General features: G+C 44.1%; 58 protein-coding genes (1 of these 58 running past the window's edge). 44 read left to right on the top strand and 14 right to left on the bottom strand.

Features of this window, described 5'->3' with window-relative positions; translation table 11 throughout:
* The 10 genes from O8C65_06785 to O8C65_06740 all read left to right on the top strand — a co-directional run.
* A protein-coding gene (locus tag O8C65_06785; GenBank protein ID MCZ7356623.1) for a DUF362 domain-containing protein crosses the window boundary here: on the top strand, nucleotides 1–637 show its 3' portion. It extends 308 nt beyond the left edge of the window; the window shows 637 of its 945 coding nt (coding positions 309–945); its start codon lies beyond the left edge, outside the window; its stop codon occupies nucleotides 635–637.
* Nucleotides 638–982: 345 nt separating this feature from the next.
* Complete coding sequence (locus O8C65_06780; protein ID MCZ7356622.1) at nucleotides 983–2,338, top strand: hypothetical protein; 1,356 nt, start codon at nucleotides 983–985, stop codon at nucleotides 2,336–2,338.
* 34 nt (nucleotides 2,339–2,372) lie between these two features.
* Nucleotides 2,373–3,086 carry a hypothetical protein gene (locus tag O8C65_06775; GenBank protein ID MCZ7356621.1) on the top strand — a complete coding sequence of 238 codons (714 nt, stop codon included), beginning with the start codon at nucleotides 2,373–2,375 and terminating at the stop codon, nucleotides 3,084–3,086.
* 109 nt (nucleotides 3,087–3,195) lie between these two features.
* Nucleotides 3,196–4,674, top strand: coding sequence for a radical SAM protein (locus O8C65_06770; protein MCZ7356620.1), 1,479 nt, complete (start codon nucleotides 3,196–3,198; stop codon nucleotides 4,672–4,674).
* Complete coding sequence (locus O8C65_06765; protein ID MCZ7356619.1) at nucleotides 4,671–6,047, top strand: WD40 repeat domain-containing protein; 1,377 nt, start codon at nucleotides 4,671–4,673, stop codon at nucleotides 6,045–6,047. The genes O8C65_06770 and O8C65_06765 overlap by 4 nt, the downstream gene beginning before the upstream one ends.
* 330 nt (nucleotides 6,048–6,377) lie before the next feature.
* Nucleotides 6,378–7,817, top strand: coding sequence for a WD40 repeat domain-containing protein (locus tag O8C65_06760; GenBank protein ID MCZ7356618.1), 1,440 nt, complete (start codon nucleotides 6,378–6,380; stop codon nucleotides 7,815–7,817).
* Nucleotides 7,818–8,407: 590 nt separating this feature from the next.
* Nucleotides 8,408–9,268 carry a non-homologous end-joining DNA ligase gene (gene ligD / locus O8C65_06755; GenBank protein ID MCZ7356617.1) on the top strand — a complete coding sequence of 287 codons (861 nt, stop codon included), beginning with the start codon at nucleotides 8,408–8,410 and terminating at the stop codon, nucleotides 9,266–9,268.
* A gap of 1 nt (nucleotide 9,269) precedes the next feature.
* Nucleotides 9,270–10,067 carry a Ku protein gene (locus tag O8C65_06750; protein MCZ7356616.1) on the top strand — a complete coding sequence of 266 codons (798 nt, stop codon included), beginning with the start codon at nucleotides 9,270–9,272 and terminating at the stop codon, nucleotides 10,065–10,067.
* Entirely contained in the window at nucleotides 10,064–11,452 is a 1,389-nt protein-coding gene (ligD, locus tag O8C65_06745; protein ID MCZ7356615.1) for a non-homologous end-joining DNA ligase, read from the top strand. The genes O8C65_06750 and ligD (O8C65_06745) overlap by 4 nt, the downstream gene beginning before the upstream one ends.
* Before the next feature lie 181 nt (nucleotides 11,453–11,633).
* Nucleotides 11,634–13,058 (top strand): hypothetical protein, encoded by a 1,425-nt coding sequence (locus O8C65_06740; protein MCZ7356614.1) that lies wholly within the window; start codon nucleotides 11,634–11,636, stop codon nucleotides 13,056–13,058.
* A 48-nt stretch (nucleotides 13,059–13,106) separates the two neighbouring features.
* On the opposite strand, the gene O8C65_06735 is transcribed toward O8C65_06740, so the two are convergent.
* Both O8C65_06735 and O8C65_06730 read right to left on the bottom strand, forming a co-directional pair.
* A complete protein-coding gene (locus tag O8C65_06735; GenBank protein ID MCZ7356613.1) occupies nucleotides 13,107–13,595 on the bottom strand; it encodes a PIN domain-containing protein in 489 nt (162 codons plus the stop codon).
* Nucleotides 13,592–13,774, bottom strand: coding sequence for a hypothetical protein (locus tag O8C65_06730; GenBank protein ID MCZ7356612.1), 183 nt, complete (start codon nucleotides 13,772–13,774; stop codon nucleotides 13,592–13,594). The genes O8C65_06735 and O8C65_06730 overlap by 4 nt, the downstream gene beginning before the upstream one ends.
* Before the next feature lie 37 nt (nucleotides 13,775–13,811).
* On the opposite strand from O8C65_06730, the gene O8C65_06725 reads away from it, so the two are divergent.
* Nucleotides 13,812–14,009 carry a hypothetical protein gene (locus tag O8C65_06725; protein ID MCZ7356611.1) on the top strand — a complete coding sequence of 66 codons (198 nt, stop codon included), beginning with the start codon at nucleotides 13,812–13,814 and terminating at the stop codon, nucleotides 14,007–14,009.
* 48 nt (nucleotides 14,010–14,057) lie between these two features.
* Here O8C65_06725 and O8C65_06720 read toward each other — a convergent pair whose 3' ends face one another.
* The 3 genes from O8C65_06720 to O8C65_06710 form a co-directional block, all read right to left on the bottom strand.
* Nucleotides 14,058–14,459 (bottom strand): M67 family metallopeptidase, encoded by a 402-nt coding sequence (locus O8C65_06720; protein MCZ7356610.1) that lies wholly within the window; start codon nucleotides 14,457–14,459, stop codon nucleotides 14,058–14,060.
* Nucleotides 14,460–14,480: 21 nt separating this feature from the next.
* Nucleotides 14,481–15,455 carry a radical SAM protein gene (locus O8C65_06715; GenBank protein MCZ7356609.1) on the bottom strand — a complete coding sequence of 325 codons (975 nt, stop codon included), beginning with the start codon at nucleotides 15,453–15,455 and terminating at the stop codon, nucleotides 14,481–14,483.
* Nucleotides 15,456–15,616: 161 nt separating this feature from the next.
* Nucleotides 15,617–16,165, bottom strand: a complete 549-nt coding sequence (locus tag O8C65_06710) for a rubrerythrin family protein (GenBank protein ID MCZ7356608.1) — start codon at nucleotides 16,163–16,165, stop codon at nucleotides 15,617–15,619.
* A gap of 240 nt (nucleotides 16,166–16,405) precedes the next feature.
* Here O8C65_06710 and O8C65_06705 point away from each other — a divergent pair, with 240 nt between their 5' ends.
* On the top strand, nucleotides 16,406–18,475 hold the full coding sequence (locus O8C65_06705; GenBank protein MCZ7356607.1) for a thioredoxin domain-containing protein: 2,070 nt from the start codon (nucleotides 16,406–16,408) through the stop codon (nucleotides 18,473–18,475).
* Nucleotides 18,476–18,481: 6 nt separating this feature from the next.
* Here O8C65_06705 and O8C65_06700 read toward each other — a convergent pair whose 3' ends face one another.
* Nucleotides 18,482–18,919, bottom strand: coding sequence for a 30S ribosomal protein S6e (locus tag O8C65_06700; protein ID MCZ7356606.1), 438 nt, complete (start codon nucleotides 18,917–18,919; stop codon nucleotides 18,482–18,484).
* 152 nt (nucleotides 18,920–19,071) lie between these two features.
* On the opposite strand from O8C65_06700, the gene O8C65_06695 reads away from it, so the two are divergent.
* The gene (locus tag O8C65_06695; protein MCZ7356605.1) at nucleotides 19,072–19,482 is read left to right on the top strand and encodes a ferritin-like domain-containing protein; all 411 of its coding nucleotides are present in this window, start codon (nucleotides 19,072–19,074) and stop codon (nucleotides 19,480–19,482) included.
* Nucleotides 19,483–19,501: 19 nt separating this feature from the next.
* On the opposite strand, the gene O8C65_06690 is transcribed toward O8C65_06695, so the two are convergent.
* Nucleotides 19,502–20,353 (bottom strand): ribose-phosphate diphosphokinase, encoded by an 852-nt coding sequence (locus O8C65_06690; protein MCZ7356604.1) that lies wholly within the window; start codon nucleotides 20,351–20,353, stop codon nucleotides 19,502–19,504.
* Nucleotides 20,354–20,630: 277 nt separating this feature from the next.
* Between O8C65_06690 and atwA the strand changes: the two genes are divergently transcribed.
* From atwA to O8C65_06635, 11 genes are all read left to right on the top strand, one after another.
* Nucleotides 20,631–22,259: a methyl coenzyme M reductase system, component A2 gene (atwA, locus tag O8C65_06685; protein MCZ7356603.1), complete on the top strand. Its 1,629-nt coding sequence runs from the start codon at nucleotides 20,631–20,633 to the stop codon at nucleotides 22,257–22,259.
* Between the two features lie 24 nt (nucleotides 22,260–22,283).
* The gene (locus O8C65_06680) at nucleotides 22,284–23,801 is read left to right on the top strand and encodes a methanogenesis marker 3 protein (GenBank protein MCZ7356602.1); all 1,518 of its coding nucleotides are present in this window, start codon (nucleotides 22,284–22,286) and stop codon (nucleotides 23,799–23,801) included.
* A complete protein-coding gene (locus O8C65_06675; protein ID MCZ7356601.1) occupies nucleotides 23,801–24,229 on the top strand; it encodes a methanogenesis marker 6 protein in 429 nt (142 codons plus the stop codon). Before O8C65_06680 ends, O8C65_06675 begins: the two co-directional genes overlap by 1 nt.
* On the top strand, nucleotides 24,226–24,678 hold the full coding sequence (locus O8C65_06670; protein ID MCZ7356600.1) for a methanogenesis marker 5 protein: 453 nt from the start codon (nucleotides 24,226–24,228) through the stop codon (nucleotides 24,676–24,678). The genes O8C65_06675 and O8C65_06670 overlap by 4 nt, the downstream gene beginning before the upstream one ends.
* Nucleotides 24,675–26,024 carry a methanogenesis marker 15 protein gene (locus tag O8C65_06665; GenBank protein ID MCZ7356599.1) on the top strand — a complete coding sequence of 450 codons (1,350 nt, stop codon included), beginning with the start codon at nucleotides 24,675–24,677 and terminating at the stop codon, nucleotides 26,022–26,024. Before O8C65_06670 ends, O8C65_06665 begins: the two co-directional genes overlap by 4 nt.
* Before the next feature lie 7 nt (nucleotides 26,025–26,031).
* The gene (locus O8C65_06660; protein ID MCZ7356598.1) at nucleotides 26,032–26,634 is read left to right on the top strand and encodes a methanogenesis marker 17 protein; all 603 of its coding nucleotides are present in this window, start codon (nucleotides 26,032–26,034) and stop codon (nucleotides 26,632–26,634) included.
* Entirely contained in the window at nucleotides 26,627–27,553 is a 927-nt protein-coding gene (locus tag O8C65_06655) for a methanogenesis marker 7 protein (protein ID MCZ7356597.1), read from the top strand. The genes O8C65_06660 and O8C65_06655 overlap by 8 nt, the downstream gene beginning before the upstream one ends.
* A 413-nt stretch (nucleotides 27,554–27,966) precedes the next feature.
* Entirely contained in the window at nucleotides 27,967–29,181 is a 1,215-nt protein-coding gene (locus tag O8C65_06650; protein ID MCZ7356596.1) for a hypothetical protein, read from the top strand.
* A 176-nt stretch (nucleotides 29,182–29,357) separates the two neighbouring features.
* Nucleotides 29,358–29,855 (top strand): hypothetical protein, encoded by a 498-nt coding sequence (locus tag O8C65_06645; protein MCZ7356595.1) that lies wholly within the window; start codon nucleotides 29,358–29,360, stop codon nucleotides 29,853–29,855.
* A gap of 2 nt (nucleotides 29,856–29,857) precedes the next feature.
* Complete coding sequence (locus O8C65_06640) at nucleotides 29,858–30,466, top strand: hypothetical protein (protein ID MCZ7356594.1); 609 nt, start codon at nucleotides 29,858–29,860, stop codon at nucleotides 30,464–30,466.
* A 10-nt stretch (nucleotides 30,467–30,476) separates the two neighbouring features.
* Nucleotides 30,477–31,037: a hypothetical protein gene (locus O8C65_06635; protein MCZ7356593.1), complete on the top strand. Its 561-nt coding sequence runs from the start codon at nucleotides 30,477–30,479 to the stop codon at nucleotides 31,035–31,037.
* A gap of 121 nt (nucleotides 31,038–31,158) precedes the next feature.
* Here O8C65_06635 and rimI read toward each other — a convergent pair whose 3' ends face one another.
* Nucleotides 31,159–31,599, bottom strand: coding sequence for a ribosomal protein S18-alanine N-acetyltransferase (rimI, locus tag O8C65_06630; protein MCZ7356592.1), 441 nt, complete (start codon nucleotides 31,597–31,599; stop codon nucleotides 31,159–31,161).
* Nucleotides 31,600–31,678: 79 nt separating this feature from the next.
* Between rimI and truD the strand changes: the two genes are divergently transcribed.
* From truD to amrS, 4 genes are read left to right on the top strand one after another with little or no spacing between them, the layout of a single operon-like run.
* Nucleotides 31,679–32,947, top strand: a complete 1,269-nt coding sequence (gene truD / locus O8C65_06625) for a tRNA pseudouridine(13) synthase TruD (protein ID MCZ7356591.1) — start codon at nucleotides 31,679–31,681, stop codon at nucleotides 32,945–32,947.
* A 39-nt stretch (nucleotides 32,948–32,986) separates the two neighbouring features.
* The gene (locus O8C65_06620) at nucleotides 32,987–34,252 is read left to right on the top strand and encodes an adenylosuccinate synthase (GenBank protein ID MCZ7356590.1); all 1,266 of its coding nucleotides are present in this window, start codon (nucleotides 32,987–32,989) and stop codon (nucleotides 34,250–34,252) included.
* Nucleotides 34,253–34,290: 38 nt separating this feature from the next.
* Complete coding sequence (locus O8C65_06615; protein MCZ7356589.1) at nucleotides 34,291–36,552, top strand: CDC48 family AAA ATPase; 2,262 nt, start codon at nucleotides 34,291–34,293, stop codon at nucleotides 36,550–36,552.
* Between the two features lie 12 nt (nucleotides 36,553–36,564).
* Entirely contained in the window at nucleotides 36,565–37,572 is a 1,008-nt protein-coding gene (amrS, locus tag O8C65_06610; protein MCZ7356588.1) for an AmmeMemoRadiSam system radical SAM enzyme, read from the top strand.
* A 78-nt stretch (nucleotides 37,573–37,650) separates the two neighbouring features.
* On the opposite strand, the gene O8C65_06605 is transcribed toward amrS, so the two are convergent.
* The 4 genes from O8C65_06605 to O8C65_06590 form a co-directional block, all read right to left on the bottom strand.
* Nucleotides 37,651–37,899, bottom strand: a complete 249-nt coding sequence (locus O8C65_06605; protein MCZ7356587.1) for a DUF2283 domain-containing protein — start codon at nucleotides 37,897–37,899, stop codon at nucleotides 37,651–37,653.
* Between the two features lie 26 nt (nucleotides 37,900–37,925).
* Nucleotides 37,926–38,726 (bottom strand): methyltransferase domain-containing protein, encoded by an 801-nt coding sequence (locus O8C65_06600; protein ID MCZ7356586.1) that lies wholly within the window; start codon nucleotides 38,724–38,726, stop codon nucleotides 37,926–37,928.
* A 76-nt stretch (nucleotides 38,727–38,802) separates the two neighbouring features.
* Nucleotides 38,803–39,021 carry a hypothetical protein gene (locus O8C65_06595; protein ID MCZ7356585.1) on the bottom strand — a complete coding sequence of 73 codons (219 nt, stop codon included), beginning with the start codon at nucleotides 39,019–39,021 and terminating at the stop codon, nucleotides 38,803–38,805.
* Between the two features lie 35 nt (nucleotides 39,022–39,056).
* Nucleotides 39,057–39,515 carry a peroxiredoxin gene (locus tag O8C65_06590; protein MCZ7356584.1) on the bottom strand — a complete coding sequence of 153 codons (459 nt, stop codon included), beginning with the start codon at nucleotides 39,513–39,515 and terminating at the stop codon, nucleotides 39,057–39,059.
* A gap of 149 nt (nucleotides 39,516–39,664) precedes the next feature.
* Between O8C65_06590 and O8C65_06585 the strand changes: the two genes are divergently transcribed.
* The 6 genes from O8C65_06585 to O8C65_06560 all read left to right on the top strand — a co-directional run bounded on the left by O8C65_06585 (nucleotide 39,665) and on the right by O8C65_06560 (nucleotide 45,041).
* Nucleotides 39,665–40,027 (top strand): hypothetical protein, encoded by a 363-nt coding sequence (locus tag O8C65_06585; GenBank protein ID MCZ7356583.1) that lies wholly within the window; start codon nucleotides 39,665–39,667, stop codon nucleotides 40,025–40,027.
* Nucleotides 40,028–40,218: 191 nt separating this feature from the next.
* Nucleotides 40,219–41,082 (top strand): FTR1 family protein, encoded by an 864-nt coding sequence (locus O8C65_06580; protein MCZ7356582.1) that lies wholly within the window; start codon nucleotides 40,219–40,221, stop codon nucleotides 41,080–41,082.
* Nucleotides 41,072–41,722 carry a metal-dependent transcriptional regulator gene (locus O8C65_06575; GenBank protein ID MCZ7356581.1) on the top strand — a complete coding sequence of 217 codons (651 nt, stop codon included), beginning with the start codon at nucleotides 41,072–41,074 and terminating at the stop codon, nucleotides 41,720–41,722. Before O8C65_06580 ends, O8C65_06575 begins: the two co-directional genes overlap by 11 nt.
* Nucleotides 41,723–43,729, top strand: coding sequence for a ferrous iron transport protein B (gene feoB, locus O8C65_06570; GenBank protein MCZ7356580.1), 2,007 nt, complete (start codon nucleotides 41,723–41,725; stop codon nucleotides 43,727–43,729).
* Nucleotides 43,726–43,860, top strand: coding sequence for a hypothetical protein (locus O8C65_06565; GenBank protein MCZ7356579.1), 135 nt, complete (start codon nucleotides 43,726–43,728; stop codon nucleotides 43,858–43,860). The genes feoB and O8C65_06565 overlap by 4 nt, the downstream gene beginning before the upstream one ends.
* 161 nt (nucleotides 43,861–44,021) lie before the next feature.
* A complete protein-coding gene (locus O8C65_06560) occupies nucleotides 44,022–45,041 on the top strand; it encodes a hypothetical protein (GenBank protein MCZ7356578.1) in 1,020 nt (339 codons plus the stop codon).
* On the opposite strand, the gene O8C65_06555 is transcribed toward O8C65_06560, so the two are convergent.
* A complete protein-coding gene (locus O8C65_06555) occupies nucleotides 45,038–46,096 on the bottom strand; it encodes a hypothetical protein (protein MCZ7356577.1) in 1,059 nt (352 codons plus the stop codon). The genes O8C65_06560 and O8C65_06555 overlap by 4 nt on opposite strands.
* Nucleotides 46,097–46,367: 271 nt before the next feature.
* Here O8C65_06555 and purL point away from each other — a divergent pair, with 271 nt between their 5' ends.
* Nucleotides 46,368–49,298, top strand: a complete 2,931-nt coding sequence (gene purL / locus O8C65_06550) for a phosphoribosylformylglycinamidine synthase subunit PurL (GenBank protein MCZ7356576.1) — start codon at nucleotides 46,368–46,370, stop codon at nucleotides 49,296–49,298.
* A gap of 246 nt (nucleotides 49,299–49,544) precedes the next feature.
* Here the strand turns inward: purL and O8C65_06545 are convergent, their stop codons facing one another.
* Nucleotides 49,545–49,943, bottom strand: a complete 399-nt coding sequence (locus O8C65_06545) for a PAS domain-containing protein (protein MCZ7356575.1) — start codon at nucleotides 49,941–49,943, stop codon at nucleotides 49,545–49,547.
* Nucleotides 49,944–50,281: 338 nt separating this feature from the next.
* Here O8C65_06545 and O8C65_06540 point away from each other — a divergent pair, with 338 nt between their 5' ends.
* From O8C65_06540 to O8C65_06500, 9 genes are all read left to right on the top strand, one after another.
* Complete coding sequence (locus O8C65_06540; protein ID MCZ7356574.1) at nucleotides 50,282–50,644, top strand: DUF6326 family protein; 363 nt, start codon at nucleotides 50,282–50,284, stop codon at nucleotides 50,642–50,644.
* A gap of 364 nt (nucleotides 50,645–51,008) precedes the next feature.
* Entirely contained in the window at nucleotides 51,009–52,559 is a 1,551-nt protein-coding gene (locus tag O8C65_06535; GenBank protein ID MCZ7356573.1) for a class I SAM-dependent DNA methyltransferase, read from the top strand.
* Nucleotides 52,549–53,580 (top strand): PIN domain-containing protein, encoded by a 1,032-nt coding sequence (locus tag O8C65_06530; GenBank protein ID MCZ7356572.1) that lies wholly within the window; start codon nucleotides 52,549–52,551, stop codon nucleotides 53,578–53,580. Before O8C65_06535 ends, O8C65_06530 begins: the two co-directional genes overlap by 11 nt.
* On the top strand, nucleotides 53,552–54,838 hold the full coding sequence (locus tag O8C65_06525; GenBank protein MCZ7356571.1) for a restriction endonuclease subunit S: 1,287 nt from the start codon (nucleotides 53,552–53,554) through the stop codon (nucleotides 54,836–54,838). Before O8C65_06530 ends, O8C65_06525 begins: the two co-directional genes overlap by 29 nt.
* 10 nt (nucleotides 54,839–54,848) lie before the next feature.
* Nucleotides 54,849–55,166: a nucleotidyltransferase domain-containing protein gene (locus O8C65_06520; GenBank protein MCZ7356570.1), complete on the top strand. Its 318-nt coding sequence runs from the start codon at nucleotides 54,849–54,851 to the stop codon at nucleotides 55,164–55,166.
* Nucleotides 55,153–55,548, top strand: coding sequence for a HEPN domain-containing protein (locus O8C65_06515; GenBank protein ID MCZ7356569.1), 396 nt, complete (start codon nucleotides 55,153–55,155; stop codon nucleotides 55,546–55,548). Before O8C65_06520 ends, O8C65_06515 begins: the two co-directional genes overlap by 14 nt.
* Nucleotides 55,549–55,697: 149 nt before the next feature.
* Nucleotides 55,698–56,261 (top strand): nucleotidyltransferase domain-containing protein, encoded by a 564-nt coding sequence (locus O8C65_06510; protein MCZ7356568.1) that lies wholly within the window; start codon nucleotides 55,698–55,700, stop codon nucleotides 56,259–56,261.
* A complete protein-coding gene (locus O8C65_06505; GenBank protein MCZ7356567.1) occupies nucleotides 56,258–56,695 on the top strand; it encodes a HEPN domain-containing protein in 438 nt (145 codons plus the stop codon). Before O8C65_06510 ends, O8C65_06505 begins: the two co-directional genes overlap by 4 nt.
* A gap of 8 nt (nucleotides 56,696–56,703) precedes the next feature.
* Nucleotides 56,704–57,570, top strand: a complete 867-nt coding sequence (locus O8C65_06500) for a type I restriction endonuclease (GenBank protein MCZ7356566.1) — start codon at nucleotides 56,704–56,706, stop codon at nucleotides 57,568–57,570.
* Nucleotides 57,571–57,671 lie beyond the last annotated feature (101 nt).

The following is a 57,671-nucleotide window of genomic DNA, read 5'->3' as shown; positions in this document are numbered from 1 at the left end:
TATGGCACTTGCGGGGAAACTCGGGTTTGAGACAGTTATTCTTGACGATCTGAAAACAGAAGGTTGGCTAAAAGAAAATCCCGGTGACAGTCACTGGAGCCGTGGGTTCCTCTTCCCGAAAGTGTTCAGGGAAGCAGATGCCGTGGTACAGACCTGCTGCCTGAAAACCCACAGGTTCGGAGGGCACTTCACCATGTCTCTCAAGAACAGTGTGGGCATGGTGGCGAAATACGACCCCGAAGATGGCTATAATTACATGTCAGAGCTCCACTCCTCCCGATACCAGAGGGAGATGATAGCAGAGATCAACACCGCATATAAGCCTGAATTCGTGATAATGGACGGGATAAAAGGCTTCTCCAAAGGAGGGCCAGATACCGGAACACTGATAGAGCCCGGAATCGTGCTTGCCTCTACCGACCGGGTGGCTATTGATGCTGTCGGGGTGGCAGTACTTCGGATTTACGGGACGACAAACGAGGTTTCAAGAGGAAAGATATTCCAGCAGGAACAGATAGCCAGGGCGGCGAAACTTGGCCTCGGAGCAAGTAGCCCTGATGAAATTGAGGTCGTGGCCGTCAATAATGAAGCGCAGGACATCTGCTCGCAGATAACGGGAAAGCTCAAAGAGCCTTAAGTTAGCTTTTTATCCAAACGTTATCCCATTCTTTGATTTTCAATGCCTGCCATATAGAATCGTTCACTTCAATTAGTATGAAGTTGAAAATTAAGAAATAATAGGGGTTGATGCATATTATGCAGGCCTCGTACATCGTACGGGGTTTGGGGTGACTGAAGGCGAAGGGCGTTCTTGTGCATCCGTTAGAATATCTTAAACAAGAATAATAATTGTGGCACTAAAAAACGGGGGCACGGGAGTAAAATGTAAAAGACAAGCAAGCAAACATTTCAAATCTCAAATCACAATATTCAAATATAAGTTATATCATGATTGATAATTGCACATCTTAGGGGTGGTTTTATGATAAACAGAAGAATCTTATATGGTGAATATTCAGTACAAACCCTTACCGTTGGCATAATAATAGCTCTGATGCTTTCTTCGATAGTTGTCGGCGCTGGTGCGGCTCCCAATGAGGAGTGGAGGAAAGGTTTTAGTAATTCAGAATACAATCAATTGTTTCACTCAGTCCAGCAAACGAAAGATGGTGGATATATAATCGCAGGCCAAACAAACCAAATGGTCGAGAATTCACCTTATGCTTGGCTCATCAAGACCGATAAAAATGGTAATCAGGTATGGAGTAAAATCTACGAGGGTTTTGGTCCGGCAAACTCTGTTCTGCAAGATAAAGATGGCGGATATGTAATATTAGGTGGTGACTATCTGATTAAGACCGACCCAAACGGTTACCAGCAGTGGAGCAGAATAGAAGGGGGTCGCTCTTTTCAGCAAACCTCAGATGGTGGATATATTATCACAAAAGGGTCTGAACTTTACAAGACTGACGCAAATGGTTACAAGCAGTGGAACAAGACCCCTCCTACAAACTTTGGAATATTTCAGAACTATAATGACATTAAGCAGACTTCAGATGGCGGATATTTACTCGTAGGTAGGAAGAACCTTATCAAAACAGATGCAAATGGAAATGAACAGTGGAACAGGACAATAGGGAAAGTAAGCATAAATAATAATTATTTTGTAAGTCAGATGGCAGACGGCGGATATATAATTGCAGGTAGTAGCATGGAGGGTGACGATGCTGAGATACGTGATCGCATCATAAAAATAACCTACACCGCACGTCCACTAACGGCTTGGCTCATCAAAACAGATGCGATGGGTGCTGAGCAAAGGAACACTACTTTCGGAGTAGGAACAGAATTTGTAAATGATTTTAAACAAACATTAGATGGGGGATATGTAATTGCAGCCACAATAAAATCGTCAAGCAGTGATGATGTCGATGCTGCCCTAATAAAAATTGATACAAATGGTAATGAGCAATGGAATAAGAAATTCGAAAGAAGTTTTAGCGATGGCGATGCTACTTCTGTCTGGCAAACCTCGGATGGTGGATATATAGTAACTGTCCAAGAATCTATAGGTGAGAATTTGTTAATAAAAATTGGAAGTGCAGGTGTTGACGCAACCCCATCAGCGGTCAAAACTACTGAGATCAAAAAGACACCTGAAACCACAACTGAAGCTATAAAGACCCCTGAGGTTATTCCAACTGAGGTCATTAAGACTCCCGTAGTTACACCAACTGAGACTAATAAACCCGTTGGACAATCTACGCCAGGGTTTGGATTGCTGGCAGCTGTATTTTCGCTTGTTGTAATATTCTTCTTAAAGGGGAAAAAAGAGTAACACCATCTTAAATTAAGAAAAAGAAAACATAAATATGGAACAAGCTGTTGAATGTAACAACCATCCAAACAAAAACGCAGTCAGACTATGTGATGACTGTGGTGCGCCTTTCTGTGCAGAATGCTTGCGCAAAAATATGTTGAGCTTTTATTACTGTCAGGATTGTTATCCAGCACTTTTTAAAAATAAAACAGTGCCAGAAAATGAAATCCCTATTGACAAAAGAGTGCTCAATAAAGAAGAGCATGATGTCCAAAAGATAGAAGACGGCGTAGCACCTGTTAGTTATATACACAAAAGTCGAACAGGCTCGATTATTCTGATAATCTTGCCTCTACTGGCGTTGATTATATTTTATATAGCTGATTTCGCTACTTGGGGCGGTTATATAATAGATGATAGTGGACTCACGAGTTTAGGCCAATATAGTGCTCGATATGATAATACTAATTTGGTTTTTGGAATGAGTTTCATCCTTACTCCCCTGCTTCTCATCTTGGAATATACAGAGTATAGAATTGCTACTGCGCACTCTACTGAAATTGCCAGAAAATATATTAAGTGGACTTTTTTCCCTGGTCTTCTCATAGTAGGGCTCGATCTTTTCTCACTAAGTATTCTTAAGTCTTTTGTGGAACCCTCGGACCCAAATATTGTATTTCATTTTAGTGGAGGTTTGGCATTCTATTTCACAATGTTAACTGGTGGCTTATACGTCTTTATCGGGTGGGTTGAACGCAAGGGGTGACTAAATATGGATAAACTTATAGAAAAAATAGGAACGCATACACTTTAAGCCGAGTACTCTAAGTGGATGGGTGTTGCAAAAATAAAATTGGATGGCGATGAGGTGGTGTGTGAACTTGAATGAGTTTTCTGATATAAAGGTAAGAAAAGAAGTAACAAAAAATAAAGAAGAGAACAATATATTACAACAAATATTTTCCGTGCCTCTTGATAATGAGAAATATCTTATATATGCCCCTCTCAAAGGGATAGCTTTTATTGGCAATACGTCTCTAGTGAATGCTATTTTCGAGCAATGCTCGAATTTGAATACATCCATTCCTAAAAGCTTTCGCACACCTTCTGGTACGCCTCGTTTTGAAAAGATGAGGACTGATCTGGATTTTCTGCAAAAGCTTGATTTCTTCCAGCTTGAGGCTCTCCCTGAAGACGAATACCAGCAAAAAGGTATTCAATATGATGCAGTCATCCTCTTTTTGACTAACCAGTGCAATCTTCGATGTTCTTATTGTTATGCATCTTCGGGAGAGCACAAGTCACAACAGATGCCATGGGAGATAGCCAAAGCTGGTATCGATTTTGTTATGGGAGAGGTTATCAAGAATCAATCTCCTACTATGACCCTTGGCTTTCATGGGGGTGGAGAACCAACACTTAATTGGGAAGTATTGACCAAAGCCACTGAATATGCTCATTCCCTTTCAAAAAAGAATAATATCCAATTGCATTTGACAGGCTCTTTCAATGGTTATTGGCCTGAAAAGGTACTCCATTATATAATTCAGAATTTTACCGAGCTGAGCCTTTCTTTCGATGGTCTTCCCTCTATTCAAAATATCCAGAGACCAACTATAAATAAAAATGACTCATTTCCAAGGGTTGCTGAAACATTACATGCTCTTGATCAAGCGCAATTCTCTTATGGCATACGAATGACTGTAACCAATAACTCGGTTCGTTATTTAGCAGAAAATATTTCTTATATCTGTAAAAATTTTAAACCCAAAAAAATACAGATTGAGCCAGTCTTTGATGTGGGAAGAGCAAAAGAAAACAAATCTGCTATCATTGATCTCAATATATTTATTGACCAATTTATTATGGGATTTAAGGAAGCTGAAAAGCATCAAATAGATATGTTTTATTCAGGTGCCAGGTTAGAAGTACTGACCCAGCGGTTCTGTCTGGCTGCATGCCGTGCGCTGGTTGTCACTCCAGATGGCGACATTACAACTTGTTTTGAAACTTACAGCCAGGAACACCCTTTGAGCCGAAACTTCATAGTGGGAAATTATAAAGGAGATGGGCAGTTTTTTATTGATAAAGAAAAACTTCTCAGCCATTTCAATCATACCGTAGAACAAATCCCTCATTGTGATGCTTGTTTCTGCAAGTGGCATTGTGCCGGAGATTGTGCTATCAAGACACTTTCAGAAAATACTATTGATAGATATCATCCGACTGAAAGATGCTATGCAAATCAAGAATTGACAAAATTTTTAATCTTAGATAAGATGAAGAAAAGTGGTGAGTTGATCATGGTCAATAAGAAAATTTCTTTGCCATTATCAAAGGAGAAAAGAATATGAGTAAATTCCAAAAACAAAATTTTAGATTGCAGAGAATATTTTCAGATGGGAGCAAGGAAGAACCTAAGGTCTACGGACTTGAGGATATCGATGTGGACTGGAGGATGGGAAGGCGTGGATTTTTAATAACCTCTGCAATCGGAATAGGTGTACTCAGTGGTTGTATTGCCCCCAAATCGGAATCAACACCTGAACCTACGCCTGAGAATATGGAGGGAAAATGTGCCGAAAACATCAGGGCACATACTGATGCTGTCTTTGCTCTTTCTTTCAGCTTGGACGGAAAGCTGCTTGCATCAGGATCGGGGGATAAAACTATCAAGCTCTGGGAGATGCCATCAGGTAACTACCTCAAAACATTGGAGGAATATAGATCTGATGTCAATGCTGTTTCCTTCAGTCCAGACGGAAAGCTCCTTGCATCAGGATCAAAGGATTATTTGTTGGATCAAACTATCAAGCTCTTGGAGATGCCATCAGGTAAATACCTCGAAGTATTGCGGGGACACACAAATTTCGTCAATGCTGTTTCCTTCAGCCCGGACGGAAAGCTGCTTGCATCAGGATCAGCGGATCAAACTGTCAAGCTCTGGGAGATGCCATCAGGTAACTTGCTCAAAACATTGGAAGGACATACAGCTGAGGTCAATGCTGTTTCCTTCAGCCCGGACGGAAAATTACTTGCATCAGGATCATGGGAAACTGTCAAGCTCTGGGAGATGCCATCAGGTAACTTGCTCAAAACATGGGAAGGACATACAGCTGATGTCAATGCTGTTTCCTTCAGCCCGGACGGAAAGCTGCTTGCATCAGGATCAGCGGATCAAACTGTCAAGCTCTGGAAGATCCCATCAGGTAGGTTGCTCAAAATATTGGAAGGACATACAGCTGATGTCAATACTGTTTCCTTCAGCCCGGACGGAAAGCTCTTTGCATCAGGATCAGGGGATCAAACTATCAAGCTCTGGGAGATGCCATCAGGTAACTTGCTCAAAACATTGGAAGGACATACAGAGAATGTCCGTGCTGTTTCCTTTAGTCCTGACGGAAAATTACTTGCATCAGGATCATGGGATAAAACTGTCAAGCTCTGGGAGATACCATCAGGTAAATTCTTAACATGCCTCTTTGATCCAGCAACTCTAGACCATGATGAAAAGGCAATGAAATATAATTCAGAAGAAGGTTTTGCATATACCCTTCCTTGCGGCTCACCAATTCCATCAGGTGCCATCTGCACATGTAACTGTGTTCCCGGAACTTACGTTGCGCCATCTGTGAGTTGTGTGTGTGTGGGCAATGGCGGTGGTAGTTATGGTGGTGGTAGTTACTGTTCATGCAATAAAATATGCACATGCATACCTATTAAATGAAATCTTGAACCTAACAATAGCACATACAAAACATCTTATAAATCGCCATAATAAAAATTTTATTGATAAGGAAAAACTTCTCTGCCATTTCAATCATACTGTAGAACAAATCCCTCATTACGAGGCTTGTTTCTGCAAGTGGCATTGTGCCGGAGATTGTGCTATTAAGACACTTTCAGAAAAGACTATTGATGGATATCATCCGACTGAACGATGCTATGTTAATCAAGAATTGACAAAATTTTTAATCTTAGATAAAATGAAGAAAAGTGGTGAGATGATCCTGGTCAATAAGAACAAATCCTGGTAATTATCAAAGGAGGAAAGTAGATGAGTAAATTCAAAAAACAAAATTTTAGATTGCAGAGAATATATTCCGATGGGAGCAAGGAAGAACCCATGGTCTACGGTCTTGAAGATATCGATGTGGACTGGAGGATGGGAAGGCGTGGATTTTTAATAACCTCTGCCATCGGAATAGGTGCACTCAGTGGTTGTATTGCCCCTAAATCGGAATCCATTTCACCAGAAATCACGGCGTTACCAGAACAATCAATCGTATCTAAACCTACACTTGAGCCTACACCTGAACCTACACCAGAGAGTATGGTGGGAGGATGTGACGAAAGCATCAGGGCACATACAGAAAGTGTCAAGGCTGTTTCCTTCAGCCCAGATGGAAAACTCCTCGTATCAGCATCGGATTATGGCATCAGCGAAAAAGGCATCAAATTTTGGGAGATGCCTTCTGGAGAACCCCTAAATCCATGGATAGATGATATATTGGATATGCAGAGAGGTGATATCAATTCAGTCTCATTCAGCCAAGATGGCAATCTTATGGCATCGGCATCAAACGACAAGACCATTAATCTATGGAAGACCTTATCTCGAGAATATCTCAAGACACTGAAGGGGCATACAGATTATGTTAATTCTGTCTCGTTCAGTCCAGACGGCAGATTTCTCGCATCAGGAAGTTTCGATACGACTATCAAGCTCTGGAACCTTTCGTCTGCAGAGCTCCCCAAGACATTGAAAGGGCATACAAATGCTGTCAATGCCGTTACCTTCAGTCCAGATGGAAAGTTACTTGCATCAGGATCATCTGATGAAACTATCAAGCTCTGGGAGATGCCATCAGGTAACTTGCTCAAAACATTGGGAAGACATACAAATGCTGTCAATGCTGTTTCCTTCAGCCCGGACGGAAAACTCCTTGCATCAGGATCATCTGATGAAACTATCAAGCTCTGGGAGATGCCATCAGGTAACTTGCTCAAAACATTGGGAAGACATACAAATGCTGTCAATGCTGTTTCCTTCAGCCCGGATGGAAAACTCCTTGCATCAGGATCATCTGATGAAACTGTTAAGCTCTGGGAGATGCCATCAGGTAACTTGCTCAAAATATTGGAGGGACATACAAATGCTGTCAATGCTGTTTCCTTCAGCCCGGATGGAAAGTTACTTGCATCAGGATCATCTGATGAAACTGTCAAGCTCTGGGAGATGCCATCAGGTAAATTCTTAACATGTCTCTTTGACCCAGCAACTCTGGACAAAGATAAAAAGGCAATGAAATATAAGTCAGAAGAAGGTTTTGTATATACCCTTCCTTGCGGTTCACCAATCCCATCAGGTGCAATCTGCACATGTAACTGTGTTCCTGGAACATATGTTGCCCCGTCTGCTCCATCTGCCCCATCTTACGGAGACGGTTACTACTGTTCCTGCGATAAGATATGTACATGTATTCCTATTAAATGAAATGGGAGGTAAAGAACACTTCGGGACTTAACAAAACAGCCGTTGTCCTGAATTTCGGCATGCGCCTTGCAAAGCTATAATTCAACCACCTAATATCCCAATACTCTTCATCATCCCATGCGGCAATCGCTTTTTCCTATTTTCCATTACGTATTATCATTATTATTCACATGCCCTAATCTGCCGATATACGTCATAACAACAAACAAACTCTAGAACTTCTCATATACCGGTGCCGTGATGCTCGTTTTCAAAACGAAGTCAGTGACTAAAACTGTAAGGAACTCGAATATCAAATGGAATCAAAAACTGAAGACCATAAGTAAATAAAGGAAAGTTTTAATAATTTATATCATTTAAAGATAGTAATCCTTTAAGGGGAATGGAATATTGTAACCTATATTAGTTTTCAACCGCGTCTCAACCGTTGCCAACGTGATAGCAGCCTGGAGCCCTCCTGCATACAATTCTTTCAATTGAGAATTCCTTGCAGTTATTAAGAATTATTATCTTTGAGCAGATTTAATAGAATTGCATTCCTGAACTGATATCCTGAAGAGTTATTTATCAACCCAGATAATATAATCATAATGGACGATCTCACCAAAGTATCATTCACTAATCTTGAGAAGGTACTCTATCCCGGGTTGGAGTTGAAAAAATCCCAGGTCTTGGAATACTATATCAGGATCGCCCCCCGGATGCTGGGGTTCCTGAAGAACAGGGTCATTGTCATGAACAGGTACCCTGATGGTGTAGATAAAGATGGATTCTATGAAAAGGATGCACCGGCAGGCATGCCGCCCTGGGTTAAAACTTTTAATATATTCTCAGAGACAGCACAGCGGGAGATAGACTACGTTGTATGCAATGATCTTGACACCCTCATCTGGATGGCGAATCTGGCCGCCCTGGAGATAAACATCACCCTTTCAACGATTGATAATTATGATACACCTGATCTTGTGTTTTTTGATATAGATCCCGAACCTCCCTGTTCCTTTGATGATGTCATAGATACCGCTTTTTTATTGAAGGAAAAGCTGGATGAACTCAGCTTCAGGTCATTTGTCAAAACCTCGGGCAAAAAGGGACTGCATGTTGTCCTTCCCATTATAAGAAATTATAATTTCAAGCAGACGAGGGAATTTGTTCATCAAATCGGAAAGTTCCTGGCAAGAGAGTCTGAACTTGTTGTATCAGAGTTCAGAAACTCCAGGGATCCCGGAACTATCTTTATAGATTTCATGCAAAATAACCACGGAAAGACTATGATCGCTCCCTATAGCCTGCGAGCTGAAGCGCATGCACCGGTATCTACACCACTGGAATGGAAGGAACTTAAGAAAGGATTAAGACCTGAAGAGTTCAACATATTTACTGTCCTAAAAAGGAAGAACGATCCCTGGGAAGGATTACTGGAAAGCAAACAGTCACTGGAAGTGGAATAAAATGGTAAAGGATAAAGACACGGCCAAACCGTCGCACAGGCCCTTCTGGAGCGGGAGTATCTCTATCGGGCTGGTCAATATACCGGTCAAGTTATATACTATGATCCGTGATCAGGCATTTTCTTTCAGGCTTCTGCACAATGAGGACGGGCAGCCGTTGAAATACGAAAGGGTCTGCATTAGAGACGACAAGGTGGTGGATTGGAAAGATACGGTAAAAGGATACGAAATACGGAAGAACGAGTTCATAGTTTTCAAGAAGGAGGAACTGGACGCCATAAGACCGGAATCTGATGAGAGGATCAGGCTGGATAAATTCGTGAGTTTGCTCTCCATCGACCCCGTATATTTTGACAAGTCGTATATCCTTGTCCCTGACAGGAGCGAAGAAGCCTACAGCCTGATGATGACAGTGATTCAACAATTGGGAAAGGCAGGAATGGGAAAGGTCACCTTGAGGACAAAGGAATTTCCTGTTGTGGTTTATGAATACAAGGGCGCTTTGATTCTGACAACCCTGCGCTACGCAAACGAGGTCGCTAACCCAGGGGATATGGAAGAGCTTTCTCTTCTCAAAAAGCCCGGACAAAAAGAGATGGAACTGGCTGAGAAGATCATTAAGGACCTGACGGGAGAATTTAATATAGCAGAGTACAAGGATGGCTACAGGGAGAAGATGGAAAAGCTCATTGAAGCGAAGATGAAGGGAGAGATCGTTGTGGCTGAAGTACCCAAGAAAGAGGAAGTCAAGGAATTGATGGTAGCCCTTCAGGAGACTATTAGAAGCCTGCGCAAATGAAACAATATAAACCGATGCTTGCCCGATCGGCAGAAGCTCCGTTTTCTTCTGATAACTGGATCTTTGAGGTGAAATGGGATGGAATAAGGGCCATCAGTTACGTGAAAAAGGAACTCAGTATCAGGAGCCGTAACCAGAAAGAACTGATGGTTAACTTTCCGGAACTTTCTGAACTGAAAGATTTGACCAGGGATACGGTCCTGGATGGGGAGATAATTGTCATGAAGGATGGTAAGGCTGATTTTCAGACCCTTATCAAGAGGAGTCAAAATACTGGACCCAGGGATATCGATTATATGTCCCGAAAGTTCCCTGCCACTTACATAATATTTGATATCCTGGAAAAGGAAGGAGAGGAGCTCCTGGATATTCCTCTTATGGAGAGAAAGAGGATATTGAAAAATAGCGTAAGAGAAGGAAAATATGTTGTCCTATCCCTTTTTGTTGAAGAGAACGGAGAAGCTTATTACAAGGCAGCTCTGGAAAAAGGTGTTGAGGGCATAATGGCAAAAAATAAACAAAGCTCATATGAACCGGGAAAAAGGAGCAATAACTGGCTGAAAATAAAGCAGGTGAAGACATGCGATTGTGTCATTTTCGGTTATACAAAGGGTGAGGGGAACAGGAAAGAAATCTTTGGATCATTGATCCTTGGATTGTATGATGGGGAAGTGCCGGTCTATGTTGGTAATGTGGGAACAGGCTTTTCCCAGGAAGATATGGAAAATCTGAAGCGATATTTGGATGAATATAGAGTGGAAGAAGAAACACTGCAGGGCGTGGAAAGGGACAGGGAAATAACATGGTTAAAACCCGGTATTGTGTGTGAAGTTGGTTATCAATCCATAACGGAAGACGGAAAACTGCGTATTCCTGTATTTCAGAAAATCAGGAAAGATAAAGACCCGCTTGAATGCAGCATTGATCAGATACGGCCTGTTCTTTCGGACTACACCACCAGGCGTGATTTTAGCAGGACACCTGAGCCTCCCGCATCGGTGGAAAAGGGTATGGGAAAATCTTTCGTGGTCCAGGAGCATCATGCCCGCAGGCTTCACTATGATCTGAGACTGGAGAAGGAAGGAGTTCTTAAAAGCTGGGCTGTTCCTAAGGGCATTCCGGAAATAAGCGGTGACCGGAGGCTTGCTGTACAGGTAGAAGATCATCCGCTGGAATATGGTAAATTCGAAGGGACTATCCCTGAAGGACAGTACGGGGCCGGCACGGTGAAGATATGGGATAGGGGTCTGTACGAACCCATAGCCTGGGGGGAGGACAAGATCGAGTTCATTGTCAAGGGAGAAAAGATGGAAGGGAGGTATGTGCTTGTAAAGTTCAAGAAGGCAGGTGAGAAAAACTGGCTTTTATTCAAAGGGAGTGATTGAGATGCTGCATGCAGGTGGGATGGAGTTATGATTTCTGGGTAGGGAATTTTTATCCTGAAGGGTCACAAAACCTGCTACCCTAATACTCAAGGAAAAGGCGCCTGAGGAGTGTGTACTCGCTGATAGTAATGGAAGAGATCATTTGAGTTATTTTTAATACATCCAAGACATATTCAACCTCATGTCCTGTGAAAAGCTCACCGAAAAATTTGATGATTATAAAAAAATCCGAAAACTTAAGAGACTTTTTGGCACCTTCGGCTTCAGGGGTGTCGTGGAGACGCCGCATACGGGGACTAATGAGGGGATGGGCTCTGAAAAAGCCAAACGCGTGGGAGAAGCTCTTGCAGTCTATCTCGGAGAGGGAAAAACTATCGCGATAGGAAAAGACCCGCGGATCTCTTCCCCCATGCTTGAGGAGGCGCTGATTGAAGGTATTATTGGACATGGCTGCAATGCGCTGACTCTTGGCATCATAACCCCGAATACGCTCTCGCTGGAAGTTTTAAGGCAGGCTGACGCTGGTGTGATGATTACGGCTTCCCACAATCCTCCTGAATACAACGGGATAAAATGCCTGAGCAAAAGGGGAATGGGATTTTCCCCGGAAGAGGACCTGGAGCTTGAAAAAATCTACTTCGGGCCATCCACAAAGGCCGCGAAAATAGGAAAGAGACTGAATGACTGCGGTGCAGGCGAGAGATACCGCGCCCATATAGTACAGTACGTCAAAAAACTCTTTCCGGTGAAGCCCATGAAAATAGCGGTCGACGGCGGTGGCGGCTCTGCATCTTCAGTAACGCCTGAGACCCTTGAAACCCTGGGTCATAGAGTAATAAGGTTCAACTGCAGGTACGATGGCATGTTCAGGGAACGGAATCCTGAACCCACGGATGCGAACCTCGAAAAGCTCAAAAATCTTGTCATCAATGAAAATGCCGATATGGGCGTGGCGCATGACGGCGACGGCGACAGGACCGCCTTTGTGGATGAGAAAGGGAAATTCGTCCAGGGTGATGTTTCTGCAGCGATAATTGCTGACCATGTACTGCGGCAAAGCAAAGATAAAAAAAAGTTCATTGCTGTGACAATCGCGTTCTCTAATATTATAAAAGAAGTCGCCCAAGGTCTTGGCGCGGAAGTTATTTACACTCCCGTAGGAGAACCGTATCTCGCCCAGGCAAAACTGCTGTGCGGGGCGCAGGTCGGGCTTGAGGAGCATGGCTCCGTGCTTCTTGAGTGGAGCCGCGAAGGCCCGATGCTTGCAGGAGTGATGGCAGGGATACTTTCGAAGGAAGAAATGAGTCTATCTGAACTTGTGGCCTCGTATCCGAAATATCACCAGATAAAGGATGCAAAAACGCTTCCCGCCGGCACGAATGCCGAGGCGATACTGGACAGGTTAAAACAGGAGATACCACAGGATTATGAGAGGGTTTCAGATATGGACGGCATGAGAGTGGATTATGAAGACGGCTGGTTCCTTGTCAGGGCGAGCGGGACCGAACCGAAGGTGAGGGTTTTCTCGGAGGGTAAGACTGAGGAAAGGGCACGGAGACTGAACAGGATTGCTATGGAGGGGCTGGAAAGGGCGATGGTGGGATAGGCAACACAAATTTGATCTAGCCCATTCTTATATCCAAAATGATAGCCGTTATGGCTTCCAGCTTTTCAGAAAATCAACTCTGTCGAAGTCCTTGTCGTTTGTGGCAATATTTTTTAATCCATAAACTTCACATGATGCAACATGAATAGCATCTGAAAATAAGAGGTTATGCTTCTTTGAAAGTGTTTTTGCATGGTACAGCACCTCTAAAGTGAGGGGCAATATGACAATACTTGAGTCAAATATATCATCAAGTGCATTATAAGCAACAGTACATTCAGAGATCGCTTCGGGGTGCTCTTTAATGAACCTGATAACTTCGATATCCCCATATTTTTGCTTAACTTCCCCGATAAGTATGGTATGGAATAGTTCATTAATCACGGTTGAAGAAGTAAAACCAATAACTTCACCGTTATTGATTTTTGATAAAAGTACCTCGCATGTATGTTTATAGCGATGCATCTTTGCCAGCGCATAAAAAAAGATATTGGTATCTACAAAAATTTCTTGTTCAGCAAATTTTGTGAGATTCATTCTGTCCACTGTGATATCTCATCGCTCAATAATTCGTCGATTTCTTCTTCAGGAAGATCCATCTCAACATGGAAAAATCCTTTTTCTTTTTTCTTTGGGACTGTTATCAACCTGTCGCCAACGAATTTTATATCTTTATTCTTGATGAGAGCTTCAATATCATGCTCACTTATTGCCATTTATCTCACAGAATACATTATTAGTGGTATTGTATATATGTCTTTAGTGGATTTCACGGTAGTCACTGATGCGGATGATGAGCGAGTGGACTACTTGGATGGGCTGGCTCTTAGCGAGAGCCAGCGGGACAGAGCCGAAGGTGAGGGTTTTTTAGGAGGGAAAGACTTAGGCGAGGCGCGGAGGCTGAATAAGGTCGCGAAGGAGGGGCTGGAGAGGGCGATGATGGGACGATAGTCCAAAACAGGGTAACTAATCAAGATAGTTTCCCCCTATGGAGAACTTCTATCTCTCTATTATTTTCACCGATTTCACACCATTCTCCCACACGTACGCCCTCATCCCGTCCGCACCAGCTATAAGCCATACCGAAGGCGCGTTCTCCATCGTCTCCCTGTCCCAGAGCGAAGGGACGGCAGATGAGACGGGGTGCGTGTGATACACACCGATGATCTCCTTGCCTTTTTTCTCCGCATCATTCCAGGCATTATAGTGTTCTTTCGGATCAAGTTCAAAACTCGTCCTGGTGCGCTTCACGTTGGCAATCGGCAAAACTTTTTCAACATGCGCCGTGCTACCGCTTATCGTGCCTATCAGCAGCCCGCAAGCTTCATACGGCTTGTTTGTATCCAGCTCAGCCTGGATTAACTCAATGTCTCGGCGGGTGATTTTGATTTCTTTGATCATAATGTGATGCACCGCAAAAGCTCATAAATCAATATGCGGATTCAGGTCGCATCCCGTGCAGGGCAGGCACATGGTCTTTGCAACGCTTGCATCTAGCCCGTATTTATCCAGGATCCGCCGCGCCATTTTTGCGAGCTTGAGCAGCCTCTCGGATGTCGGGCGTTCAGCTTCAAGTTCACCGAATCTCAGGGGATGCACACCCACTGCCCTGATTATCGGGATCACGCCCATCTTTGCCAGTTCTTCATAATATTTTTCCACAGTTTCATCTGTCTCGCCAAGCCCGACTATGAAGTTCGTGAAAACCTGGTTTTTCCCGAATATCTTCACGGCATCATTGAGGCATTGCAGAGTGAAGTCAAGAGGAGGCTTTTTACAATATTTATCGTAAAGCTCCCTGTCCATTGTCTCCACATTATATTTGACTTCACTCGCCCCGGCTTCTTTTAAGAGACGGGATGAGTCTTTTGTGGGATAGACCGAAACGCCTATGGGAACATTGTATTTCCGCAAAGCTCTGACAAGCTCAACTGCCCTTGCCACTTCTTTTTCCGGCGAGACTTCGACCCCAGATGTTATCGATATACCTTTCATTTTCCCGAGATCGAAGGCCTCCTTCACGAGCGCAAGCAGTTCTTCCGAGGATTTGACCTTGCCTTGAAGTTTTGGGACGGGACAGAACTTGCAGTCATAAATACAGCGCTCGCTCATGGTTATATATGCCTGTTCCGGGCAGTGGATGAGCTCTTCCTCGATAGTCCCCCTCACAAGCTCTTTGCCGCCTTTCAATATCACAATATCGCCGTCTTCCTTCACGGCACGCAGAGGTGAACCCTCATCCACGACAAGCCTTACCCTGTGTTTGCCTGACCTGAAGAAAAATGCCTTGCCGCCTGCGCCAGGTCCCGCAGTGGGAATGGTAAGCCTGCCGAGAAGAGTGGGATTGATATCGATAGCTCCTATAGAGATAAGCTCGGCCTTGATCTTAGCGTTCATTTTCATTAAACCAAGATGTTTTTTTTAATACATAAATAGTTGTGAAAGAAATTATATATTCGTCAGATGTTTCGTTGTTCCCTTCCGCTGCACACGATGCTGAATTTCGGATTGAAGGCATCGACTTCAAATTTTGAGCGGGTCGTTCAAAAGAATTGCACTTATTTGAATGCGGTAAATTTGTCTTTAGTTGCACTGCACAGGGGACATTTATCAGGCGCTTCTCCTTCAAGCGTATATCCACAAACTTCACAAACCTGAATAGGACCGAGTTTGGCATCCCTTCCGGAATTAACTGATTCTGATGCTTTTTCATAAAGCAACTTGTGCATTTTTTCTGTACCGTACGCCCATTCAAAACTTTTTTGTGCCCCTTTTTCTCCCTGGAATTTTGCAACCTCCATGTATACAGGATACATTTCCTCGATCTCAAATGTCTCCCCTGCTATGGCCAGTTTAAGATTTTTCCTGGAATCGCCCGGGCCAAAAGCTGCCATGCTATTTGCTACAAATCCCCCATCCAGGTGTTTTAATTCCCGGTAATGGTCTCCTGCATGTATATATTCAGCATGAGCGATCGCACGGAACAAACGGGCAACATTATTAAATTTTTCCTTTTCAGCCTGATTTGCAAAATGCAAATATCTCATATGTGCCTGGCTTTCCCCTCCAAATGCATTGATAAGGTGCTGTTCAGTCATTTTCTTCATTAAAAAACCTCCCATCAATCATCCACATTATTTGTACTTATACTTAACTTCACCAAGGTTAGTCCAGGGAGCGAGAAGTGCTGTCAAGGTCCTCATAACTCGACCAATAATATTTAACCAATCACCCGCCATTCTATCGAATGATTCACACAAGTTGTCGCAGGAAGTCGTGTCGCAACCATGCTTCCCGGCAATGTATCTATAAATATCCAATTCTCTCACTTTCCGAAAGGTAGTCAAATGGAAGATCAATTTGCCAGGAAGCCTAACCGGCTGATAAATGAGAAAAGTCCCTATCTGCTTCAGCATGCATACAATCCTGTGGACTGGTACCCATGGGGAGAAGAAGCATTCGAGAAGGCCAAAAATGAGGTCAAACCGATCTTCCTTTCTATAGGCTATTCCACCTGCCACTGGTGCCATGTAATGGAGAAAGAGTCCTTCGAGGACTATGATGTGGCCAGGTTAATGAACGATGCTTTTGTGAGCATAAAGGTTGACCGTGAGGAACGCCCGGACATAGACAGCATCTTCATGTCTGTCTGCCAGAGGATGATAGGCAGCGGCGGCTGGCCTCTAAACCTGATACTAACGCCTGATAAAAGACCCTTCTTTGCAGCCACGTACATCCCAAAGGAAAGCAGAGCCGGGCGAATCGGCATGCTTGAGATGGTACCCCGGATAAAGGACCTCTGGGAACATCAGAGGGATGAAGTTGAATCAATGGCTTCAAAGGTGGTCTCAGCCCTCAGGGATGTGCAAATATCAACAGGCAAGGAATTAGGTGAAGATGTCCTTCATGCGGCTTACGAGCAACTTTTGGAGATGTTCGATGAAAGGCATGGGGGTTTTGGCGAAGCTCCAAAATTCCCCTCACCACATAATCTCTCGTTCCTCCTGCGCTATTGGAAGCGCACAGATGACAGGATGGCAATGCACATCGTAGAGAAAACGCTTTCTTCCATGAGCAAAGGAGGTATTTATGATCACATAGGTTTTGGCTTCCACCGGTATTCCGTGGATTCGGGATGGCTTGTGCCGCACTTCGAAAAGATGCTCTATGACCAGGCAATGCTGGCAATCGCCTACACTGAGGCTTATCAGGCTATAGGAAAAGAGGAACACGGTGAAACCGCCCGGGAGATATTTACTTATGTCCTGCGCGACTTGACCGATTCAGAAGGTGGTTTCTATTGCGGTGAAGACGCTGATAGTGAAGGTGAGGAGGGGAAGTTTTACTTCTGGACTGGCGAGGAGATACGGAACCTTTTAGGGGATGAGAGCGAACTGGTAAAAAAAACTTATGGTATTGAAGAGGATGGTAATTTCGAAAATGGGAAAAATATTTTACACTTGAAAAGTGAGCCTTCTGAAATTGCCTTGCAGCTTAAGATACCATTGGAAGACTTTCAAAAGCGTCTTTCGGCTTTGAAAGATAAATTATTTGCATTCCGTGAGAAACGCGTTCATCCGGGAAAAGATGATAAGATCTTAACGGACTGGAATGGATTGATGATAGCTGCGCTTTCCATAGGTGCAGCTGTGCTTGCTGGTTCGGAATATGAGAACGCTGCAAAACGGGCAGTGGATTTTATCCTTGCGAAAATGCGAAAACCGGATGGGCGGCTTTATCATCGCTACCGTGAAGGCGAAGCTGCAGTTCCTGCTTTTCTTGATGACTACGCATTCCTTATCTGGGGTCTGATAGAACTTTATGAATCCACTTTCGAGGTATCGTACCTTAAAGCCGCACTTGACCTGAATGAGCTCCTGCTAAGGCATTTCTGGGATGAAGAGAACGGGGGTTTTTATATTACTGCCGATGACGCCGAAGAGGTGATCTATCGGAAAAAAGAGATCTATGACGGCGCGGTCCCTTCCGGCAATTCTGTGGCAATGCTGAACTTGCTCCGCCTTGGCCGGATTACCGGAAATCCCGAACTTGAAAAAAAGGCTGTTCAAATCGAAAGAGCTTTTTCCAGGATCGTCCTGCAGGCGCCTTCTGCATATACGCAGCTTATGGTAGCGCTGGATTTCGCAACAGGTCCAACAAGCGAAATAATCATAGTTGGCGATAGGCATGCAATAGATACAAAGACCATGCTGGCTGCCCTGAGAAGGGAGTTCCTGCCTAACAAGGTTGTGTTATTTATTCCAATAGGACCGGACTCTTCGGAAATCTTTCAACTGGCGGAATATACAAAAAACATGTCCGTCCTGGAAGGGAAATCCACAGCCTATGTATGCAGGAATTATGGCTGCAGACTTCCAACTACCGATATTGGAAAAATGTTTGATCTGCTAAATTGAGGAATACTATCTTTTGCTTCCCCTCTTAGTTTCTTTTACCTTTTCCTTTTTCTCTTCCCCTTCTTTCTTCGGGAAGACCTCACTCAATGGTTTCTCGCCGTATTCGACAACAACGGCATTGATCTGGGCGGTATCGGATGATATCTCCCGTCCGCGCATGGTTTTCCTTTTCCTCACGCCGTCTGCCTTTGGATGATAACCAACGCCCCCGGCCACAAGGATCTTCTTTCGTGCTGGTCCCGGTAAATCTCCCCTCATAGGGAAACCATCTTTGTCAGTTCCGCCCGTCAGCTTGATGGTATAACCCGCAAGTCCTAGCGCGTCCCCGCTAACCGTATCACCGATATTCTTGCCAATGAATTTGTTTGCCGCAGTTCCTGTGACTGGTATCTGGTACGCCTGTGCGGTCTTGCTATCCGAAACAACTACTCTGTAATCTGCCATTCTTTTTCTCCTGAATTTGATAATCTCAATTCTGTAAGTCAGAATTTTATTATTTTTTTTACTCTACTTGCAGTTAATATACTTAAATTTATTGTAAACCGAAAATCACAACGCTTATATCAGAATAAAAGTAATTATTAAAAGGTGAAACAGTGGCAGAAGAACTTTTAGAGTTATTAAATAAAGCGATTGCAAGAGAAATTGGAGTAAGCATACAGTATATGTGGCAGCATGTCATGGCCATGGGCATGAAAAGTCCTGAAATAAAGGATATTTTCGAGGATATAGCAGTTGTGGAGATGAAACACGCTGAGAAGATAGCCGAACGACTTTTCTATCTTGGCGGAACTCCAACGACCAAACCTACGCCGATCAATGTAGGCGATTCCCTGAAAGAGATGATCGAGTTTGACCTCAAGGCCGAGGACGAAGCTATAGAACTATACACCGATATCATCAAAGTGGCAGATGGTGAAGAGGATTTCACGACACGGTTGTTATTTGAAGAGATTTTATCCGAGGAAGAAGAACATAAACATACATTCTCGATCCTGCTTAAGTAATCAATATCTAAAATTTTTTTTAAATATTTTTTATGGCTTCTGCCACGACAGGAGCAACGCTGATAACACTCACGCCTCGATCAATGGTATCCGTCGCCATTATTCCCTTCACCCCGGCTTTGAACAATTTCAGGATGGCATTGCTTGAGAGAACAGGATGCACGCATGCAACATAGACCTCATGGGCCCCCTGGTTCCGCAAAAGTGATATCGTTTCTGCCATGGTACCTGCGGTCGATATGATATCGTCGATAATGATAACATCCCTTCCTTTGACCGCCACATTCTTTGGCTTGATAGTTACAAGTTCCCCGCTCAAACGCGTCTTTTCCAGAAAATCATAGTCCAGACCCAGATCTCTTGCTGCGTTTGTTGCAAGTCCGATGGCACCTTCATCCGGGGCGATTATCAGGGGATTTTTCAGATCCATATTTTTTATATATTTGCCCATAACAGGCGTCGCATCAAGGTTCACGGCTTTTGCGTCAAAGTGATCAAGAATACCCGGATCATGTATATTGATGGTGTAGATATTATCCACGTTAATAGCTCGCGCGATTGCGCGGGCGCTTATCGGCTCGCCTTCCTTGAAGCGTTTATCCTGGCGCGCATAGCCCATGTAAGGGATAACCACATTGATCCTTGCTGCGTCACTGCATGCGTCTATAAGCTGTAGCAGCATTACAAAATCCGAATCGGTAACCGTGCTCTGGATTATGGTAACATCATCCGTGCCTATTTCATCTAAAATTCGTGTATACAATTCCCCATCTGGAAATTTCCTGAATTCGCATACCAGCAGATTAGATTTTAATGCATCAGAGACTCGTCCCGCAAGCAATTGGGATGCATGGCCACCAATAATGTTCAATAGAATACCTCACGCCTGTAATAGATGTAAAGAATATAAAGAATTATTGCTCCTCCGGGTAATTATTATAAACTTTATTTGTTTATAATGTAATGTATTATCGTTATATTTATGTACTGCCGCATCTATTTTAAATCGCCGCAGGAACGGTCAGATTAGAAATTGCCTGCGTATTTAATCTTCAGGATTAGATGATTTGTAACGTTTCGCCGTCAGAAAGCAAAAATTTATAATAATATGAATTAATGATGCGGATAAGTGACCATGGAGAACAAATATGACGCTATTTATTGAAATTAAAGACCTTCGTGTAGGCTTTGATGGAATTGACGTGCTCAAAAATATAAACCTCGAAGTCAATGAAGGAGAAATACTTGGGATATTGGGGAAAAGCAGCGCAGGAAAATCCATTCTCATGCATGTCCTCAGAGGTGTGGAAGCCTTTGACGATGTAACGGGAAGCGTGATATACCATCTTTCCCGCTGTAACGCATGCGGATTCATTGACCGCCCAAGTAAAGCAGGGACTGCCTGTCCGAGATGTAATGAGCGCCTTGAGAAATTCGATGCAGATTTCATAAAAATGGATATCCATGACCCGATCAGAAGGGAAATTACCAGAAGGATCGCAATCATGCTCCAGAGGACTTTTGCGCTGTACGGCGATGAGAGGGTTATTGTGAATGTCATGAACGCTCTTCAGGAAATTGATGAGATGGGACCGAATGCAATAAACAAAGCCGCAGATCTGCTCGACCAGGTCAATCTTTCCAACAGGATGATGCATATCGCAAGAGAACTTTCTGGTGGAGAAAAACAGCGGGTGGTTCTTGCAAGACAGCTTGTTAAGAACCCGATTTTGTTACTCGCGGACGAACCCACAGGAACACTTGACCCAAAAACCGCGGACCTGGTCCATGAAACAATTTTAAATGCCACCAAGAATTTCCAGATGTCACTTATCATAACCTCCCATTGGCCCAAGGTTATCGAAGAACTTTCACACAGGGCTCTCTGGCTTGATGAAGGAAAGATTCTAAAGATCGGTGACCCGCATGATGTCGCTGCGGAATTCATGAAAGAAGTTGGAGACGTGGGTGACCAGGAAAAAGTTGAGATAGGAAAACCCATAATTCGGGCACGCGAACTGAAAATGACGTATTTCTCTCTTGACAGGGGCATTGTCCGGGCGGTCAATGACATAGGTTTCGATGTAAATGAGGGTGAAATATTCGGGTTAATCGGAGTCAGTGGAGCAGGCAAGACCACAACTTCCAAGATCATCTCCGGATTATTGCGCCCTACGTCAGGTTCAATCGAAGTCAGAATAGGGGACGAATGGATCGACCTCACGCAGCTTGGGCCGGACAAGAAGGGAAGGGCTACCAAATATATTGGAATATTACATCAAGAATACAGTCTTTATCCCCACAGGAACGTGCTCAATAACCTGACAGAATCCATAGGTCTTGATCTGCCTTTTGAATTGGGTGAGCGAAAAGCGATCCAGACAATGTTGACCGCTGGTTTCACGGAGAAAAAGGCAAAGGAAGTTCTCACCAAAATGCCTGATGAATTAAGCGAAGGTGAAAGGCACAGGGTCGCGATGGCCCAGGTCCTTATCAAAGAGCCCAGGATCCTTGTTTTTGATGAGCCCACAGGGACAATGGATCCCGTAACGAAGATAGAAGTTGCGAAATCCATCCTTCAAGCCAGAAAAGAACTCGGGGAGACTTTTATCATAGTATCACATGATATGGATTTTGTCGCTCAGGTTTGCGACAGGGCTGCATTGATGCGCCTGGGCAAGATAATTGACATCGGGGAGACGGATGCTGTTTTATCAAAACTATCCGAGAAAGAGAGGGAAGAAGCCCTTGAAGGGATAGTCAAAGAATTAAAATGAACCCGCTGAAATTATAGGTGATACGTGATCTCAATAGAGGTTAATGGAGAAAAATTTGAAGCTAAAGAAGGTTCAAAACTGAAGGATGTCTTAGATCTAACTAAATCATTCCACATCCCGGGCACAACCATTGGCATCCTGAAAGTGGGTGAGAAAAAGGAGGAAGCAACCTCAGAATACAAGATATTCACCTCAAAAGGGGAGTTAAGGATTGAACTTGTCGGTGATCAAGCTTTGTGGAATAAGTTCAGTCATCTTCTTGTTGACATGAAAGCACACTGGGAGACCCATAACTCGATCGCTTTTGGACCTGTAGAAACAGATATCTTAATCGAGAGAGTAGAGAAAAAATTCAACCGTTATGACGTATTCTGTGGGACAGGCGGGTATGATGCCAGGAATTCCTATCTGATGTTTGCAAAAGATAAGCACATATCCGATTATGGAAGTCCCAGGGATGCTGTTATGGGTAAGGTCATAAGCGGTAAGAATGTTCTTGCACAACTCAAGCAGGGAGACATCCTATCAAGAATAGAACCTGTCATAAAATGGGAAACGCTCCTTAACAAGATATCCACTTCTGACCTCGATACAGGAGTCGAAGATGGGATGAAAATCTTTACCTATTTTAAAGTAGACCTGATAAATGAATCCCCTGAAGGTGCTGAGCATTTCCTGGCACTTATAAGAAAAAAGATATTCCGGGTTGATACCTTCTCAAATTCATTCATTTCAGATAATATGCTCAAAGGAGAAGGATGCCCCTATGAACACTGGGATGCGCGTTCTGAAGGTGCCGTGGTGGTGCGCACAGACGGACTGGGGAACGGCCGCGTATACATATACAAAGAGGACCGGACGTCAAGCGCCGTCCATAGCGTGGTTGGACATGTCTCCCATGGGATCGAACTCCTCAAAATTGCGCCTGAGGGCAGCAAGCTTGCTGTGGTTTCCAATCCCGATCGAGTAATGGTACAGGGAATGAGCTTTGATGTCGCGGAGAAACTGCTGAATGCAAGGGGACTGAAGCTTGAAAAAAGAGGATATATGGGCGAGGATGCCATCATTGTTGAACAGGACCCAGATACCACAATAGAGATCATGAAAGAAGGTATGGTCACATGTCTTGGAGTAAAATCAGATAAGATAATAGATGTCAAATTATACGATGACCTTGCGCCCATAACCCTTGACTTCTTCAGGCACTCCCTCCGCCTCAAAGACCGACCCCTCGGTCCGCTGCCTGTGTTCTACACTTATGAAAACACATATCTTTTCAGGGCTGAAAAAGAGGCAGAAGCATATAAGGAAATAAATCCCGAGAATACTCCAAAGAGTAAAGTCGCTGCAGGGGAAATAGCTGTAACCAATCAGGCGGCGAAGCGTTACGGCATGATTGGTGTTAAGCTTACCGATGATGAAAGGTATGGTCCGACAGGTGAGAAGTTCGAAAGTACGAATATCATAGGAAAAGTAACCGATCCCAACCGGCTCAAAGAAATCAAAGTGGGAGATGTTGTTTACATAAGAGAGGTTTCATAATGGATACCCTTACGAAAATGGTAGTGATCAATTCCCAGAAAGTGCTGCCAAGCGATGTGGTTGTAAAGCTTTACGAATCCAATGCCGATGTGATGATAAAAGAAACCTGTTTTGGGGTGATAGTCTCGGGGGAACGCGCCGTCGTAGAGAAGCTCCTCGCTGAGATTCGCAGGATGGATCCATACGGCATATTCATAAAAGAGCGTGGTTTAGCCCCGGGTGAACCTTACCGCTGTAGGGCCACGAGGCGAGGCGGGGCAAGGCCGGGATTCCACACCATCGAGACAGAGAACAAATTATTACCCCATATAGCCCGGGCACTGATGGCGCTGGATAGAGGTGAGATTCCCAAACAAAAAACGAGAAAGAAAAAACTTGATATTGAGAGATTTAAAGAAATAATAAAAGAAACAGAGGTAAGCCCATGAAGATCTTCATTTACCCGACTAACAGTCTTATCCTTTCTGACCTTGTGGAGCGCTTCGGCCATGAACCGCTAGCTATAATGCAGGAAATCGGGAAGAAAGTAAGAACGCAGTCTCTTGATTCTCCTCCTATTAACATCACGCCTGAAGATCCAAAACTCGGCCTTAAATATGCCGCTGTGGAGGTACCTTCGGGAGTGAGAGGAAGAATGTCGTTATTCGACCCGCTCATCCAGAATGCGGATGCAGCGATCGTAGTGCGCGAACCGGTAATATCGTTCGGCTGCATGGGATGCGCAAGGACGAACGAACTCGTGAATTTCCTGATACGTTCTAAGAAAATACCAATGCTAGAATTGGATTATCCAGTATCCGAGGAAGATGCAAAGGAATTCGTGTTCAAGATAGCCGAATTCCTGAAATCCCTTAAACCGACGGAGGAAAAGAAATGAATATGATTAATAATCCAATGGTTGCCTCGTGCGGTGCTGAATGCGGCGGAAGAGAAAAAGAGATAGAACCAGATCCCGTGCAGATCACCGCGGTAAGAAAATTAAGCGCATCGGAAAATCCTGTAAGGATAGCAGAGCTTTCGTGCGGCGTGGAGTACAGCGGTATACAGAAAGAGATAGAATCTGCCGTGAAGCAGGTCAATGCTGTAATGGTTTATCCGGAAGTGGATATTTCTGATATTGAGTCGATAGAAGAGGAATTCGGGCTCAAAGTCGCAAGTCCTGACCTGAAGCTGATGATGGCAAGGGCAAAATCCATCGTCACCGGGAAAGTGCACGTTGATGCTGTTTTCGTTGCAACGTGCTTCAGATGTGCCGAGGCCGCGATCGTGAGGAGCGAGGTACGCCGGTATATTCATGAACAAACGGGTATTCCGGTCATAAGCTATTCCTTCACGGAGAGGACAACGGCCGGGACGCTTCTCACAAGAATGGAGGCTCTTACCACCACGGCCAGACGCAAAAGCCTTCTTGCGCGAGAAAAGCAGAGCGGGTTGACAGCAGGTATAGATTCAGGCTCAACTACCACGAAAGCCGTTATCATGCGGGACAACAAGATAATCGGCAAAGGATGGGTGCCAACGATCAAAGTGCTTGAAAGTGCTGAAGAAGCCTATGGCAATGCTTTGAAAGAGGCCGGGGTCAGTAGGGAAGAGATCCAGGCCCTCGGCACGACCGGATACGGAAGGTTCCTTCTGGGTGAGCATTTCAAGGCAGACCTTGTCCAGGAAGAGATCACGGTCAACTCTAAGGGAGCCGTGTATCTTGCCGATAAACAAAAGGGAACTGCGACCGTGCTTGATATAGGGGGCATGGACAATAAAGCCATATCTGTAATAGACGGCATACCCGGGATGTTCACGATGGGAGGCATATGTGCGGGCGCATCGGGACGATTTCTCGAGATGACCGCGAAAAGGCTCGGGGTGGGCATCACAGAGCTTGGCGCCCTCGCGGTCAAAGGAAATGCCCACAATGTCAAAATGAATAGCTACTGTATAGTTTTCGGTATCCAGTCCCTTGTAAATTCACTGGCAGCGGGGAGCAAACCCGAGGATGTTGCCGCCGCAGCCTGCCATAGCGTGGCAGAACAGTTATTCGAGCAGCAGCTTCAGGAGATCGATGTCAAAGAACCTGTAATAATGGTGGGTGGAACGTCACTTATTGAGGGACTTCCCAAAGCTGTTGAGGAATTGCTCAAAGTAAAGGTCATAGTTCCCGATAATGCACAATACATAGGCGCGGTCGGGGCGGCTTTGCTGGTATCAGGATTCATTTCAAAATGAGGGTGTAATGGAACAGCTTGAAACATATGTGGTAGAATCCCCTGATGCAGTAGGAGCGAAGACAACCAAGATCCTCATAATGGATTCCCTGGCGGACCTATCCCTTAATAGAGTCATAGGGAGGATGAAAGTATTCGTTGACCCCGTCGAGCCGGTTTTTATTTTTACTGCCATCCTGCGCCTCGGTACGCCTGCGATCCGGCTCAAAGATTTTGCCAAGGTGGAGATGGGTTCGCTTGGCAAGGATGAAGTGAAGATAGAACTGCAAAGAGAAGCTTTCACCGTGAAACTCCTCAATAAACTCTGGGAAAGGTATGGCAAGGAGAATATAGTACAGCCTGATAAGAAAATCATAATTGTTAAGACCGACCCTTTGAAGGAAATTGATTTCCTGCAGGAATTCGTTATCGAGGAGCCGCGGCAGGAAGTGCTTGACCGTTTGATAGATGCGATAGCTCTTCGCATTATACCCGAAGGTTTCAGGGTGCGAAAACATGAGCTTTCAACCTCGCATGTTCTTTTCGTAGCCTCGGAGGACACGATTAAACCCGAATGGATAGCAAAGGCAAGAGAGATGCTTGAATCCCTCAGGAGTGCAGAAAATGTTTGAACCCGTGATGTACGAGGGCGGCGTGTACAAACATAATCACATTATTGAGCTTGTGGAAGATCTTGGGGGTTACATTCTTCAAAAGAACATCATGCAGACCGATGTGGTGCTGCTGATGCTTGTCCCCATCAATGACATGGACATTGTTGAGAAAAAGGCAAAGGAGCTCCTGGGCAAGATATCGCGTGCTCCTCTCACAGGGACTGAAATCGCAACAGTGGCGCCAACACTTGCATATCACCATCTGCCTCACCTTGACTGCGATGTAGCGGAATTCCTGCGGAAGAAAGGTGCCAAGACAAACATGGTCGGGCTTGCGCGGGGAGTGGGGAAGAGGATATGCCAGCTTTCTGCTTACGAGAGGGATCTCATTAACGAGCATGACCTTGCTGTGTTCATCCTTGGAAATTATGAACATTGCATCATTGAAAAATCAAAGAGACTTTATGAAGGGATAGAAATTCCGATCATAGTCACCGGTGCGCCTGAACTTCGAACTGAGGATGTCCCGAACGCCACTGCGTATGTGGGAAGCTTCGGGAGGATCCTGCATCACATGCGCCACGCCGAGGAACTGCGGACGCTGGATAAGCTTGCCGATGTTATCGGTGGAGTATTCGATAATGTGCGAAAGGAACTTGCAAAGGACCCTCCTTCCGTAGCGCCGCAGCGCATCAAGAAAGAGATCGAGGAGCAGGTACCTGAGATCATCGACAGCCTGCATCCCCTGCCTATTACATTGCAGATGAACGGCGTACGGGTGAAATTACCTTATGAAGAATACCATGAACAGGTCGAGAATATCAGGTTCGTGGAAGGGGTGACCATGAAGGAGGTGGCGAAGGTGCTTCCCTCGAAGATGAGGAACTTTATTTTAATAAAGGCGCTGCCGAAGTCAGAGACGGGTTTTGTGATATGAGATTACATGAATGTAACACTTTATATATAGTAATGATGAAAATATAGTGTTGAAAAGATGTTTGAAATAAACCAGTTGGCGAGTTTAGATATACCTATTATTGTTATCCTATTAAGCGCTCTTTTTATTTATTTTGGAGAGGTGTTAAGTACAAAAGTTGAGAAATATGATAAATAGGATATTAATTTAATGATAAAATTTATACCTTAAAAGGATATCTATAATATTAATTTGAGGTTGAACGGTGTTGCACAAGAATATAAGGAAATTGCCTATCTTGCACTGGAATATGATAGAAAGTATTGGTAAAAAGAGTTCACAGTTTTAAGAGAGTATGCTTTTGAATGGAAAATCCATAAAATCTGTAACAAATAAGGTTCCGAATAAGTTACTACACTCAAGGGATGAGGCAGTTGTTTGAAGTAAAGGCGGATGTATGGAAATCCATGTATCCTTTTTTTTGCAATCAGGCATTATCCACACCGGATGTTGCAGAAGAATCATTAAAAATTCTTGATGTTTTAATTGATTATGGTGTTGTGGGAGATTATATAAATTTAGAAAAAGTATTGCTGCATAAAAGCGATGAAGTGGCGCATCTGGCATTGGATGTTCTCAGGAAAATTAAAGGATTGACCACAGACACAAGAATAGAGGGAGTAAGTGTCAGTGAGGGCAGTGATGAAGGCATAGAAAAAGTTCCATTGAAAATAAATCAACAAATTAACAAAACAGAGCAGCTCATACAAATGGAAAAAGATCTTCAGAGTCGGATTTATAATCTACTAAAGAAAGAAGATTCCATGGAAAAGGTGTCAGATATCGAGGAAATGGTCGAAGAGCTGTGTCGGAAGACCCAAGAAGTACCTTCAAATCTGACACAGGCTTATGATAATAAATTCAAAGCTCTTGAAGATAGTATAGAAGAATTAAAAAAATTAGTGAATTTAAATATTGTAAATGAAAATGATCTGGTTGAAAAAGTTGTATCTAAAAAGCTGGCAGATATTGAAGAAAAGGTCGAAGATCTGTGTCGGAAGACCCCAGAAGTACCTTCGAATCTGACAGAGGACCATGACGATAAATTCAAAACTCTTGAAGATAGTATGGAAGAATTGAAAAAATTAGTGAATTCAAATATTGTAAATGAAACTGCTCGGATTGAAAAAGCTGCAGGAGAGGTTTTGGAACGCGTCAAACCAAGCTGGCATATATCAACGTCCGAGATTTCTTCGATCCCCCAACTCGCGCAAAAAAAGGTAGAAGATTCCCAATACATTGAAGAACAAAAAGTAAGGCTGCATTTTCTGGATAATACGCCTGAGACTTCCATCATTCTATTGAACTGGGTCAAATTCCTGATGGAAAGAGTAGGGCGAAATAACTTATCCGATATACTTGAATATTATGTTGAAATTGGCTGGATAAGTGAAGAAGTCAGCTCAAAGATGGCTGATTATGCGAACGGAATAGATTACTATGTAGAAAAATCAACATGGAATCTGCTTGAAGTTCACACAAAGTCATTGTTGTTTATAGAGCAGCTAAGACGCCATAAAAAAGATAAAAAGGTTTTTTCACTCCTGAAATACAAACAAGGTTCAACTATTCAGGCCCACGGTTTATAGTAGCTGAGCTGCAGATCTTACACTTAAGTAGTGGCGCCGATTAGAATTAACCCAGTGCAACCATCACAGGTACATGAATTGCACCTTTCTGGCAATTTCATTAAATTATCTTGTTTTAATGATAACATTTATATCTTAAAAAGAATATCTATCATATTAGTTCGGAGGAATGACTGATGGAAAATGTTATCGAAAAAAATGTAGTGCCACTTTTAGCACACTGTATAAATTCTTCAGATAGTGAACTTGCACTCGAATCTCTGAAGGCTGCAAAAGCGCTTGTTTATTATAGTCCTCTAAGCGACTTAACCCCGGTTCTTAACAATGCTTTGCAGCATAAGAGCAAAGATGTTGCCTATGTATCCCTGGATGTACTGAGGCAGATACGTGAGGCAGAAGGCAAGGTGAAACCGCTTGCTCCAGGTGAATATAGGAAAATTCTTATGGATGCAGTAATCCCATTCCTGGTCACATGCTTCAAATCCGGTTCTGACGATATAGTACTTAATGCCATGAACGCAACGAGTGCATTATCAAATGAAGCTGAAAACAGCGAGATTCTATTTAATCCTGTGGAGCAGATGATGTTGCACAAGAATAAGCAAATTGCCTATCTTGCACTGGATATAATAAGAAGCATGAATATTGCAAGAGAGATTCACGCTTTTGAGTGAGTATGATTTTTGAAGGAAAATCCATTCAATCGGTAGCTAATGCTACAATCTATCCATTTCTGAACGACTTACTAAAATCGGAGGACGAGACGGTAGTTCGCGAAACTTTAAATTATATTAAGATTCTTGCAGATCTCGGCGTTCAAAGGAAAAACTTCCTGGAAATGCAGAGACTCCTGTGCCATAAAAATATCAATATTGCCCGCAACTCGTTAAATATTCTTAGGGATATGTCTCCTGACGTAGTGAATAAAGAGGCTGATGTAAAGGCTGATGTATGGAAATCCCTGTATCCCCTTTTTTGCAATCAGGCATTATCCACACCTGCTGCTGCAATCGATTCATTAAAAATTCTTGACGTCTTAGTTGATCACGAAATTGTGGGAGATTACAGGAACTTACAGAAAGCATTGCTGCATGAAAGCGATACTGTTGCGCATTTGGCCATAGACCTTCTCAGGAGAATTAAGGAGAAGGATCAGAAGATTAAGGAAACGGAGCAACTCACGCAAAAGGGAGCGGATCTCCAGAGTCGAATTTCTTATGTCCTCAAGAAAAATCCAAAATATATAGAAAGCCTCAGGGAGATAAAATCGAAATATAACGTATAGAGTCAAATTTATGGCTTTTAAAAAATGGATTACTGGTATTTTTTGGTGGAGAAAGACTTCAGAACTTGAAAAGTTGATCGAGAAGCAACAGCAAATCATTAAGGAGCTTGGGGAGAGCAGCAAAGAAATAGGCATTCCAAACAAGAAACAGGAGGAAACTATAGAGAAATTCAAGAATGAGATCAGAGAAATCAACAATATTCTTGAAAAAGAACGGGAAAGGGCTTCAAGTTTGGAAGGGGAGATCAGGAAACAGCAAAGGATTAGTGATAAGCTAAAGGAAGAGATTGAGAGGAAAACATCCTTAATCACCGAATATGAAGAATCAGCAAAGACTTTTAAGGATAAACTCGATGAGGTCAATAACAGGTATCAGAAAGCAATTGAGAGACTTGAAAAAGAAAAGCAAACTAATATTTGTCTTGAGATGTTGATTTTAGACCTTGATAAGGAATTAGGTTTATTGGATATTGTGGCTAAAATTGCCGAGGAAGAAGAAAAAATACCAGAGATTACGATTAAAAATCTGGTGACATATCCAAGGGTACACAGAGATCGCAGAAAATACTGAACGCTCTGATTCTACTCGCATGCAATGGTGAGTATCAGATGAACGTTCGACTAATGAAGAAATTGCTCTGAACATAAGTGAGCTTATTGCGAATTGAATAATATTCTTTATTCTTTCAGCATTATGAGCCCAGTTTCAATTTCATCAAAAAGGCGCTCTCCCCGTCATTATAATATTTTTCAGCGATCCCGGTCTGAAAAAACCCGTGCTTTTCATAGAACCTCCTGGCCTTGATGTTATTGGCCCTGACTTCCAGTATGATTTCCATAGCCCCAAATTTCCTGATAACATCGATTATCTCGTTCAAAAGGAGACTCCCTATCTTGCGATTCTGGTATTTTGGATCAATAGCCAGAGAAAAAATGCGTCCAGTGCCCTGCGATGTCATGAAACCCACTACGAAACCAACCACGATCCCATTGATCTCAGCCACGATAAAACCTTCAGAGCAGGTCTCATAGAACTGCATATAGAAAAAAGGGTCATGTTCATTGAAAACCCTCTTTTCGATATCAATGACACCTGGAAAATCTTGAGGCTGGAATTTTCTGATGATAATCAATGAAGTCACCATTTTAATAGCCAAAGGCGCATAGAGCCTGAATATACTTCCGGAGGTATTTATTATCAGCGATGATTCCTTGATCGGGATTGGCCTTTATTATACGAACGCTCCTGGAACTGGGGGCGTCATACGGCAGCAAATAGATGATTTTGTTGTCGAGGAGCTAACGAACAGGGTCGAGACCGGGAACGGTAATTACCTCATTGTCGAACTTTCAAAAAGGAACTGGGATACGCACCGTCTGATACGGGAGCTCTCCCGTATATTCAGGGTGAGCCAGGACAGGTTCGGCTGGGCAGGTACAAAGGACAAACGCGCCCTCACCAGGCAGAAAATAAGCATCTGGGATACAGGCGAGGAAGAGTTGGAAAGGGTGCGCCTGAAGGACGTGGAATTAAAAGTGATAGGGCGCTCGAACAAGAAGATCAGCCTGGGGGACCTGTGGGGTAACAGGTTCAAAATAACTGTGAGGGATGTCGGGTTGCCTCAGGATGAAACGCTCGCAAGAGTAAAAGCAATAACCTCTGAACTTGAACGGGGCGCCCCGAATTTCTTTGGGGTACAGAGGTTCGGTGATATCCGACCCGTGACGCATGTGGTCGGAGAGGCAATTGTGAGAGGGGATTTCAAAAATGCGGCTTTGATGTATATCGCAAAAGCATTTCCCGACGAGCCCGATGAGATAAAGAAAGCAAGGCAGTATGTGTGGGATACAGGCGATTTCAAAGAAGGGTTGAAGATATATCCTCTTCGGCTCCAGTTCGAGAGGGCTATGATGAACCACCTGATCGCCTGTCCGGATGACTACACTGGTGCATTCAAAGTTCTATCCCCGAATTTGCAGAAGATGTTCCTGCATGCGTATCAATCATATATTTTCAATATTATCCTGAGCCGCCGGATTGCATCCGGGCTGTCGATACAAGAGGCATACGACGGGGACATCGTTTGTTTCAAGAACGAAATGGCTATGCCTGACGCATCACGCTTGCAGAAGGTCACGAAGGATAATCTGGATGGGATAAATAATCTCATCAACAGGGGACGGGCTTTTGACACAGGGCCGCTTGTGGGGTATGAAACCCAGTTCGCAGAAGGCGCGCCGGGTGAGATTGAGCGGGCTGTGGTAAGGGAATTGAATATTGATATGGAAGGTTTCAAAGTCCCTGACATGCCTGAATTGTCCTCGAAAGGACTGCGCAGGGAGATTATTTTGTCTTTCAAGCCCGAATTCAGTGTTGCTGAAGATGAGATAAATTCAGGGAGGACCAAGGTCGTACTGGAATTCTCCCTGCAGAAAGGCGGTTATGCGACTACTGTTCTGCGGGAGTACATGAAGAAATAAACTTATCATCTTTCCCGTCAAAAAATGAGAGATTCAGATATGTTCACAATAATCACAGGCGCGCAGTTCGGAGATGAAGGGAAAGGTAAAATAGTGGATATGATGGCATCCGAGTATGACATAGTTGCCCGATTCCAGGGCGGGGATAATGCGGGGCATACCGTTGTCGCCGAGGGCAAAACCTACAAATTGCATCTTGTTCCCTCTGGTGTGCTTTTTGATGTCCGCCTGCTCATAGGCCCGGGCACTGTCATGAACCCGAAGATACTGATGGAGGAAATGGCCATGCTCAGGGAGAATGGCGTCGAGGTGACGCCCGAAAAGCTGGGGATCGATGCAAAAACAAGCATAATAATGCCCTATCACATAGCGCTCGACGGCCTCCGTGAATCAAGACGCGCCGTAAAGATCGGGACTACCAGCCGGGGGATAGGGTTTGCTTATGTCGATAAAGTGGGGCGGGATGAGATACAGATGGCAGACCTGGCGGATAAGAGCAGGTTCTTGAAAAAGATTGAGGAAATAGCGCCACAGAAAGAAACAGCGATAAAAGAACTTGGAGGCGACCCTGGGATCGCAAAGAGCGGACTTGATGAATACCTTGAGATCGGCAAAAAATTGAAACCCTACATCACCGATGTATCAAGAGAAATAAATCAAGCAATAAAGCATGATAGAAAAGTGCTTGCTGAAGGTGCACAGGGTACTCATCTCGATATTATTCATGGCACGCAAAAATTCGTCACGTCTTCAAGCACGGTCGCAGGGTCTGCATGTGCCGGTCTTGGCGTTGGCCCGACCAGAGTGGATAAAGTCATCGGGGTCATCAAAGCATACATTACGCGCGTTGGAGAAGGACCGCTTCCTACTGAACAGAAAAACCAGGTGGGTGAACATCTTCGTGAAAAAGGTGGAGAGTTCGGTACGACCACAGGGAGACCGAGAAGATGCGGGTGGTTCGATCTTCCTCTTGCCAGAAAATCCATAAATCTCAACGGCTATACCAGCATGGCTCTCACGAAGCTTGATGTTTTGACAGGGATTAACCCATTGAAATTATGCCTGGAATATGAAATCGAGGGCAAACCACTTGATTACCCGCCTGAACTTTCTGATGAGATATTGAAATGCAAACCGATCTACATTGACTTGCCCGGATGGCGTGAAGATATCTCAAATATTGAGAGTTTCCCTGAACTTCCTGAAAACGCCAGGCTCTATATTGAATTACTTGAGGAATTAATGGGTGTGAATATAGATCATGTTTCAGTGGGGCCGGGAAGAAAGCAAACTTTTATGAAATGAGAAACGAAATATAATTAAGGGCATAAACCCGGGGCAACATGGAAAAATCAGTACGTCTTAAAGTAGCAGAAGCCGATCAGCGAGATGTCGGAAAGGGAATCGTCCGAATAGATGAAAAATTCCGCAACATGATAGGGGTGAATATCTTTGATGTCGTTGAATTGAAAGGGGAACGCTCAACCTCCGCAATGGTAGGAAGGTCGTATCCCCAGGATGAGGGACAGGACGTTATAAGGATGGACGGGCTGATACGTACAAATGCAAAAACAAGCATTAGCGAGTATGTTGAGGTCATGAAAGCCGAGTGGAAGGAAGCAAAAAAAGTTCTACTTGCGCCTGTGATACAGAATATTCATATATACGCCCCCAGTGAAAGCCTGAGGGCCATTTTCCATAACAGGACTGTTTCCAAAGGCGATATAATCTCAACAACAAGCGTGCGCAAACCAAGAGAATCTTATGGAAGCGACGTGATGTTCGAGCATGTGTTCGAGGGAATGTTCCCTTCGTTCGGCCTAGGGGAGATAAAGCTCCAGGTGGCTTCTACCACACCCCCCGGTATCGTGAAGATAACCGATATCACTGAAATAGAGCTCCTGCCGGAAGCCGTGGCGCTTGAGCAGGAAATACCCGATGTGATGTATGAAGACCTCGGCGGGATAAAACCCGCAATCAGCAAGATAAGGGAAATCATCGAATTGCCGCTCAAACACCCTGAACTTTTCAACAGGCTGGGCATCGATGCGCCGAAGGGAGTGCTCCTGCATGGGCCTCCCGGGACGGGGAAAACCATGCTGGCAAAGGCTGTTGCCAATGAAAGCGACGCCTATTTCATCACGATCAACGGCCCTGAGATCATGTCAAAGTATTACGGGGAAAGCGAGCACAAGTTGCGCGAGGCTTTTGATGAAGCCGAAAAAAATACCCCGGCTATCATCTTTATCGATGAGATCGACAGCATTGCCCCGAAAAGAGCCGAGGTCACGGGTGAGGTGGAAAGGCGGGTAGTGGCGCAACTTCTTTCTCTCATGGACGGGCTGAAATCCAGGAAGAATGTGATAGTTATCGGGGCTACAAACCGCCCGGAAGCGCTTGATATGGCGCTTCGCCGCCCCGGCAGGTTTGACCGCGAGATCGAACTGCGGGTACCCGACCGCGAAGGAAGGCGGGAGATATTCCAGATCCACACACGCGGGATGCCCCTGGCTGAAGATGTCAATCTTGATGATCTTGCTGACCGGACATACGGTTTCGTTGGCGCCGACATTGCCGCCATGTGCCGGGAAGCAGCTATGACCTCGCTTCGCCGGATTCTCCCTGAGATCGACCTTGAGCTGAAAGAGATCCCGAAAGAAACACTGGACAAACTGATAGTCATGCGTTCCGATTTTGAGGAGGTCATGAAGGAAATCCAGCCCTCTGCACTCCGCGAGATATTATTTGAAGTGCCCAATGTTACATGGGAGGATATCGGCGGGCTTGAAAATGTGAAGGCATTGCTTTCAGAAGCTGTGGAATGGCCGCTTAGGTATGGCGAATCTTTCCGGCGGATAGGTGTGGAAGCACCAAAAGGCGTGCTCCTGTACGGCCCTCCGGGTACCGGAAAAACCCTCCTGGCAAAAGCAATTGCCAGTGAAAGTGAGGCAAATTTCATAACGGTCAAGGGCAGCGATATATTATCAAAATGGTATGGTGAGTCAGAGAAACATATAGCAGAGATCTTCAAAAAAGCACGCCAGGTAGCGCCAGCCATAATATTCCTTGATGAGCTTGATGCACTTTCACCCATGAGAGGAACCGCGGAGGGAGAGCCCCATGCCACGGAGCGTATCGTGAATCAATTGCTCTCGGAACTTGACGGTCTCGAGGAACTGCGCGGCGTAGTTGTCATCGGGGCAACTAACAGGCCGGATATTATCGACCCCGCCCTTTTGCGTCCGGGCAGATTTGATGAAATGATACTTGTGCCTGTGCCTGATGCGAAGACCAGGTCTGAAATCTTCAAGGTGCATACGAAGAAGATGTCGCTTGCTGAGGATGTGAATCTCGGGGAATTTGTCAGGATAACCGAGGATTTCACGGGCGCTGATATTGCCGCTGTCTGCAAGAAAGCAGGGCGGTTCGCATTGAGAGAGAACATCAATGCGGAAAAGGTCAGGCAGGCTCATTTCCTGGCTGCGATCGATGAAACCGGACCCTCGGTAACGCCTGATATAATGAACTATTACGATAAGATCAAAGAGGAACTGCGAAAGAAGCGCTCAAAGCAGATAGAGAGCAGACCGGATATCTATGCATGACGGCGGAGGTTAATGATCAAGGAAGGGGTTCTTTTTGACATGCTTCCTGATAAAAGGGCTAAATGTCATGTGTGTTCCCACAGGTGCACGATAGGGGAAGGCAAACTCGGGATATGCAGGACCAGGAAGAACACAGATGGGAAAATTTTCTCATTGATCTACAATACGGTATCCAGTGAAGCTGTTGACCCTATAGAGAAAAAACCTCTCTACCATTTCTTGCCCGGGACGCTTTCGTACTCACTGGGTACTGTCGGGTGCAATTTCAGGTGCGAGCATTGCCAGAACTGGAATATTTCGCAGGTAACGCTTGAGGAAGCTTATACAAGGGAGATCACACCCGAAGAGGCTATCAAACGCGCCCTGGCCACGGGAAGCAAGTCGATCTCATGGACGTATAATGAACCGGCAATTTGGCATGAATATACCTATGACAGCGCAGTGCTTGCGAAAAAAGCCGGGCTCAAGACGGTTTATGTGACCAACGGCTACATCACCCCCGAGGCGCTGCAGCGCATCGCACCTTATCTTGATGCCTACCGCGTGGATATCAAATCCTTCTCTGAGGATTTTTACAGAAAGATCTGCGGTGCAAGACTTGCACCCGTGCTTGAATCCACAAAACTCGCTAAAGAGCTGGGCATGCATGTTGAGACGATAACGCTGGTAATTCCCACGAAGAACGATTCGCCGCAGGAGATAACGCAGATCGTGAGATGGGTTCATGATAATCTTGGCCCCGACACGCCCATGCACTTCACAAGGTTCCACCCCATGTATAAGATGGATGACCTGGTCCCAACGCCAACAGAAACGCTTGAGATGGCGCATGATATCGCGAAGAAAGAAGGTATGAGGTTCGTTTATACAGGAAATGTGCCGGGGCATAAGTATGAGAATACATATTGCCCGGCGTGCAATACTCTGCTTATCGACCGCGAGGGATTCAGGGTGAGTGCAATAAGGATAAAGAATGGGAAATGCCCGGAGTGCGGGGAGAAGATACCCATTGTGAGATAATTAATATGCTAACAGTGACTTATGATCAGCTAATTCATGAAAGAAATACTCGGTTTCTTCCAATGCCCAAGTTCTCTCTTAAGCATCAACTGCCCCCTCTACTTCCTCAAAAACAGCAGTTATCGGAAGTGTTTCTGCCTTCTCCTGATGTTCAAACCTCTTCTCAAAGTTCAAAATGGTGAACCCCACTATCTCTTTCGTTTTAGGGTCGATTCGCACGACCACATCATTGCCGATCTCTCTGGAAATTGCTTTCTTTGGTTTGCCGATGGCGATATCTAATACATCCCTTTTTCTGTCGAAAAAGAATTTCAGTTTTTTACTCATGCTTCTTCTATTCCATCCATGAATTATTAGTTCTTCCTTCCCGAAATGACAAAAAATCCGTTCCCTCTGAACATCCACTTCAACTGCGTCATAAGAGCCGAGGCTGAGCCAGTACCAGTATGCGGATGCGCGCCAATGAATGAAATATCTTTCTTCTCAAACCACCCCAGCACTTCTCCCACAGTATGATAGCTCTCATGGGGGTGGACATATTTGTCAGCCACATACGCCACCTCATGAAGGCTTCTCAGCTTCCGCCCGTATATCGCCCTTTCAACATAATCCATCCTTCGTCCCAAATCCTCACCCGCACGCAGCCCGACCCACATCCTCACCGTCCTGTGCCCGAGGCGCCCGTAGAGGTTATAAAGCCCTATTGTTATTGTTCCACCCACTTTGCAAAGGTCTGCGAGCGCCGCGAAATTGTCATATGGGTTTTTAGTGTGGTGCAGTGCTCCGAGGCAAAACACATGGTCAAATCTTTTTTCAGTTCTGAATTCAGCTAAATCGCAATGATGGAACTCCACGACAAGATTGAACTTATCCGCAAGTTCTCGCGCTTTTTGAAGGGATGCTTTGCAGAGGTCAATTGCAGTGACATGGGCGCCGTGATATGAAAAATAACATGCCTTCTCTCCCGTGCCGCATCCGGCGTCCAGGATTTCCATTCCCTTTAGCAGGCCAGGGTTCAATTTAGCAGTAGCAAGTATCCTGGACATTACGTTGGCATGCAGCTTGTTCACGAGATCCTTATGATTGCGGATCGGAAGGCATGGGTAGGGATATCTCTCGTAGAACCGGTTCACTTTCAGGGCGATCTTGTCCATCGCGGCAATGATGGAGAGGGATGACTTATAGGTTTGTCTTGGTGCAGAAAAGAGGCTTGATTGGCTTCTTAAGTTTTCATAAACTATTTTGCTTTCTGAGTTCTTCTATCAACAATTCTCTCTTCATCGGGTCATGGATATGCACCTTAACGTCCTTCCACACCACCGGACAACCATCATTTTCCCGGCAGAGAACTTCGCGTATTTGATTATCCAGAATCCTTCGATTCTCTTTTGTATCTTCCATGTGGAGTTCTTTTAGCACATTCGTCAGATGGCGCGTATAGCAGGTCATTATTTCATTTTTTTAACAGCTTCAGATGAATTCTTTCATTTTTCCAGAGCCCTGATGATCTCCTCGATATCCGGCAGTTGTGCGATAGGATAGACCTTAACGAATTTCACCTGCCCGCTCTCGTCAACAATTATGTTCGCTCTTTCGGAAAACCCATCCTTCTCTCTGAATATGCCATACAGCCCGGCAACCTCACCGTGCGGCCAGAAATCAGATAGAAGACTAGTTTTCTTAATGCCAAGCTCTTTTGCCCATGCTTTTTTCGAAGGCACTGTATCTATACTGATGCCAAGTGCCACTGCGTTCAATTTTTCAAATCTGCTGCGGTTCTTCTCAAGTGCTTTCATCTGCTCTGCACACACGCTCGTCCATGCAAGAGGATGGAAAGAGAGAAGCACTTTTTTGCCTTCCAGGGCTGACAGTTGTATCTCTTTGCCGTCATGGTCGCTTAAAGTGAAATCTTTCGCTTTGTCTCCTGTTTTAACCAGGCTCATGATTTAAGACCTCCAGGTCGTATTTATTTCACAACAAATACTAACTCCACATCTGTAAAACGATATTAGACCTGACTGTATATTAATGTATTGTGGCCTTATCCGACAGATATTTATAGTGAATTTGCTAATTAAGAATGGGTGTACGGATGAGACTAAGCAAAAATAACCTTTTAATAATATGGATTGTACCAATAATCCTTGGTTTGGGAATAATGTACAGCTTCTGGATCGCTATCATGAAATTGTATCCTCTCGGAATGACCACCTACCTGATCTTCAACCAATTGATTCTGATTGGGGCAGCTGTGTTTTTAGGCATTGGGGTCTACTGGAGTGTCCTCATTTATTACGTCTACCTGCTACAGGAAAATGAAGTTCTTGTCCAGAACAATTTCACGCAATTAGCAAGCAGCGGTACCCAGCATCTTGAAAATGCCAAGAAGTTGATCAACCAGGTTTTAAAGGATATTAAAACGGGTGAAGATAAGCTGAAACCCCATCAGCAATAAACCTTAATATCATACTTTTTTTGTGCATCCACTATAATAGCAAGCTGCTATTAAATCATTTTTTAATTTTCTTTTTTCTCTTAAAGAAATCATATTTTAATTATCATTACTAACTTTTTCAGGTCATCCGAAAGTTATATAGGTATCCAATACAAAACAGTTAGGTATACCTAACAAGTGGAGAAGGACATATGCTAGCAAGCTTTATAGTGACATTCAGGGAAGCCCTCGAGGCGGCTCTGATAATCGGCATCATCGCGGCTTATATAGCCAGGATTGGACGGAAATATCTTTACCGCTACCTCGCGGCTGGAATAATCGGCGCAATCATTGCCAGCGCGGCAGTTGCCTTTGCATTCAAGCTGATCTTCGGCGACCTTGGGGGTATCGCTGAATCGTTGTTCGATGGAATGGCTGCACTTACGGCCGCCATCGTCCTGACTTACATGATATTCTGGATGGCGCATTACTCAAAGCAAATAAAAGCAGAACTTCAGGAAAAGATCGACGCGGCCATTACAAAAGGCCAGATGCTAGGGATAGCAGCCCTGTCTTTTTTTGCTGTTTTCAGAGAAGGGGTCGAGACTGTTCTTTTTCTGGGTAGTCTGGCGATAAAATCACCGGCTGATACATTCCTGGGTTTCGCTCTCGGCCTAGCTGCTGTGATCATTCTTTCACTGTTCATGTTCAAAGGGATGCACAGGCTTGATTTGAGTAAATTCTTCATGTATACCAGCATACTGCTGATACTGTTTTCTGCTGGCCTGATCGCCACTGCTGTTAATGATTTAAACGAAGCAGGCATAATTCCTCCAGTTATAGACCATGTATGGAACCTGAACCCTCCCCAGAACCCGGACGGTTCGTATCCTCTTCTTCATGAGAATGGCCTTATAGGGAGCAGCCTGAAATCACTTTTTGGCTACCATCCAGATCCGTCGCTGACCCAGGTGGTGGCGTACATTAGTTACTGGGCTATAATTGGCTGGTCAGTCCTGCGGACATCTAAAGTAACCGGGAAAGAAAAATCGGAGGCGGATATACATGGGAACTGATACCCCGAGGATCGAAGAATACCTTGAATCAATCTATAAACTCCAGCAGGAGCAGCACCCGGTAAGCACATCCCGCCTTGCTGAGCATCTGAAGCTTTCCCCCCCATCGGTCTCAGAGATGGTGAAAAAACTTGCAAGCAAGGATCTGGTCAGCCATTCAGAAAAGGGTGTATGCCTGACCCAGGAAGGAAATACAATAGCCAAAAAGGTCATCCGGAGACATCGCTTATCTGAGCGCCTGCTTACCGATATCCTGGGCTTCAAATGGGATGAGGTGCATGACGAAGCGTGCAAGCTTGAACATGCGATAAGCCCGGAGATGGAAGACCGAATTGCAGAGAGCCTTGGGAACCCCAGAACATGCCCGCATGGTCATCCTATCCCTGACAAGAACGGAAAGTTAACAAAGGAAAAAGTTAAGCCGCTGTCAGAATTAAGAGCCGCCGAGAAGGGGATTATAGTCAGCGTTTTTGAAGAAGACCCAAAAATGCTCCAGTACCTTGCTTCGCTTGGATTGATACCTGATGTATGTGTAAAGGTGGAGGAAGTTGCTCCATTCGGTGGTCCGCTAATTGTTTGTGTTGGAGGCTCACGCTACGCTCTTGGTAGAGAAGTGGCTTCAAAGATCAAGGTAAAATAAATGACGCTCTCATGCCACGGTGCCCTAAGGGACATAAAGGGCAGCACAGATTTTACGTTCGCACTTGCAGGCAATCCAAACGTGGGAAAATCCAGTATATTCAACCGTCTGACGGGGATGGGCGTGGTGACCGCCAACTATCCTGGAAAAACCGTTGAATTGAACATGGCTGCAACGTCTTTTAAAGATCTCAGGATAGGAATAATCGATCTTCCGGGCAGCTATGCACTGGGGGCCGTGTCAGAAGACCAGTGGGTAGCACGAAGAGCCATACTTGACTGCACGCCAGACGCCGCGATAATGATACTCGACGCCACTAACCTTGCCAGGAACCTCTATATGACGCTCCAGTTCATCGATCTTGGCATCCCGATCGTCGTTGCTTTGAACCTCATAGATGAAGCAGAGAAAAGGAATATTATTATTGACTCTCTAAAACTTTCAGAGCTTCTCGGTGTTCCCGTTGTCCCGACCATAGCCACGACCGGGCATGGCCTTGATGAGCTTATTCAGAAAGCCGTCGATATCGCGAGAAAAAAAACACAAATCAATTACGATCTACATTACGGGGATGACATTGAATCGAACATACGACAGATAGAAAATCTACTCAAGGCTTACGATTTCGGGATAAATCCCAGGGCACTGGCAATACTGCTTCTTGAAGAGGATCTGGAATTTGTAGAACTGGTGAAAAAACATCCGGATGGAAAATCCATACTGGAAGAAACCAGAAAGATAAGTCGGGAGATAGAGAAAAAGCACGGTGAAAAAACACCGCTCAGGATCGCCCGTGAAAGGCACGGACTTGCGGGAACGATAGCCTCACAGGTACAGGGGGATATTGCACCTGCGAAATCCGATAAGATATGGGCATATACCACTTCGCCTATAACCGGGATACCTCTACTTATCAGTGTTCTCGGGATAATTTTCGCTTTCATGTTCTACGGTGGGAACTGGCTTTCTACACTATTCAGCAGCTTATGGGCCTCGTACATGTCGCCTGTGATCGACGGTGCGATATTCTATATATTCGGACAGGGACATATCGGAAAAACGCTTGTCTGGGGCTTTGACGCAGGCATCCTGGCTGCGCTTGCAGTAGGAATACCCTATGTACTGACCTTCTATTTCATGCTCGCTTTTCTTGAGGATACGGGATACTTGAACTCCGTCGCTTTTCTTACAGACAGGCTGATGCACAAGTTCGGGCTTCACGGGCGGGCCATCATCCCACTTGTAGCAGGCGCAGGATGTAATGTGCCCGCTATAATAGGTACGCGCGTACTGACTACGATGCGAGAACGCACAATTGCCAGTACCCTGATCACACTTATCCCATGCAGCGCGCGGACGGCTGTGATCCTGGGCGCGGTCTCCCTTTTCGTGGGCTGGAAGCCAGCCGTAGCCATATACGTCATAGTACTTGCTCTTGTGTTCCTGGTAGGAGTTGGGCTAAACAAGGTTATGCCCGGTACTTCCACGGGTCTTGTTATGGAGATGTTCCCTTTCAGGGCGCCTTTAATGTCAAATATAATTAAGAAAACTTGGCATAGGTTCAAGGATTTCGTGTTCGTGGCATTTCCCATAGTGCTTGCAGGGTCACTTGTGCTGGGGGCACTTTATGAGACAGGTTATCTGTGGAAACTTTCATCGCCACTATCACCGATCGTGGAAGGATGGCTCGGGCTTCCTGCTGTAGCAGGGCTGACCCTTATATTCGCTATTCTCCGGAAGGAACTAGCCCTTCAGCTGCTCGTCACGCTTGCGATCGTTATGTATGGAGGGGGCGCAAAGAACCTGCTCCTTTTCATGACCCCGGCCCAGCTATTCGTTTATGCGCTTGTGAATACCATCTACATCCCGTGCGTTGCAACCATTGCTGTCCTGGGTCGCGAACTTGGATGGAAGCGGGCAGGAGGCATTGTGGCATTCACGATAGCTCTTGCGGTAGTTATCGGGGGGATCGCTTACAGGTTTATTGAATACTACCACCTCCTATGAAAACACAATGCCCCCTATGTGGAACGAGATTTGATACCGATGAAAGCCAGGCATGCAAATCCTGCCCGTTTTTCATGAAATGTGACATGATACAGTGCCCCAACTGCGGGCATGAGTTCCCGAAAAATTAAAAGCTGAAAATCCATGTGGTCATTTGACGCAACTATTTACAGGTGAAACCCCAGTTACGTCTTCTCCCCGGTTCCGTGAAGGATTCCGTTTGCCGCATATATTTTACAGAAAATCCAGACCTTCACGATAGCTATTTAACTCTAACCAAAAATATGCAATTATGAAATGTCCCACCTGCGGCGGGAATTGCGTATTACCTGCTGAAAAAGTGCTTGATGAGATCTACGGCATGTACATGGCATGCAGTTCATGCCCACCCGACCCCAAGTTCAATAAGAACAAGCCGTTTCGTGAAAAGATCGACGAAAACACTGGACGGTGCACAAAATGCGGCAAAAGACATCTTGATCTTGTGATCGGACATGTGCTTACAATACTCAAAGAAAATGGGATTTTTCCAGAAGATGCAGCACTCAAAGAGGTTGGAACTCCTCTCATAGCTTTCGGTTTTCAGGTGCCATACCCCCCAAGGCTTGATCGCAAGAATCTTGTCCTTATCATGGATTCAGTTTCAAAGGACGTAGCAGATAAAATAATGGCTGATGTACCGGAAATTAAAGGGGTGGTCAAAAGAACAGGCCCGCAATCCCGGAGCGTGGGAATACTGGATACCGACAGAAAACCACATACCTATGAATTACTTTCAGGCTGCGATATGCGGTGTGATGTTGTTTCCTCATCTTTTGGTGAGTTATGTGTTTATAAGAATCAATCCAGGATACACATAGAGTTCACGAATACCAAAATTAAAAAAATCGAGGAGCAATACCTGAAAGGCGAACTTAACAATGCCGTAGTTGTGGATGGTTTTTGCGGCCCGGGAACGCTTGGGCTTTTGTGCGCACTTGCAGGGGCAAAAAAGGTGATACTGAACGATGCATGGCTTCCTGCTGTCGAAAATGCTGTTTTGAACGTCATGGCGAATTCAGAAATCCTCGGCGTAAAAATTGAGTTCCAAAAACAGGATTATGAAAAAAATAAATTAATAGGCGACGAACCTGTACTCATTGCAAAAGCATGTGGTGCGACAGAGATAATGGTATATCATGGCGATATCAGGAAACTTGGCAGAGCAGTAACAGATGGGAGTATTTGTTTAATAGATACTTTTCCGTCTTTGAATCCTTTTGATTTTATGCCTGCATGCAGAGACATTGCAAAAAAAGTGATAGTTATTTAGGTAGTTATTTGATTTCTGCAACATACATGATTCAGGACCAGCAGGCTTGTAGAATATTTCGCCTCGTAATCATGGCCGTTTGCACGGAGAAGCAAAATATAATAATCCCGGATTTTCTGCAGGGCTTTATCGTTTTTATAATGGTGATAGACATTGATTCCATTTTCAACGATCTCTATTTTGTCGACTAACAGCAGGGATTCGTGCGTTCTCTTTAACATCTTCAGGAAATCAGCATGCTGAATGCTTGATATGTGTTTTCCCGATAAGGATTCGAAAATAACAGAATCCAGGGGTGTGTTGCTGGCAAGCAGGTCTTCATAGTGGTCCTTATGTAAAGATACCATATTGTAATTTACGGAACTGTATATCTCTACAAGTTCCCTCCAAAAATCTTTTCTGGATATGAACTCGTCAATTGCAGTTTTCAGATCACCGAAATATTTATTCGCGACAACCGGGAGGGTCCCGTCATCCCTTTTCTTTAAATCGATCCGAACAGCCGTGGCCCTTCTGTGGATAACGTCGATGTCAAGATATTTGTTATTGACCAGGAACGTCACAACCAGCTGGGCGAGGAAATCCCTGTAAGATTCATTGTCTCCCGATATCGCCACTGTCACAGTTGAAGGATCTATGTCATCCATGCAGAATATGGATACCTCACAGTTCCAACCTGATTCCCTGCTCATGCTGTTTACTTGCTTATCCAGTTCCGACATGGTCTTTATTTTCAAAGGGTCAAGTAATTCATCTATTATTTCTTTATCAAGAGGAATCCCTTTCGTCCATCTCAATGCCCAAAGGAAGATCGGGCTGCTGACTAACACGCTTTTCCCTGCTTCTATGGATTTTTCCCTTGCTGTCAATTCTTTTTTCTCTGCACTAATGCTTGATATTGCTTTTTCGACCGTGCCGTAACGGTGCAGTGCTGCCTCTGCTATATCTATGGCATCCCTGATTGCAGCACTCAAGTTCCCTTCGTGCTTCTTGGCCATCGGCTCAAGCTTCTTAATATGGGTATTTTCCAATGATATGTTTTTTCTGACGACCATTATATCATTACTACCAAAATAACACTAGATTAATACCTAATAAATCTTTTCAAATCAAAATTGTCAAAGGCACTATTTTGGTATTACTTTGATGATAACAGGACATTTAATAGTGCTACTATAACAATATATTTGCATGATGATGAACTAAGGTGGAATTGAGGGGTTGGGGAGTGGGTTCATCATTATACAAAAACGCTTCCATTTTGTTCTGTCAATTGCATATTATTTTATAGTCTCCCGCTCGTAATAAGACTCCTAGGGACGAATAATGGCCAGCAGAATCGAAGTCGCTTTTAAAAAAGGTGTGAGAGATGCTCTTGGGGAAAGTATCAAAAAAAGAATTATTGATGATATTCATATTAATGTGGAATCGGTCAGGACCATTGATGTTTATACGTTCGATCCAGAACTCACAAAGGAAGAACTTTCTCTCCTCGGTGATAAACTATTTGCAGACCCCGTGATACAGGTTTTTTCAGAAAAACCCCTGGCCCGGGATTTTTCCTGGCTGATAGAAGTCGGGTTCAGGCCGGGTGTGACAGACAATGTCGGAACGACTGCAAAAAAAGCATCTGAGGATGTATTGAGAACAACGCTGCATGGAGTTTATTTTTCAAAGCAATATCTCCTGAAAGGGGACCTTTCAAAAGAAAATGCGGAGAGGATCGCTGGCGGTCTTCTCGCCAATGGCCTGATAGAGAAATGGGAAATTGTCGGCAATAGAGAATGGGATAAAAAAAAGGGCGTACGGCTTCCTCTTCCTGTAGTCAAAGAAAAACACATACCATCTGTCTCGACAATAAATCTGCATGTAAGCGAAAATGAATTGAAGGAAATTAGCAGGCAGCGGCTTCTTGCCCTCAACATTTCCGAGATGAGAACGATACAAAAATATTTCAATAATAAAGAAATCATAACTGAAAGAGAAGAGATTGGCCTTTCCATGCCGACCGATGTGGAAATAGAAGTGCTTGCGCAGACATGGTCGGAACACTGCAAACACAAGATATTCAACAGCCAGATAACTTATACAGATGGAAAAATCACAAAGACCATAAATTCGCTTTTTGATACTTTTATTAAACGTTCAACAAGGGAGATAAATAAGCCGTGGCTTGTATCGGTTTTTACCGACAATGCAGGTGTTATAAAATTCAACGATGAGCATAACCTTGTTATGAAGGTTGAAACGCATAACACACCCTCTGCCCTTGACCCTTACGGCGGTGCGATCACGGGGATCGTGGGAGTGAACCGTGACCCTCTGGGCACGGGTATGGGTGCGCGGTTGATCTTTAATACTGATGTTCTTTGCTTCGCCTCACCGTTCTATGACATGGAACTTCCACCGCGCCTCTTTCATCCCAAAAGGATATTCGAAGGCGTGCGCCGTGGCGTGGAACACGGAGGAAATAAGAGCGGTATCCCCACGGTGAACGGCTGCATCGTTTTTGATGACAGGTACCTGGGAAAGCCCCTGGTGTACTGCGGAACAGGAGGGATAATGCCCTCTGCAATAAATGGTAAGCCGTCACATATAAAAGAGATCCAGAAAGGCGACCTCATAGTGATGACAGGAGGACGCATAGGGAAAGATGGCATACACGGAGCAACTTTTTCCTCACTTGAACTCGATGAGAATTCCCCAGTTACCGCCGTTCAGATAGGAGACCCGATAACCCAGAAGAAGATGCTCGATTTCCTGCTTGAGGCAAGGGATAAAGGACTGTACGACGCCATTACTGACAACGGGGCAGGCGGATTGTCCTCTTCTGTGGGAGAGATGGCGCAGCTCTCCGGCGGATGCCTCATCGAGCTTGAGAAATGCCCTCTCAAATACGCGGGGCTTGACCCATGGGAAATACTGCTTTCCGAATCCCAGGAAAGAATGACCCTTGCAGTGGCGCCTGATAAAATAGATGAGTTCCTGCAATTTGCCAGAACAAGGGACGTAGAAGCTACTGTCATAGGGACATTCACAGCCAGCGGGAAATTCCATGCAAAGTACGGTGATAACACAGTGGCTTATCTGGGTATGGATTTTCTCCACAAAGGACTTCCCATTATGAAACTGAATGCACGCTGGGTGCCCGGGAAATTCGAGGAGCCAGTGCTTGGAATTGTTGACCTGGCAGCGGCATTGAAAAACCTCCTCTCGCGTCTCAATATCTGCTCGAAAGAATATGTCATCCGGCAGTACGACCACGAGGTGCAGGGCGGCTCGGTGATAAAACCCCTCCAGGGCGACGGCCCGAGCGATGCCGCGGTGGTCCGCCCGCTGCTTGACAGCATGGAAGGCGTTGTGGTCGCGAACGGCATATGCCCGCGCTACGGCGATATAGATACCTACCACATGACCGCATGTGCCATCGATGAGGCTATCAGGAACCACATTGCTGTTGGAGGCTCTCTTGACCATGTGGCCGGTCTTGATAATTTCTGCTGGTGCGACCCTGTTAAGTCGGTGAAGAACCCGGATGGTGAATTCAAACTCGCCCAGCTTGTGAGGGCGAATATGGCTTTATACGATTACACAAAAGCTTACGGGGTTCCCTGCATCTCGGGAAAGGACAGCATGAAGAACGATTATATCATTGGAAACAGGAAAATCTCCATCCCGCCCACGGTGCTTTTTTCGACGATAGGCAAGATTGAGGATGTCAGAAAGGCAGTTACTATGGACGTTAAAAGACCCGATGACAGGGTCTATGTTCTCGGAATGACAAAAGATGAACTCGGAGCCTCAGAGTATTACGCCTCCCTTGGTTTTATCGGGAACGATGTGCCGAAAGTGGATGCGACTTTGGCAAAGCGGCTTTACGCTGCACTTGAAAAGGCCATCAGCGAAGGGCTGGTAGCTTCATGCCATGACTGCTCTGACGGCGGTCTGGGTGTGGCGCTGGCTGAGAGTGCTTTCTCCGGCGGCCTTGGTGTGACAATCGAATTGACGAAGGTACCTGTAGAGAATATCAAGCGTGCGGATACGATATTGTTTTCAGAATCCCAGAGCAGGTTCGTGGTGACTCTGGCGCAGGATAAGGTTGCGAGGTTCGAAGAGATAATGAAAAGAAACGTGCTTGCGGATGTGGGCGTGGTTACAGCGCAGCAGAATTTCACGGTGATGGACGGGGAGAAAGTGGTGCTGAGCGCGGGGATAGATGAGCTGAAGGAGGCGTGGCAAAAGACGTTGCGGTGGTAGAGTGAATTATTGCAGGTTCAGAGTTTCCTTTTCAGGTTGTGTATCCAGATTTCTCCGTTAAATCCGCCGGCGCTCCATTGGTTGTCCGGAGGAGCAGGACATTCGAGTGGTATATTTATCACAATATACATATTAAACTCCGGCGCCGATATGTTCCCGGAGCAACCTCACGATCTATGAGATACGGCGGATTTTTTCAAAAGGAATTTATATAACTGCCACAATTCCTTCTCCATTAATTTTTAATTAGATTTTTGATATAAAGTGGAGAGCAAGCAGTTCTCCCATATAACTTATCGGCACCAGGATTATCTTTACATTTATTGACTCTCCTGTTTTCTTTTTTAATGAAATCTCAATACAAGAACCAATCTTATCTTCCATTGCATGTCTGTAAGCATGCACAAGGATTTCTTGACTTTTATCCATTACAAAAGCTTCTATAAATGGTTCTTTTACTTTTGACAATTCCTCGACTGATTTGTATCCTAACAAAGATGCAAATCTTTGATTATATGTCATATGGTGGTCATCGAGATATACATAGATAGCTTGCTTTGATTCTTCGAGTACTATTTTCAGTTGCTCATAGACTCCTTTTATTAATTCCTCGTGCGGATGTGCTTTAGATTCTATTTTTGCCATGATTTCATCACTCCTTATTTAGAATTCATTTATTGCTTTAAATATCCTGCATAGCAAGAAATAAGAACCACTGGAGGTTCACTCTTTCCCCAATTCCTTCAGCCGTTCAATCTTTTCCTGCGCTTCATCAACCGCTTTTCTCTGTTGTTTCTCCAATTGAGCGATTATATCATGAACTTTTATAATGGTCGTTAGGAGTAATTTTGGGAAAAATCATTTATAATACACGTTAGCGATGGATTTAGCGCGAAAGTCTTATACCGCTTAATGTCACAAACATATGAAACACTGTTCAAAGAAGTGATAGGTTTTTGGAAGATTGGAAGATAAAGATTTCAGTGCTGTGGCTGTTTAGTGCAGTGGCTTTCTTGGCTCACCAGATATTGGCGCTTCTGGAGCCGGGTGTGATGGCGGGAATAATTGCTGGAGAAGTAGAGGGCATGAAAATAGGAACTGAACTGATACTGCTATTTGCAATCTTATTCTTAGTCCCATTGATAATGGCTTTTCTGTCCTTGATCTTGAAGGATTCGATAAATCGCTGGGCAAACATCATAGTGGGCTCAGTCTTTGCCGTCCTTTTCATTGGCGTGATTGCGACTGTGGCAAAACTGTCTGGGGAGATACTAATGACGCTTTCAACAGTTGTGGCTCTAACATTGATTGTCTGGTACGCCTGGAAGTCTAAACAGAAAGTCTAAGTCTTTTATATCGAGATTTCAGAATGTATCCTTATGAAACAAATGAGGCTATATCTGAATCCCCGGCGCGCCGAGAGCTGCAATATTCCATTAGAGATCGAACTCCCCAGGCCCACTTTGATGAGATGGGCTTTTTCCTTGAGGAGCTGAAGACGTGCCGCTTCTGGTCGGGGGCGCTAGTTGCGGTGTCTGATCAGTTCGCCTGTTGTCTTGGCGGGTGAGGTTATGCTTGCTCCTCCCGTTGCTAAAATTTTCCAATAAACTTTAGATATATGAAGAATATATATAAAGAAAAATTCTATTCCAACGTGATTTTTGTATTATACACCGAAGGAGAATTAGAAACAAAAGGGTATGGTGTGAGATGGCAACAAACAAACCTAACGGTAATGGGGCAAATCTGGGTTTTGAACAAAAACTTTGGCAGGCAGCTGATAAACTAAGAAATAATATGGATGCTGCCGAATACAAGCATGTCGTTCTGGGATTGATATTCCTCAAATATATCTCCGATGCTTTCGAAGAGAGGAACCAATTTTTAATCAAGGAATCTAATTTGGGCGCAGACCCGGAAGACCCGGATGAATACCGGGCAGAAAATGTTTTCTGGGTTCCAAAAGAAGCGAGATGGGAGCATCTTAAAAAAAATGCAAAGCAGCCAGCCATCGGTAAAATTATAGACGAAGCTATGGATGCTGTCGAAAGAGACAATCCTTCCCTGAAAGGTGTTCTTTCTTCCATGAATTATGCGCGGCCTGCTCTTGATAAGCAAAGGCTGGGGGAGCTGATAGACCTTATAGGCACGATAGGTCTCGGGGATTATGAAAGCAGATCCAAAGACATTCTGGGGCGAGTATATGAATACTTTTTAGGGCAGTTCGCTGATGCAGAAGGTAAGAAAGGTGGACAATTCTATACACCAAGGTCAATAGTCAAAACCCTGGTTGAGATGCTTGAACCTTACAAAGGACGTATCTATGACCCTTGCTGCGGGTCAGGCGGCATGTTCGTACAGAGTGAGAAATTCGTTAAGGCTCACGAAGGAAGAATAGGAGATATCGCTGTTTATGGGCAGGAATCCAATCAGACCACCTGGCGCCTGTGCAAGATGAACCTTGCTATTCGTGGTATTGATGCTAATGTCCAGTGGAATAATGAAGGGAGTTTCCTGAATGACGCCCATAAGGAACTGAAAGCGGATTTTGTGATCGCCAATCCGCCTTTTAATGACAGCGACTGGAAAGGCGAGCTTCTTAAGGGAGATATTAGATGGAAATTCGGAGTTCCGCCCACAGGCAATGCAAACTTTGCATGGGTGCAGCATTTCATTCATCATTTATCTCCTACAGGGATAGCAGGATTTGTGCTGGCAAATGGCTCGATGTCTTCCAATACTTCGGGTGAAGGTGAGATAAGAAAGAACATTATCGAGGCTGACCTTGTTGACTGCATGGTGGCGTTGCCTTCGCAGTTGTTCTACAATACAATGATACCCGCCTGCCTGTGGTTCGTTGCGCGGGATAAGAAAAACCACAAGTTCAGGGACAGGCGCGGAGAGGTTCTTTTCATAGATGCCAGAAAGATGGGCGTCATGGTGGACAGGAGGCACAGGGAGCTTACTGATGAAGAGGTAGGGAAGATAGCTTCCACCTATCATGCCTGGCGCGGGGAGGGCGGGAAATATGAGGATGTGCCAGGATTCTGCATGGCAGTTAAGCTGGATATAATCAGGAAGCATGGACATATCCTGACTCCGGGGCGGTATGTGGGCGCTGAAGAAATTGAAGAGGATGGCGAGCCTTTTGAGGAGAAGATGCGGAGGCTGACGGTGGAACTGGCGGGGCAGTTTGAGAGGTCAAGAGAGCTTGAGGTAAAGATAAGGAAGAATCTTGCGGAGTTAGGGTATGGGTTCTGAAAAAAGGACTTTAATTGTTTTTGATACGAATAAATTAAGATCAGTAGTAAAAGGTGAACCTTCATATGGTTCTTTTGAGTTTAGTGAAGAATTTGAGCAAGTTAATAATTTTATCAAAGAGGTAAAGCTAGCAGATTTGGTAAAAATGGCAATTCCAAGAATTGTTGTTGAAGAACTATTGAAACAAAAAATTGAACAATATGAAACCGACCTTAAAGACTTTCATTCAATTAAAGAAAGATTATCAATGTTGCCAAATACTTCTTTTGTGGGAATGACGTTACCAGGCAACGATTTTAATTGCTCAGAGAATTTAAAACAATTGTTAAATGAATTTATTTTAAAAAACAACATAAATATAATAGAATTTCCTGATGACCAATTGAGCGAGATTTTCAAAAATATTATTAAAAGAGCAATCGATAAAAAATCTCCTTTCAAACAAAAAGGAAATTCATCGGATAGCGGTTTTAAAGATGTTCTAATATGGGAGTCAATATTAAACTATAATGCCTTAGATAATTATAATAAAGTAATTATGATATCTAACGACTCTGGTTTTGATGAATGCATTTCTGAATTTGAATCTATAGTCAAAAAATATTTTGTCCTCACTCCATCGGTAGATTATGTAAAAGAAGAAATAAATAAAGACTATGATTCGATAATCCAAAAGAATAAATTTTTGGATTTTGTAAATAATGATTACTTTAAAGATCATATTGCTAAGGAATTATCTCAATTAAATTCAATTATATTTGATGAAAAAGACTGCAGTATTGAAAGTGCACGTGTTATTGATTATATAGATTCAGTAGATTATTTCAAAGAGGAAGAAACAGGTGCAGAACTAATTACTATAATTTCATTAGTTAAATGTAACATTGATGTTGAGGGTGTCAATAGGGAAATTTTAGTTAAAGCAAAAACTTATTTGGACGAATCAAAAGGGATAGATTATACAGATTTTGAAGTAGTCGGAAATGAGGGAAATGAGGGAAACCAAATTCAAACAAACTGAGATAGGTAAGATTCCTGAAGATTGGAATGTCAAAACAATAGATGATATCAAAGGAAAAAAACCTTATTCTATCGCTATGGGACCTTTTGGGTCTAATATCACAAAGAATAATTTTTTACCTTCGGGTGTACCAGTTATTAGAGGAGCGAACCTAAATTCTGACAGATTCAATGAAGCGGAATTTGTTTTTATTAGCGAAGCAAAAGCAGATAGCTTAAAATCAAGCAATGCCTTCCCAAAAGATATTGTAATCACCCATAGAGGAACTCTGGGACAAGTTGGTATAATACCTGTTGATAGTAAGTATAATCGATATGTTGTTTCTCAAAGCCAGATGAAGCTAAGCTGCGATGAATCAATTGCTAATCCGGATTTTGTTTTTTATTTTTTGAGGTCATCTCAAGGACAATACCTGTTACTTCAGAACACATCCACAACAGGAGTACCGGCTATAGCGCAACCGCTAACATCATTGAAAAAAATTCCAATTCCTTTACCAGATTTAGAAGAACAAGAACACATCGCTTCAATCCTCGTCTCTCTCGACGATAAAATCGCCCTCAACCGTCATATGAACATCACGCTTGAAAAAATTGGGCAGGCTCTTTTCAGGCGCTGGTTCGTTGATTTTGAGTTCCCGGATGAGGAGGGCAAACCCTACAGGTCGAGCGGCGGGGAGATGCTGGAGACGGAGCTTGGGGAGGTGCCCAAGGGGTGGAAGGTTATGACTGTAGGTGAGATATTAGAACTCGCTTATGGTAAACCACTTAAAGATGAAAATCGCCTTAAAGGAAATGTACCTGTTTATGGTTCAAATGGTCAGATCGGTTGGCATAATGAAAAATTGGTTGAGGGACCAGGGATCGTGGTTGGGCGAAAGGGAAATCCCGGGATAATCACATGGTCACATAAAGCATTTTTCCCGATAGACACGACTTTTTATGTAGTTCCCAAAGCGATTCGAAGCATATACTATCTTTTTTATATTCTTCGCTTACAGGATTTGCAATCATTAGGGGCAGATTCGGCTGTACCCGGATTGAATCGAAATGTGGTTTATATGAATAAAATGATAGTTCCATCCCCTAAAATATTGCAAGTCTTCGATGAACATATGCGGGAAATCTATAACAAAATCCAAGCTAATGATGAACAATCCCGCACCCTCGCCGCGCTCCGCGATGCCCTCCTCCCGAAGCTGATGTCGGGCGAGATTCGCGTCAGTACAAATAGTAATTTAAATAATGAAAATAAATAGAAGATAGAATATGATATCCAAGAGAACTATTCAGGAAGCTGTCGAACTACTCAAAAAGGCTGCAAATCCCGTCAAGATAATCCTTTTCGGTTCTTATGCTCGTGGTGATATTAAAGAGAGCAGCGACCTTGATTTTCTTGTTGTTGAAAAAGAAATAAAAGCCCGAAGGATGGAGACCGTGCGCCTCAGGGATGTGTTAAGTCCCCTTCGAATACCTGTAGATGTGCTTGTCGTCAGTGAAAAATCATATAATGAATGGAAGGATGCGCCTGGAACGGTCATTTACGAAGCAGCTGTCGAAGGGAAGGTGGTTTATGGAGCCGCTTGAGAGAGCAGAGCTACTCCTTGCGAAATCAAAAGATGATGAGACTCTCCTTGAGGAAATCATCTCAAACGAAAAAGTCAGAGATGAGATCATTGGTTTTCATGCCCAGCAAGCCGCTGAAAAGCTGCTAAAAGCCCTTCTTATGGCGAAGAATATCCCCTACCGCAGGACGCATGATCTGAGGGAACTGATAGACCTGATTAGAGATAATGGTATAAAATTTCCAGAATCGCTTATGGAAATACGCACCCTCTCTCCTTTTGCAGTTGAATTCCGATACGATTACATTCCCATGGAAGAAGAAGAACCATTCAATCGCCAGAAAGCGTTGGAACTGGTCCAGCAGTTGCGAAAATGGATTAAAGATACACTATTAGAGCTATGAGCTGTATCCCTCACAGGAAAAATTCTGCTCAAATCCGCGATGCCCCGAAGCTGATGTCGGGCGAGATTCGGGCGGGTAATTGAACCTGCGATGATCGCAGATAGATTTTTATACTGAACTTGCGTTTAATATAATGAACGGTGGTTCATTTGATTGAACTATTCAGAACATATGTAAAATGGAAAATCCTGGCTCATTTCCTGGCTAATCCAAACACCTCTTTCCACATAAAACAGCTTGCGAGGGTGCTCAACGTCAGTCCCGCAAGCGTGAGCAGTGCTGTAAAATCCTTCGAGGAAGACGGACTTCTTTTGAAGGAAGAAAAAGGACTGGCTCATATTTACAGGCTGGACTCTGATAATAGCATGGTTGCGCCGCTGAAAAAGGCATATGGAATCGCTTTTGTGCTTTCATCAAAACCAAAAGAGAAATTCCTTGAAATTGATTCAAATATCATCTCTCTTGCCCTTTTTGGAAGCTATGCAGAAGGTAATTTTGATGAAAAAAGTGACATAGATTTTCTGGTAGTTACAAGCGCCAGTAAAGAAATTTTCATAAAAGCAGCAAAAAGGTTGGAGGATGAACTTGAAAAAGAGGTAAGCTTATCAGTATTAAAATTATCAGAATGGAGAGAAATGGCAAAAAAGGGTGATGCATTTTATAAAAGGATTGTTGATAATCACATCCTGCTCCATGGGAGCGGTTTAAAATGAAAATGGCAGAATGTTTCCAGAAGGGTCTGCTGAAAAGAACAACACCTGATATGGAAAATGCCCTTCGTTCCCTTGAGCTTTCAAGGAGCAATATCGAGGATGCGGCTGAGAATATGTCCATACATCGTTATAGGGTCGTGGCAATCTTGAGTTATACAGCCATGTTTCATGCAGCAAGAGCCATCCTTTCCAGGGATGGTATAAAAGAGCGGAGTCATGAATGTATCCCTGTTTATCTAAAGGAAAAATATTCGCAATTGGAGACCTTAGCAAATATTCTTGATTCATACCGAAGATTCAGGCACGACGCAATCTATGGGCTTGATTTCGCTATTGACGAGAAAGAGGCAAAGGCTGCCCTGGATTCTGCAAAAGAATTTCTTGAGAAAATAAGAATTTTCATTTCTGAAAAAGAATATGGAGCAACCGTATGACCTTTGGAATGACAGAATCAGAGGTTGAAGAAGGCGTTCTTGAAATTCTCTCAGAACTAGGCTATGAAATACTAAATGGTCTTGATATTGCGCCTGATGGTATAAACGCAGAAAGGCGAAGCTATTCTGATACTGTTCTGGTTGAAAGGCTAAGAGATGCAGTTGATAGGATTAATCCGAACATACCCGAAGAAGCACGAGAAGAAGCAATAAAAAAAGTATTAAGGACAGAGAGCCCACAGCTCATCATTAACAACCAGAACTTCCATAAGAAGCTGGTTGAGGGCGTTGATATCGAATATAGAAAAAAAGACGGAAAGCTCACGAATGATAAGGTCTGGCTCTTCGATTTCAAAAACCCACAAAATAATGAGTTCCTTGCAGTAAATCAGTTCACAATCCTTGAAAACAACAATAACAGACGACCTGATATCATCCTTTTCATAAACGGTCTTCCTCTGGTTGTCATCGAATTAAAAAATCCTGCTGATGAAAATGCAACGATCTGGACTGCTTTTAATCAACTCGAAACCTACAAATCCCAGATTCCTTCGCTATTCTCTTACAATGAGATATTGGTCATCAGCGATGGAATAGAAGCAAGAGCAGGAACAATAACCTCCAACAAAGAGAGGTTCATGCCCTGGAAAACGATCGAGGGAAAAGAAATCGAACCTTCAGCCATGCCTCAGCTGGAAGTGCTGTTCCAGGGGATGTTTAATAAAAAAATACTGCTTGACCTGATAAGGCATTTCATAGTTTTTGAACAGGAACGGCAGGACATTCATAAAAAATTGGCAGCCTATCATCAATATCATGCTGTCAATAAAGCAATTGACCCAACTTTACCCCTATCCTCTGACAACAAAATCTAAGAAAAATTATTTTTCCTAAGGCAGTAACCTTTTTATTAGAATTTCGACCAAAAAATATATATGCTTTGTTGTCATATAATACATGACAACTATGAGCTTTA

Origin of the sequence: Candidatus Methanoperedens sp., assembly GCA_027460535.1 — an archaeon.
Lineage (GTDB): Archaea > Halobacteriota > Methanosarcinia > Methanosarcinales > Methanoperedenaceae > Methanoperedens.
This window is presented reverse-complemented; position numbering and strand designations above follow the sequence as displayed.

Bases quoted from the DNA above. Each gene is read 5' to 3' on its own strand.
- O8C65_06780 (MCZ7356622.1), top strand. From the start codon at position 983: ATGATAAACAGAAGAATCTTATATGGTGAATATTCAGTACAAACCCTT.
- O8C65_06775 (MCZ7356621.1), top strand. From the start codon at position 2,373: ATGGAACAAGCTGTTGAATGTAACAACCATCCAAACAAAAACGCAGTC.
- O8C65_06765 (MCZ7356619.1), top strand. From the start codon at position 4,671: ATGAGTAAATTCCAAAAACAAAATTTTAGATTGCAGAGAATATTTTCA.
- O8C65_06760 (MCZ7356618.1), top strand. From the start codon at position 6,378: ATGAGTAAATTCAAAAAACAAAATTTTAGATTGCAGAGAATATATTCC.
- ligD (MCZ7356617.1), top strand. From the start codon at position 8,408: ATGGACGATCTCACCAAAGTATCATTCACTAATCTTGAGAAGGTACTC.
- O8C65_06750 (MCZ7356616.1), top strand. From the start codon at position 9,270: ATGGTAAAGGATAAAGACACGGCCAAACCGTCGCACAGGCCCTTCTGG.
- ligD (MCZ7356615.1), top strand. From the start codon at position 10,064: ATGAAACAATATAAACCGATGCTTGCCCGATCGGCAGAAGCTCCGTTT.
- O8C65_06740 (MCZ7356614.1), top strand. From the start codon at position 11,634: ATGTCCTGTGAAAAGCTCACCGAAAAATTTGATGATTATAAAAAAATC.
- O8C65_06735 (MCZ7356613.1), bottom strand. From the start codon at position 13,595: ATGAATCTCACAAAATTTGCTGAACAAGAAATTTTTGTAGATACCAAT.
- O8C65_06730 (MCZ7356612.1), bottom strand. From the start codon at position 13,774: ATGGCAATAAGTGAGCATGATATTGAAGCTCTCATCAAGAATAAAGAT.
- O8C65_06725 (MCZ7356611.1), top strand. From the start codon at position 13,812: ATGTCTTTAGTGGATTTCACGGTAGTCACTGATGCGGATGATGAGCGA.
- O8C65_06720 (MCZ7356610.1), bottom strand. From the start codon at position 14,459: ATGATCAAAGAAATCAAAATCACCCGCCGAGACATTGAGTTAATCCAG.
- O8C65_06715 (MCZ7356609.1), bottom strand. From the start codon at position 15,455: ATGAACGCTAAGATCAAGGCCGAGCTTATCTCTATAGGAGCTATCGAT.
- O8C65_06710 (MCZ7356608.1), bottom strand. From the start codon at position 16,165: ATGAAGAAAATGACTGAACAGCACCTTATCAATGCATTTGGAGGGGAA.
- O8C65_06705 (MCZ7356607.1), top strand. From the start codon at position 16,406: ATGGAAGATCAATTTGCCAGGAAGCCTAACCGGCTGATAAATGAGAAA.
- O8C65_06700 (MCZ7356606.1), bottom strand. From the start codon at position 18,919: ATGGCAGATTACAGAGTAGTTGTTTCGGATAGCAAGACCGCACAGGCG.
- atwA (MCZ7356603.1), top strand. From the start codon at position 20,631: ATGACGCTATTTATTGAAATTAAAGACCTTCGTGTAGGCTTTGATGGA.
- O8C65_06675 (MCZ7356601.1), top strand. From the start codon at position 23,801: ATGGATACCCTTACGAAAATGGTAGTGATCAATTCCCAGAAAGTGCTG.
- O8C65_06670 (MCZ7356600.1), top strand. From the start codon at position 24,226: ATGAAGATCTTCATTTACCCGACTAACAGTCTTATCCTTTCTGACCTT.
- O8C65_06665 (MCZ7356599.1), top strand. From the start codon at position 24,675: ATGAATATGATTAATAATCCAATGGTTGCCTCGTGCGGTGCTGAATGC.
- O8C65_06660 (MCZ7356598.1), top strand. From the start codon at position 26,032: ATGGAACAGCTTGAAACATATGTGGTAGAATCCCCTGATGCAGTAGGA.
- O8C65_06655 (MCZ7356597.1), top strand. From the start codon at position 26,627: ATGTTTGAACCCGTGATGTACGAGGGCGGCGTGTACAAACATAATCAC.
- O8C65_06645 (MCZ7356595.1), top strand. From the start codon at position 29,358: ATGGAAAATGTTATCGAAAAAAATGTAGTGCCACTTTTAGCACACTGT.
- O8C65_06640 (MCZ7356594.1), top strand. From the start codon at position 29,858: ATGATTTTTGAAGGAAAATCCATTCAATCGGTAGCTAATGCTACAATC.
- O8C65_06635 (MCZ7356593.1), top strand. From the start codon at position 30,477: ATGGCTTTTAAAAAATGGATTACTGGTATTTTTTGGTGGAGAAAGACT.
- O8C65_06620 (MCZ7356590.1), top strand. From the start codon at position 32,987: ATGTTCACAATAATCACAGGCGCGCAGTTCGGAGATGAAGGGAAAGGT.
- O8C65_06615 (MCZ7356589.1), top strand. From the start codon at position 34,291: ATGGAAAAATCAGTACGTCTTAAAGTAGCAGAAGCCGATCAGCGAGAT.
- amrS (MCZ7356588.1), top strand. From the start codon at position 36,565: ATGATCAAGGAAGGGGTTCTTTTTGACATGCTTCCTGATAAAAGGGCT.
- O8C65_06605 (MCZ7356587.1), bottom strand. From the start codon at position 37,899: ATGAGTAAAAAACTGAAATTCTTTTTCGACAGAAAAAGGGATGTATTA.
- O8C65_06600 (MCZ7356586.1), bottom strand. From the start codon at position 38,726: ATGGACAAGATCGCCCTGAAAGTGAACCGGTTCTACGAGAGATATCCC.
- O8C65_06595 (MCZ7356585.1), bottom strand. From the start codon at position 39,021: ATGACCTGCTATACGCGCCATCTGACGAATGTGCTAAAAGAACTCCAC.
- O8C65_06590 (MCZ7356584.1), bottom strand. From the start codon at position 39,515: ATGAGCCTGGTTAAAACAGGAGACAAAGCGAAAGATTTCACTTTAAGC.
- O8C65_06585 (MCZ7356583.1), top strand. From the start codon at position 39,665: ATGAGACTAAGCAAAAATAACCTTTTAATAATATGGATTGTACCAATA.
- O8C65_06580 (MCZ7356582.1), top strand. From the start codon at position 40,219: ATGCTAGCAAGCTTTATAGTGACATTCAGGGAAGCCCTCGAGGCGGCT.
- O8C65_06575 (MCZ7356581.1), top strand. From the start codon at position 41,072: ATGGGAACTGATACCCCGAGGATCGAAGAATACCTTGAATCAATCTAT.
- feoB (MCZ7356580.1), top strand. From the start codon at position 41,723: ATGACGCTCTCATGCCACGGTGCCCTAAGGGACATAAAGGGCAGCACA.
- O8C65_06565 (MCZ7356579.1), top strand. From the start codon at position 43,726: ATGAAAACACAATGCCCCCTATGTGGAACGAGATTTGATACCGATGAA.
- O8C65_06560 (MCZ7356578.1), top strand. From the start codon at position 44,022: ATGAAATGTCCCACCTGCGGCGGGAATTGCGTATTACCTGCTGAAAAA.
- O8C65_06555 (MCZ7356577.1), bottom strand. From the start codon at position 46,096: ATGGTCGTCAGAAAAAACATATCATTGGAAAATACCCATATTAAGAAG.
- purL (MCZ7356576.1), top strand. From the start codon at position 46,368: ATGGCCAGCAGAATCGAAGTCGCTTTTAAAAAAGGTGTGAGAGATGCT.
- O8C65_06545 (MCZ7356575.1), bottom strand. From the start codon at position 49,943: ATGGCAAAAATAGAATCTAAAGCACATCCGCACGAGGAATTAATAAAA.
- O8C65_06535 (MCZ7356573.1), top strand. From the start codon at position 51,009: ATGGCAACAAACAAACCTAACGGTAATGGGGCAAATCTGGGTTTTGAA.
- O8C65_06530 (MCZ7356572.1), top strand. From the start codon at position 52,549: ATGGGTTCTGAAAAAAGGACTTTAATTGTTTTTGATACGAATAAATTA.
- O8C65_06525 (MCZ7356571.1), top strand. From the start codon at position 53,552: ATGAGGGAAACCAAATTCAAACAAACTGAGATAGGTAAGATTCCTGAA.
- O8C65_06520 (MCZ7356570.1), top strand. From the start codon at position 54,849: ATGATATCCAAGAGAACTATTCAGGAAGCTGTCGAACTACTCAAAAAG.
- O8C65_06515 (MCZ7356569.1), top strand. From the start codon at position 55,153: ATGGAGCCGCTTGAGAGAGCAGAGCTACTCCTTGCGAAATCAAAAGAT.
- O8C65_06505 (MCZ7356567.1), top strand. From the start codon at position 56,258: ATGAAAATGGCAGAATGTTTCCAGAAGGGTCTGCTGAAAAGAACAACA.
- O8C65_06500 (MCZ7356566.1), top strand. From the start codon at position 56,704: ATGACAGAATCAGAGGTTGAAGAAGGCGTTCTTGAAATTCTCTCAGAA.